Source organism: Prochlorococcus marinus str. MIT 9107 (assembly GCF_000759855.1).
Lineage (GTDB): Bacteria > Cyanobacteriota > Cyanobacteriia > PCC-6307 > Cyanobiaceae > Prochlorococcus_A > Prochlorococcus_A marinus_N.
This window is the reverse complement of record NZ_JNAI01000006.1, coordinates 115,343-172,819: the sequence shown is the minus strand read 5'-3', so window position 1 is coordinate 172,819 and position 57,477 is coordinate 115,343. Positions and strand designations below refer to the sequence as shown.

General features: G+C 32.9%; 65 protein-coding genes (2 of these 65 only partly in view). 39 read left to right on the top strand and 26 right to left on the bottom strand.

Annotation, left to right across the window (positions count from 1 at the left end):
* Together EU92_RS04940 and cutA are read left to right on the top strand one after the other, a co-directional pair.
* Positions 1–6, top strand: the 3' end of a protein-coding gene (locus EU92_RS04940) for a precorrin-6A/cobalt-precorrin-6A reductase (protein WP_032513923.1). 792 nt of this gene lie to the left of the window's left edge; the window shows 6 of its 798 coding nt (coding positions 793–798); its start codon lies beyond the left edge, outside the window; the stop codon is at positions 4–6.
* Positions 7–17: 11 nt separating this feature from the next.
* Positions 18–323, top strand: a complete 306-nt coding sequence (cutA, locus tag EU92_RS04945) for a divalent-cation tolerance protein CutA (RefSeq protein WP_032513922.1) — start codon at positions 18–20, stop codon at positions 321–323.
* Here the strand turns inward: cutA and EU92_RS04950 are convergent.
* From EU92_RS04950 to EU92_RS04960, 4 genes are all read right to left on the bottom strand, one after another.
* Positions 316–1,335, bottom strand: coding sequence for an adenosine kinase (locus tag EU92_RS04950; RefSeq protein WP_032523445.1), 1,020 nt, complete (start codon positions 1,333–1,335; stop codon positions 316–318). The genes cutA and EU92_RS04950 overlap by 8 nt on opposite strands.
* A 14-nt stretch (positions 1,336–1,349) precedes the next feature.
* Complete coding sequence (locus EU92_RS04955) at positions 1,350–2,660, bottom strand: adenylosuccinate synthase (protein ID WP_032513920.1); 1,311 nt, start codon at positions 2,658–2,660, stop codon at positions 1,350–1,352.
* A gap of 81 nt (positions 2,661–2,741) precedes the next feature.
* Entirely contained in the window at positions 2,742–3,179 is a 438-nt protein-coding gene (gene psb27, locus EU92_RS0108925) for a photosystem II protein Psb27 (RefSeq protein WP_032513919.1), read from the bottom strand.
* Between the two features lie 25 nt (positions 3,180–3,204).
* Complete coding sequence (locus EU92_RS04960; protein ID WP_032513918.1) at positions 3,205–5,007, bottom strand: proline--tRNA ligase; 1,803 nt, start codon at positions 5,005–5,007, stop codon at positions 3,205–3,207.
* Positions 5,008–5,184: 177 nt separating this feature from the next.
* Between EU92_RS04960 and EU92_RS04965 the strand changes: the two genes are divergently transcribed.
* The 5 genes from EU92_RS04965 (at position 5,185) to lepB (ending at position 7,472) form a co-directional block, all read left to right on the top strand.
* On the top strand, positions 5,185–5,535 hold the full coding sequence (locus EU92_RS04965) for a hypothetical protein (protein WP_032513917.1): 351 nt from the start codon (positions 5,185–5,187) through the stop codon (positions 5,533–5,535).
* Positions 5,536–5,632: 97 nt separating this feature from the next.
* The gene (locus tag EU92_RS04970; protein WP_032513916.1) at positions 5,633–5,887 is read left to right on the top strand and encodes a hypothetical protein; all 255 of its coding nucleotides are present in this window, start codon (positions 5,633–5,635) and stop codon (positions 5,885–5,887) included.
* Positions 5,877–6,431: an inorganic diphosphatase gene (locus tag EU92_RS04975; RefSeq protein ID WP_032513915.1), complete on the top strand. Its 555-nt coding sequence runs from the start codon at positions 5,877–5,879 to the stop codon at positions 6,429–6,431. The genes EU92_RS04970 and EU92_RS04975 overlap by 11 nt, the downstream gene beginning before the upstream one ends.
* On the top strand, positions 6,428–6,784 hold the full coding sequence (locus EU92_RS04980) for a Spx/MgsR family RNA polymerase-binding regulatory protein (protein ID WP_032513914.1): 357 nt from the start codon (positions 6,428–6,430) through the stop codon (positions 6,782–6,784). The genes EU92_RS04975 and EU92_RS04980 overlap by 4 nt, the downstream gene beginning before the upstream one ends.
* A 28-nt stretch (positions 6,785–6,812) precedes the next feature.
* Complete coding sequence (gene lepB / locus EU92_RS04985) at positions 6,813–7,472, top strand: signal peptidase I (RefSeq protein WP_032513912.1); 660 nt, start codon at positions 6,813–6,815, stop codon at positions 7,470–7,472.
* Positions 7,473–7,528: 56 nt separating this feature from the next.
* Here lepB and EU92_RS04990 read toward each other — a convergent pair whose 3' ends face one another.
* Complete coding sequence (locus EU92_RS04990) at positions 7,529–8,857, bottom strand: histidine phosphatase family protein (RefSeq protein ID WP_032513911.1); 1,329 nt, start codon at positions 8,855–8,857, stop codon at positions 7,529–7,531.
* Between the two features lie 117 nt (positions 8,858–8,974).
* Here EU92_RS04990 and EU92_RS04995 point away from each other — a divergent pair, with 117 nt between their 5' ends.
* From EU92_RS04995 to tal, 4 genes are all read left to right on the top strand, one after another.
* A complete protein-coding gene (locus tag EU92_RS04995; RefSeq protein ID WP_032513910.1) occupies positions 8,975–10,336 on the top strand; it encodes a CPBP family intramembrane glutamic endopeptidase in 1,362 nt (453 codons plus the stop codon).
* 96 nt (positions 10,337–10,432) lie between these two features.
* Positions 10,433–10,840, top strand: coding sequence for a hypothetical protein (locus tag EU92_RS05000; RefSeq protein ID WP_158457723.1), 408 nt, complete (start codon positions 10,433–10,435; stop codon positions 10,838–10,840).
* A complete protein-coding gene (locus EU92_RS05005; RefSeq protein WP_032513909.1) occupies positions 10,840–12,591 on the top strand; it encodes a peptidoglycan D,D-transpeptidase FtsI family protein in 1,752 nt (583 codons plus the stop codon). Before EU92_RS05000 ends, EU92_RS05005 begins: the two co-directional genes overlap by 1 nt.
* Positions 12,592–12,683: 92 nt before the next feature.
* The gene (gene tal / locus EU92_RS05010) at positions 12,684–13,685 is read left to right on the top strand and encodes a transaldolase (RefSeq protein ID WP_032513908.1); all 1,002 of its coding nucleotides are present in this window, start codon (positions 12,684–12,686) and stop codon (positions 13,683–13,685) included.
* A 24-nt stretch (positions 13,686–13,709) separates the two neighbouring features.
* Here tal and EU92_RS05015 read toward each other — a convergent pair whose 3' ends face one another.
* The 5 genes from EU92_RS05015 to EU92_RS05035 all read right to left on the bottom strand — a co-directional run bounded on the left by EU92_RS05015 (position 13,710) and on the right by EU92_RS05035 (position 18,139).
* The gene (locus EU92_RS05015; protein WP_032513907.1) at positions 13,710–14,843 is read right to left on the bottom strand and encodes an NAD(P)/FAD-dependent oxidoreductase; all 1,134 of its coding nucleotides are present in this window, start codon (positions 14,841–14,843) and stop codon (positions 13,710–13,712) included.
* Entirely contained in the window at positions 14,840–15,388 is a 549-nt protein-coding gene (gene frr / locus EU92_RS05020; protein ID WP_025954016.1) for a ribosome recycling factor, read from the bottom strand. Before frr ends, EU92_RS05015 begins: the two co-directional genes overlap by 4 nt.
* Before the next feature lie 22 nt (positions 15,389–15,410).
* Positions 15,411–16,115, bottom strand: coding sequence for a UMP kinase (gene pyrH, locus EU92_RS05025; protein ID WP_032513906.1), 705 nt, complete (start codon positions 16,113–16,115; stop codon positions 15,411–15,413).
* A 127-nt stretch (positions 16,116–16,242) separates the two neighbouring features.
* Positions 16,243–16,935 carry a cob(I)yrinic acid a,c-diamide adenosyltransferase gene (gene cobO / locus EU92_RS05030; protein WP_032523546.1) on the bottom strand — a complete coding sequence of 231 codons (693 nt, stop codon included), beginning with the start codon at positions 16,933–16,935 and terminating at the stop codon, positions 16,243–16,245.
* A 34-nt stretch (positions 16,936–16,969) separates the two neighbouring features.
* The gene (locus tag EU92_RS05035) at positions 16,970–18,139 is read right to left on the bottom strand and encodes a site-specific integrase (RefSeq protein WP_032513903.1); all 1,170 of its coding nucleotides are present in this window, start codon (positions 18,137–18,139) and stop codon (positions 16,970–16,972) included.
* Positions 18,140–18,204: 65 nt separating this feature from the next.
* Between EU92_RS05035 and hemH the strand changes: the two genes are divergently transcribed.
* The 3 genes from hemH (at position 18,205) to EU92_RS05050 (ending at position 21,698) form a co-directional block, all read left to right on the top strand.
* A complete protein-coding gene (gene hemH, locus EU92_RS05040) occupies positions 18,205–19,380 on the top strand; it encodes a ferrochelatase (RefSeq protein WP_032513902.1) in 1,176 nt (391 codons plus the stop codon).
* A gap of 137 nt (positions 19,381–19,517) precedes the next feature.
* Positions 19,518–21,281, top strand: a complete 1,764-nt coding sequence (ilvB, locus tag EU92_RS05045) for a biosynthetic-type acetolactate synthase large subunit (protein WP_032513901.1) — start codon at positions 19,518–19,520, stop codon at positions 21,279–21,281.
* A gap of 66 nt (positions 21,282–21,347) precedes the next feature.
* Positions 21,348–21,698, top strand: coding sequence for a hypothetical protein (locus tag EU92_RS05050; RefSeq protein WP_032513900.1), 351 nt, complete (start codon positions 21,348–21,350; stop codon positions 21,696–21,698).
* Here the strand turns inward: EU92_RS05050 and pgeF are convergent, their stop codons facing one another.
* The 3 genes from pgeF to EU92_RS05065 all read right to left on the bottom strand — a co-directional run bounded on the left by pgeF (position 21,699) and on the right by EU92_RS05065 (position 24,626).
* Positions 21,699–22,409, bottom strand: a complete 711-nt coding sequence (pgeF, locus tag EU92_RS09495; protein ID WP_241432563.1) for a peptidoglycan editing factor PgeF — start codon at positions 22,407–22,409, stop codon at positions 21,699–21,701.
* A gap of 100 nt (positions 22,410–22,509) precedes the next feature.
* Positions 22,510–23,415 (bottom strand): Tab2 family RNA-binding protein, encoded by a 906-nt coding sequence (locus EU92_RS05060; RefSeq protein WP_032513899.1) that lies wholly within the window; start codon positions 23,413–23,415, stop codon positions 22,510–22,512.
* Complete coding sequence (locus EU92_RS05065; protein WP_032523545.1) at positions 23,412–24,626, bottom strand: S1 RNA-binding domain-containing protein; 1,215 nt, start codon at positions 24,624–24,626, stop codon at positions 23,412–23,414. Before EU92_RS05065 ends, EU92_RS05060 begins: the two co-directional genes overlap by 4 nt.
* A 66-nt stretch (positions 24,627–24,692) precedes the next feature.
* Between EU92_RS05065 and EU92_RS05070 the strand changes: the two genes are divergently transcribed.
* The 6 genes from EU92_RS05070 to folE all read left to right on the top strand — a co-directional run bounded on the left by EU92_RS05070 (position 24,693) and on the right by folE (position 30,094).
* Entirely contained in the window at positions 24,693–25,487 is a 795-nt protein-coding gene (locus tag EU92_RS05070) for a creatininase family protein (RefSeq protein WP_032513897.1), read from the top strand.
* A gap of 113 nt (positions 25,488–25,600) precedes the next feature.
* Positions 25,601–26,332, top strand: coding sequence for an aldehyde oxygenase (deformylating) (locus EU92_RS05075; RefSeq protein WP_032513973.1), 732 nt, complete (start codon positions 25,601–25,603; stop codon positions 26,330–26,332).
* A 111-nt stretch (positions 26,333–26,443) separates the two neighbouring features.
* Positions 26,444–27,484, top strand: a complete 1,041-nt coding sequence (locus EU92_RS05080) for a long-chain acyl-[acyl-carrier-protein] reductase (protein ID WP_032513896.1) — start codon at positions 26,444–26,446, stop codon at positions 27,482–27,484.
* 3 nt (positions 27,485–27,487) lie between these two features.
* Entirely contained in the window at positions 27,488–28,495 is a 1,008-nt protein-coding gene (locus EU92_RS05085; protein WP_032513895.1) for an acetyl-CoA carboxylase carboxyltransferase subunit alpha, read from the top strand.
* Positions 28,470–29,204 carry an SDR family oxidoreductase gene (locus tag EU92_RS05090; RefSeq protein WP_032513894.1) on the top strand — a complete coding sequence of 245 codons (735 nt, stop codon included), beginning with the start codon at positions 28,470–28,472 and terminating at the stop codon, positions 29,202–29,204. Before EU92_RS05085 ends, EU92_RS05090 begins: the two co-directional genes overlap by 26 nt.
* A 143-nt stretch (positions 29,205–29,347) precedes the next feature.
* A complete protein-coding gene (gene folE, locus EU92_RS05095) occupies positions 29,348–30,094 on the top strand; it encodes a GTP cyclohydrolase I (RefSeq protein WP_032513893.1) in 747 nt (248 codons plus the stop codon).
* A 41-nt stretch (positions 30,095–30,135) separates the two neighbouring features.
* Here folE and EU92_RS05100 read toward each other — a convergent pair whose 3' ends face one another.
* A complete protein-coding gene (locus EU92_RS05100) occupies positions 30,136–30,789 on the bottom strand; it encodes a phosphoribosylanthranilate isomerase (protein WP_032513892.1) in 654 nt (217 codons plus the stop codon).
* A gap of 55 nt (positions 30,790–30,844) precedes the next feature.
* On the opposite strand from EU92_RS05100, the gene EU92_RS05105 reads away from it, so the two are divergent.
* Positions 30,845–32,068: a site-2 protease family protein gene (locus EU92_RS05105; protein ID WP_032513891.1), complete on the top strand. Its 1,224-nt coding sequence runs from the start codon at positions 30,845–30,847 to the stop codon at positions 32,066–32,068.
* Between the two features lie 9 nt (positions 32,069–32,077).
* On the opposite strand, the gene EU92_RS05110 is transcribed toward EU92_RS05105, so the two are convergent.
* Positions 32,078–32,821: a lipoyl protein ligase domain-containing protein gene (locus tag EU92_RS05110; RefSeq protein WP_032513890.1), complete on the bottom strand. Its 744-nt coding sequence runs from the start codon at positions 32,819–32,821 to the stop codon at positions 32,078–32,080.
* Between the two features lie 101 nt (positions 32,822–32,922).
* Here EU92_RS05110 and psaM point away from each other — a divergent pair, with 101 nt between their 5' ends.
* From psaM to EU92_RS05130, 4 genes are all read left to right on the top strand, one after another.
* Entirely contained in the window at positions 32,923–33,027 is a 105-nt protein-coding gene (gene psaM / locus EU92_RS05115) for a photosystem I reaction center subunit XII (RefSeq protein ID WP_025887817.1), read from the top strand.
* Between the two features lie 86 nt (positions 33,028–33,113).
* Positions 33,114–33,461: a hypothetical protein gene (locus tag EU92_RS05120; RefSeq protein ID WP_032513889.1), complete on the top strand. Its 348-nt coding sequence runs from the start codon at positions 33,114–33,116 to the stop codon at positions 33,459–33,461.
* A 54-nt stretch (positions 33,462–33,515) separates the two neighbouring features.
* A complete protein-coding gene (locus EU92_RS05125; RefSeq protein WP_032513888.1) occupies positions 33,516–34,520 on the top strand; it encodes an SDR family NAD(P)-dependent oxidoreductase in 1,005 nt (334 codons plus the stop codon).
* Between the two features lie 180 nt (positions 34,521–34,700).
* The gene (locus EU92_RS05130; RefSeq protein ID WP_032513887.1) at positions 34,701–35,234 is read left to right on the top strand and encodes a hypothetical protein; all 534 of its coding nucleotides are present in this window, start codon (positions 34,701–34,703) and stop codon (positions 35,232–35,234) included.
* A gap of 99 nt (positions 35,235–35,333) precedes the next feature.
* Here the strand turns inward: EU92_RS05130 and bchL are convergent, their stop codons facing one another.
* From bchL to EU92_RS05150, 4 genes are all read right to left on the bottom strand, one after another.
* Positions 35,334–36,221 (bottom strand): ferredoxin:protochlorophyllide reductase (ATP-dependent) iron-sulfur ATP-binding protein, encoded by an 888-nt coding sequence (gene bchL, locus EU92_RS05135; protein WP_032513886.1) that lies wholly within the window; start codon positions 36,219–36,221, stop codon positions 35,334–35,336.
* Positions 36,222–36,411: 190 nt separating this feature from the next.
* Positions 36,412–37,983: a ferredoxin:protochlorophyllide reductase (ATP-dependent) subunit B gene (locus EU92_RS05140; protein ID WP_032513885.1), complete on the bottom strand. Its 1,572-nt coding sequence runs from the start codon at positions 37,981–37,983 to the stop codon at positions 36,412–36,414.
* A 6-nt stretch (positions 37,984–37,989) separates the two neighbouring features.
* Entirely contained in the window at positions 37,990–39,246 is a 1,257-nt protein-coding gene (locus EU92_RS05145) for a ferredoxin:protochlorophyllide reductase (ATP-dependent) subunit N (RefSeq protein ID WP_032513884.1), read from the bottom strand.
* 157 nt (positions 39,247–39,403) lie between these two features.
* Positions 39,404–39,772, bottom strand: a complete 369-nt coding sequence (locus tag EU92_RS05150; RefSeq protein ID WP_032513883.1) for a hypothetical protein — start codon at positions 39,770–39,772, stop codon at positions 39,404–39,406.
* A gap of 96 nt (positions 39,773–39,868) precedes the next feature.
* Here EU92_RS05150 and EU92_RS05155 point away from each other — a divergent pair, with 96 nt between their 5' ends.
* Entirely contained in the window at positions 39,869–40,636 is a 768-nt protein-coding gene (locus tag EU92_RS05155) for a microcompartment protein (protein WP_032513882.1), read from the top strand.
* Between the two features lie 6 nt (positions 40,637–40,642).
* On the opposite strand, the gene EU92_RS05160 is transcribed toward EU92_RS05155, so the two are convergent.
* Complete coding sequence (locus tag EU92_RS05160; protein WP_032513881.1) at positions 40,643–41,227, bottom strand: non-canonical purine NTP pyrophosphatase; 585 nt, start codon at positions 41,225–41,227, stop codon at positions 40,643–40,645.
* A 328-nt stretch (positions 41,228–41,555) separates the two neighbouring features.
* Here EU92_RS05160 and EU92_RS05165 point away from each other — a divergent pair, with 328 nt between their 5' ends.
* From EU92_RS05165 to EU92_RS05195, 8 genes are all read left to right on the top strand, one after another.
* Entirely contained in the window at positions 41,556–41,867 is a 312-nt protein-coding gene (locus EU92_RS05165; RefSeq protein ID WP_002807869.1) for a BMC domain-containing protein, read from the top strand.
* A 69-nt stretch (positions 41,868–41,936) separates the two neighbouring features.
* Positions 41,937–43,352, top strand: coding sequence for a form I ribulose bisphosphate carboxylase large subunit (locus EU92_RS05170; protein WP_002805854.1), 1,416 nt, complete (start codon positions 41,937–41,939; stop codon positions 43,350–43,352).
* A gap of 93 nt (positions 43,353–43,445) precedes the next feature.
* Positions 43,446–43,787, top strand: a complete 342-nt coding sequence (locus tag EU92_RS05175; protein ID WP_011376108.1) for a ribulose bisphosphate carboxylase small subunit — start codon at positions 43,446–43,448, stop codon at positions 43,785–43,787.
* Positions 43,788–43,877: 90 nt separating this feature from the next.
* Positions 43,878–46,175 (top strand): CsoS2 family carboxysome shell protein, encoded by a 2,298-nt coding sequence (locus EU92_RS05180; RefSeq protein WP_032513879.1) that lies wholly within the window; start codon positions 43,878–43,880, stop codon positions 46,173–46,175.
* Positions 46,176–46,182: 7 nt separating this feature from the next.
* Complete coding sequence (locus EU92_RS05185; RefSeq protein ID WP_032513878.1) at positions 46,183–47,712, top strand: carboxysome shell carbonic anhydrase; 1,530 nt, start codon at positions 46,183–46,185, stop codon at positions 47,710–47,712.
* A gap of 2 nt (positions 47,713–47,714) precedes the next feature.
* On the top strand, positions 47,715–47,972 hold the full coding sequence (locus EU92_RS0108920; RefSeq protein ID WP_032513877.1) for a carboxysome peptide A: 258 nt from the start codon (positions 47,715–47,717) through the stop codon (positions 47,970–47,972).
* 12 nt (positions 47,973–47,984) lie between these two features.
* Positions 47,985–48,233: a carboxysome peptide B gene (locus EU92_RS05190; protein WP_032513875.1), complete on the top strand. Its 249-nt coding sequence runs from the start codon at positions 47,985–47,987 to the stop codon at positions 48,231–48,233.
* Positions 48,234–48,307: 74 nt separating this feature from the next.
* Entirely contained in the window at positions 48,308–48,547 is a 240-nt protein-coding gene (locus tag EU92_RS05195; protein ID WP_032513873.1) for a 4a-hydroxytetrahydrobiopterin dehydratase, read from the top strand.
* 5 nt (positions 48,548–48,552) lie between these two features.
* Here EU92_RS05195 and EU92_RS05200 read toward each other — a convergent pair whose 3' ends face one another.
* From EU92_RS05200 to gloB, 3 genes are all read right to left on the bottom strand, one after another.
* Positions 48,553–48,780 carry a DUF3136 domain-containing protein gene (locus EU92_RS05200; RefSeq protein ID WP_032513871.1) on the bottom strand — a complete coding sequence of 76 codons (228 nt, stop codon included), beginning with the start codon at positions 48,778–48,780 and terminating at the stop codon, positions 48,553–48,555.
* An 85-nt stretch (positions 48,781–48,865) separates the two neighbouring features.
* Entirely contained in the window at positions 48,866–49,258 is a 393-nt protein-coding gene (locus EU92_RS05205) for a Rid family detoxifying hydrolase (protein ID WP_032513867.1), read from the bottom strand.
* 24 nt (positions 49,259–49,282) lie between these two features.
* Complete coding sequence (gene gloB / locus EU92_RS05210) at positions 49,283–50,023, bottom strand: hydroxyacylglutathione hydrolase (protein ID WP_032513864.1); 741 nt, start codon at positions 50,021–50,023, stop codon at positions 49,283–49,285.
* A gap of 40 nt (positions 50,024–50,063) precedes the next feature.
* On the opposite strand from gloB, the gene hisG reads away from it, so the two are divergent.
* Genes hisG through EU92_RS05225 form a run of 3 tightly spaced genes read left to right on the top strand, consistent with a single transcriptional unit; the run spans position 50,064 to position 53,043 of the window.
* Entirely contained in the window at positions 50,064–50,705 is a 642-nt protein-coding gene (hisG, locus tag EU92_RS05215) for an ATP phosphoribosyltransferase (RefSeq protein ID WP_032513862.1), read from the top strand.
* A gap of 11 nt (positions 50,706–50,716) precedes the next feature.
* Positions 50,717–52,513 (top strand): ABC transporter ATP-binding protein, encoded by a 1,797-nt coding sequence (locus EU92_RS05220; protein WP_032513860.1) that lies wholly within the window; start codon positions 50,717–50,719, stop codon positions 52,511–52,513.
* Positions 52,513–53,043 carry a GNAT family N-acetyltransferase gene (locus EU92_RS05225; RefSeq protein ID WP_032513858.1) on the top strand — a complete coding sequence of 177 codons (531 nt, stop codon included), beginning with the start codon at positions 52,513–52,515 and terminating at the stop codon, positions 53,041–53,043. The genes EU92_RS05220 and EU92_RS05225 overlap by 1 nt, the downstream gene beginning before the upstream one ends.
* Here EU92_RS05225 and EU92_RS05230 read toward each other — a convergent pair whose 3' ends face one another.
* Positions 53,044–53,727, bottom strand: a complete 684-nt coding sequence (locus EU92_RS05230; RefSeq protein WP_032513857.1) for a TIGR04283 family arsenosugar biosynthesis glycosyltransferase — start codon at positions 53,725–53,727, stop codon at positions 53,044–53,046.
* Between the two features lie 5 nt (positions 53,728–53,732).
* A complete protein-coding gene (locus EU92_RS05235) occupies positions 53,733–54,344 on the bottom strand; it encodes a TIGR04282 family arsenosugar biosynthesis glycosyltransferase (protein ID WP_032513971.1) in 612 nt (203 codons plus the stop codon).
* Between the two features lie 194 nt (positions 54,345–54,538).
* Between EU92_RS05235 and dnaA the strand changes: the two genes are divergently transcribed.
* The gene (gene dnaA / locus EU92_RS05240; protein WP_032513856.1) at positions 54,539–55,933 is read left to right on the top strand and encodes a chromosomal replication initiator protein DnaA; all 1,395 of its coding nucleotides are present in this window, start codon (positions 54,539–54,541) and stop codon (positions 55,931–55,933) included.
* On the opposite strand, the gene EU92_RS05245 is transcribed toward dnaA, so the two are convergent.
* Positions 55,934–57,163: a glutathione S-transferase gene (locus EU92_RS05245; RefSeq protein ID WP_032513855.1), complete on the bottom strand. Its 1,230-nt coding sequence runs from the start codon at positions 57,161–57,163 to the stop codon at positions 55,934–55,936.
* Between the two features lie 52 nt (positions 57,164–57,215).
* Here EU92_RS05245 and gorA point away from each other — a divergent pair, with 52 nt between their 5' ends.
* On the top strand, positions 57,216–57,477 hold the beginning of the coding sequence (gene gorA / locus EU92_RS05250; protein WP_032513854.1) for a glutathione-disulfide reductase. It continues 1,103 nt past the right edge of the window; 262 of the gene's 1,365 nt are visible here — the first part of the coding sequence; the start codon lies at positions 57,216–57,218; the stop codon falls past the right edge of the window.

Sequence of the window (57,477 nt, the reverse complement as noted above, 5' to 3'; positions counted from 1 at the left end):
TATTGATTTTTTTTATTATGGAAGTATTAATTCTGATCACAACTGAATCAAGTAGGATAAATGCTTTGAGATTGGCTAAGTTACTCATCCAAAATAAACTTGCAGCTTGTGTTTCTATTAAGCGAATTTTTTCAATTTACGAGTGGGATGGTGCTTTTGAAGAAACTAAAGAGTTTGAAATCACAATAAAAAGCAAACCAGAATTTAAAGATAAATTAATTCATTTCTTACATGAAATTTCTACATATGATGTCCCTCAAATTATTTACAAAAAATACCATACTGAGATGAAATATTACGATTGGTTGAATAAGACTATTTGATTAAACTTATTTTTAATAACTCTCTAAGATCAATATTGGATCTTGATCCTAATTGTGTAATGATTTGTCCCGCACAAATTGAACCGATCTCCCCGCATTTTTTGAGGGAATAATTGTTTATTAATCCATGAATAAATCCTCCGGCATAAATATCTCCCGCTCCTGTAGTATCAAGAATTTCCCCTTTAGTAATTGATCTAACTACTTCTACATCATTTTTGTTTATTACGAGAGAACCATTGCTACCTAAAGTTACTACCACTAATTCACACAAGGAAGAGAGGTCTCCTTGGCAGGTTGCTAATTTATCCTTTTTAAATAGACTTAAAACCTCGGATTCATTACAAAAAACTATATCTACATAGTTATCAATTAATTTTAAGAAACTCTCTCGATGTCTATCTACACAAAATGCATCAGACAATGAAAGGATTATTTTTGTATTAGATAGTTTTGCGATTTGAGCGGCTTTAAGAAAAGCATTTTTAGCTAATTCGCTGTCCCATAAATAGCCCTCTAAATACAAGTATTTACTCTCCTTGATTAAACTAAAATCAATGTCTTTTGGTTCAAACTCTATAGATGCTCCTAGATAGGTGCACATAGTTCTTTGAGCATCAGGTGTGATCAATATAATTGAATGAGCTGTTGAAGCCCCTTTATTCGTTGGGGGAGTATTAAATATTGTTTTACTTTTTTTTATATCAGAAGAAAAGAAATTCCCAAATTGGTCATTTTTTACCCTTCCAATAAACTGCACATCATTACCTAATTCTGCTAAACATACAACGGTATTTGCTGAAGACCCCCCTGATATTTGTTTGATGACTTCGCAATGCTTTAACAATCTCTGAGATTCATCAGAATTAATGAGATTCATTGATCCTTTCTCCAGATTATTTATCTTAAGAAACTCATCTTCAATATTGACAATAATATCAACTATTGCGTTGCCCAGACCAATAAGGTCAGTTTTTTTATTTTCTTCAAAATGTCTAAAGGAATCCCTCATTGATCTTAACTCTATTACCTTAGAAGTGCTCTTTTAGGTCCATGAATTGGATCCTCAATTACTATTGTTTGATCTCTATTTGCCCCCAATGAGACAATTGCAATTGGAACCTCCATTAATTCAGCTAAAAATCTGAGATAATTCATGGCATTTTGAGGGAGATCAGATAAAGTTCTGCAATTTGCAGTTGAACATTGCCAGCCTTTTAATTTTTTGAAGATTGGTTTACATTTTTTCAAGTCATCTGAATTTGTAGGAAAGTAGTCAATTTCTTCTCCATCCAGATCATATGCTACGCAAACTTGAATCTCATCTAATTCATCTAATACATCTAGTTTTGTAACTGCTAAACAATCAAGACCATTTACAGATACTGCATATTTGCCAATGACTCCATCAAACCACCCACATCTCCTCCTCCTCCCAGTAGTGGTTCCAAATTCACTCCCCCTATCGCAAAGTTGATCATTGATACTTCCCTGCAATTCTGTTGGGAATGGGCCCTCACCTACTCTTGTGGTATATGCTTTTGCTACTCCAATAACTCTATCAATTAATGTAGGACCAACTCCAGCTCCAATGCATGCCCCTCCTGATATAGGGTTTGATGAGGTAACAAAGGGATAAGTCCCATGATCTAAGTCAAGGAGAGTTCCTTGAGCACCTTCAAATAGAATATTTTTCTTATCTTTTGAGGCTGCATGGATAGTTCTAGTACAGTCAACTACATGCTTGGATAGTCTTTCTCCATAGTCAAGATATTCATTAACAATGTCTTCTACTTTAAGTGGTTCAATACCATAGATTTTTTCTAAAAGACCATTTTTTTCTCTTAATGGAATTGTGATCACATCACTTAGTCTTTCCTTGTTAAGTAAATCTCTTACTCTAATCCCATTTCTTTGTGACTTATCCGCATAAGTTGGACCAATACCACGACCTGTTGTCCCTATTTTGTTCGACCCTCTATCAGCCTCCATAGCTTCATCTAATATTCGGTGGTAGGGCATTGTTACATGTGATGTAGATGAAATTTTTAATCCTGAGATATCAATTCCATTATCAATCAACATATCTATTTCTTTTAGCAAGATTTTTGGATCTACAACTGTTCCTGATCCAATTAAACAAGTAGTCTTTTTATAAAGAATACCTGAAGGAATTAAATGTAATTTCAAGACTTTATCATCTACAACAATAGTATGTCCTGCATTTACTCCTCCTTGGTAGCGTACGACAACATCAGCCGAACGACTTAGTAAATCGGTTATTTTACCTTTTCCTTCGTCACCCCATTGGGCTCCGATTACAACGACATTGGCCAATTTTAGAAGAGCATTATTATTGTGCGAATATTTAATATATTCAAAAATCTTTGATTACTTTTAAAAAGTAAATGAATTGTATCAACTTTCTCTAAGAACCATTTTTTCAGCAAGAGAAAATTCTTTTGTTAAACGCTCCTTAAGTTTATCTGGTAAAGGTCTACTTGCAAAGTTTTTGTAATGGCCTGCCATTGCATTTAATGCTGTTTGCATAGTAGTAAAAGATTGAGTCTTGTTCACCATACCTCTATTTCTGTATCTAGAAATATAATCAGTTATAAGGGTAAGAGCCTCACTTCTTACTTCATCCTTATTTGGAGAATCTTTTGGAGTGTCAACAGCTGTTTGTAATGTTTTAACTACCGAAATTGTATCTTTTGTATAGTCACCTGTCATTGAGGTTTTTGCAGCTATGGAGGGGGAATTAAATAATGTAAAAACAAGAATCGAGGACAGTGAAAAAGATATAGCTTTGGTAAGATTCTTGAAAATTAATCCTGATGTCCATTTGAGTAACATAACTTAGCTCCCAAAAAATTTAACTTTAAGAATATTTATTGTACATTATTTCTGATTCCGAAATAAATGTTTCCAACAATTTATTGGCACTAATTTTTAATTTGGTATTATTTGTTCTGCATATAAGTTCTACTTCGTTGTTAACAGAATCTCTTCCAACAATTATCTGAAAAGGAATTCCAATTAATTCTGCATCTTTAAACTTCACACCCGCTCTATCTTCTCTATCATCAAGAAGAACATCAATTTTATTAATTTTAAAAATTTTATATACTTGCTCAGTTAACTCTCTTTGTGTTGGATCTTTTAAGTTAGTTGGAATTATAATAACTTCAAATGGTGAAATCTGGATAGGCCAACAAATTCCTTTTTGATCATAATTCTGTTCAATAGAAGCTTGGGCTATTCTTGTTACTCCAATTCCATAACAACCCATCCAGAGATTTTTTAACTGACCATCTTTATCAGAAAACTTTGCATTTAATTTTTCACTATATTTTTGACCTAGTTGGAAAATATGCCCTATCTCTATACCTTTTGTTTCTTTAAGTTGCTCATCATCACTGGTTTTTATTTTATCTCCTTTTTTAGCATTACGTATATCCTCAATTAGATAATCTTTTGAAGCAAAAGAATATTTTTGATAAACTTTATGGAAATTAACTTTATTCCCGCCACTTATAAACTTTGAAAGACTACTTGCAGAATTATCAATTATTCTCGTCCATGTTTTATCCCAATTAGAATTCTCTTTAATAATTTTATTATCTAAGTCTGGTCCAATAAAACCTAAAGGAAAATTTACTAGGTTTTTTTCGATAATTTTTTTATCCTCAATTTTATGAAGATTAAGGAGGTTGGAACTCTTAAGTTTATTTATAAAGTTAAAAAGTTTTACTTCATTAATATGTTGATCGCCTCTTATGCAAGCAAGAATTGGGACCTCTGATTTATCTTCGAACTTCGCAAGGAATACTACGACTTTAATAATCTGGCTAGCTTCTAAATTATTATTCTTACAAACTTCTAGGATTGTTTTTTGTTGAGGTGTTTCTAGCCACCCTGAAATATTTTCTTGTAATGGAATAGGTTTAGAGGGTATAGAAACAGCTTTTTCGATATTTGCAGCATAAGAACCGCTTTGAGTAAACAAGATGGAATCTTCACCAGCATCTGCAGTGACCATAAATTCTTTGGAGGAGGCCCCGCCAATAGCTCCACTATCAGCTTCAACCCCTACTGTCTGAAGTCCGCAATATTTAAAAATATTTTCATAAGCTCTGCCTACCCTCTCATAAAATAAAGCTAAATCATTTCCTGAAGAATGGAATGAATAAGCATCTTTCATTATAAATTCTCTACTTCTCATTAATCCAAACCTTGGCCGTATTTCATCTCTAAATTTGGTTTGAATTTGATAAAAACATTGAGGTAATTGCTTATAGGAGCTAATGATCTCTGATGCAATACTCGTTATCACTTCTTCGTGAGTTGGGGCTAACCCAAATTCTTTCCCTTGTCTATCTTTTAGGTTAAACATTATTCCTTCCCCAGCAGTATAACCTTCCCACCTTTCACTTTTTTTCCATAAATCTGCTGGATGCAGTTGGGGTAAGAGTAATTTAGTGCAACCAATATTATTGAGTTCTTTTTCTATTATTGCTGATATTTTCTCAATAACTCTAAGCATTATTGGCATGTATGCGTAAATACCACTGTTAACTCTGCGAATGTAACCAGCTTTTAAAAGTAATTGATGTGAAATAATCTCAGCTTCAGAAGGTGTGTCACGAAGTGTCCCCAGAGGAAATGAGGTGGTCACGCGCATACAAAAAATCCCTAAGTAATGTTAATTTTATCAATTAAGACGAAAAAAAAATTTAAAGTGTCTTGAGTCCCTCAACGCGGCTAGTCTATAGATATTCTTTCTGCTATTTTCTTCAGTAATGAAGTTCACACTTCTAAAAAAGTTCTTTATTTTTAAAACATTTTCTTAATTAAGGTTATGGAAAATATAGATTCGAATATTTCTAGCGAAGAGGAATTAGTAGGTATTGATGAAGTTCAAAAATACTTAAACAGATCAAGAGCTTCTGTTTATAGGTATACCAATACTGATTTAAGGAACTTAAACCCTAGCTTTAATCCAAGGAAATTAAATCCCGAATTTAGAACTGATCAAAAAGATCCTCTACAATTCCATCCCAATGAAGTTGCAAGATTTGCAAAAGATATTTTAAGAATTAAGGAAGTCACTGTAGAAGTATTTAATACACCCTCTTCAGCTGCTCAAAATATATTGATTCAAATATTAGACGAATTAAAATGTATTAGGTCCTTACTAGAAAAAGAATAATCAAAAAAACTACTAAAGAATGTTTTGATTTATTGACATATAGATTGTAGAATAATGATGTTCAATTATCTCCTTAACCTTTACCAATTAAGAGTTCTTGAGTTATACGAAATCAAAGCACTTTATAAAAAGTAAATTAAGCGAAGAATCTTCTCTTGGTTTTGCTCAAAGTGATTTTGAAACAGATGATGATGACCCCTTAAGTATAAGGAGTTTATCAATAACATCTGTAGGTATTATTTTTGCTTTTTTGACATTTTTATTACCTTCAATCAGTATTTTAATTGGAAGACCTTTCTCTCAAGGAAGCGAGGTAATTTTTAATAAAGATTTTAAAAAAGATGGATCTTAGTTCCATACCTCCATCTCCAATGAAGGGAATCGTAAATATAGTTGTTGAAATACCTGCAGGAAGTAGGAATAAATATGAATATTGCTCTGAAGCAGGAATAATGGCATTAGATAGAGTATTACATTCTTCAGTAAGGTACCCCTTTGATTATGGCTTTATACCAAATACACTAGCTGATGATGGAGCTCCTCTTGATGCAATGGTGATAATGGATGAGCCTACGTTTGCTGGTTGTCTAATAAAAGCTAGACCTATTGGAGTTTTGGATATGCATGATTGTGGTGCATATGACGGGAAACTTTTATGTGTGCCGATGGCTAATCCTAGACAGGCTAATATAGTCAGTATCAATCAAATTGCTCCTAATCAGCTTGAGGATGTTGCTGAATTTTTTAGAACTAGTAAAGGACTTGATGGACGAACAGTTCAAATTGATGGTTGGAGGGACTTTGATGTAATTGAAAATTTATTGAAAAATTGTATACCCCTAAAAAAGAAAAACTTTAAAGTTCTCAAGAAGTCAGCCATTAGTAAAGTAAATTGAAAAAAATAATTTTTTATAGTTATTTAAAATGCTCTACTTGCCGAAAAGCGGCAAAGTGGCTTGATAAAAAAGATTTCGAATACCATTTAATTGATATTGTAAAAGAACCCCCTCCATTTAATTATTTAAATCTAGCTTTAGAACAATACTCTGCAGATAAAAAAAGGATTTTCAATACGAGAGGTAAAGCCTTTAAATCTCTTAATATCGATATTTATGGTTTATCGAGGGAAAAAATTATTAAACTTTTATTAAGTGATGGCAAATTAATAAAAAGACCATTTTTGATTTACGAAGAAAAAAAAGTAATATTAGGATTTAAAGAAATTGAATATGCTAAACAATTTATATAAATTAAAAAATCTACTCTTTTAAAAATTGATGCATGCTTCTATTAAAAGTTTTATAAAAGAATGGGGTCTACTAATTTTTTTGACTTTTTTTGTTTCGTCTTGTAGATCATATTTCGCAGAACCTCGTTATATTCCCTCTGGTTCTATGCTCCCGGAATTACAAATAAATGATAGGTTAATTGTTGAAAAATTCTCTATAAAGAACTCTTTGCCAAAAAGAGGAGATATTGTCGTTTTTAAATCTCCTTACTCATTTGATGAAAAACTAATTTCGTCAAGATCTAATGCTTTACCAAATAAAAGATATTGTTTTTTTATGAGTTTTCCTCCAATGTCCTTTATTCCTGGTTTAAGGGATCAAGCTTGCGATGCATATATTAAGAGAATAGTGGCACTCCCTGGGGAAATGGTTAGTATTAATAATAAAGGTGAAGTAATAATAAATAATAAATTAATTCCTGAACCTTATGTATCTTATAAGTGTTCATCTTCCTTTTTTAATAGATGTGGTTCATTTGAAAATCAAAAAGTCCCCAAAGATCATTTTTTAGTTTTAGGCGATAATAGGTCAAATAGCTGGGATGGAAGATATTGGCCTGGAAGTAAATTTCTTCATAAAAAGGAGATTATTGGGAAAGCTTATTTAAGATTTTGGCCTCTTAATAAGGTTGGCTTTTTCCATAAATAAAGACCTATTTCTTACTCAGACTTGATGACATTATTTGTTTTCAAAAATGTTTTTATTTAAAGTGCCCCGGAAGCCGTTGAATCAATTATCCCTCCCAAGTGTGTTGTAATGTTTAGAGCGCTAATCACAGGACTTTTACTGGGATCATTGAAGAGGTCAATCACAGTTATGCCACCATTTCCTTGTTTAATCATCCAGATATTTGAATGATTCATGCCTAGAATATTGCAAATAAGAGTTTTATTTACTGCATCGTGAGCTACTACGAGAGTGAGATCATTATTTTTTTGAGACAAACAGATTTTGTTAAAAGCTTCTATGGACCTTTCTGAAACATCTTTAATAGATTCTCCTTCAGGCATGATTACTTCTTCAGGTTTTTCATGCCAATTTTCAAGTAAAATAGGCCACTTTTCTCTAATCTCTGCTTCTAGTTTACCCTCCCATAATCCGTGGCTTATTTCTACAAGTGAATTTATTTTTTCTATCTTTAAACCTTTGTTCTTTTGAAGAATTATTTGTGCTGTCTCGTAAGGTCTTTGCATTGAACTTGAAAATGCCTTGTTGAAAGAAATATTTCTCAAATATTCAAAAGTCTTCCTTGCCTGATCTTTTCCATTGGAGTTTAAAGGAATATCAATTTGGCCTTGGAATCTGCCTTCTTTGTTCCAAGTTGTTTCACCATGTCTTATGAGAAATATTCTTGAATCTCCAATTTGAATAGGAATATTTTTATTAAGATGGGACGTTTGATTTAAGCATTCAATTTGGGTCTTAATAGAATTATTATGATTCGAGATATTGAGAATTGAGAAAGAAGCATTCTCTAATCTTATTTTCCTAAAACCTTTGTTAGGCCTTCCCAATAATAAAAGGATTAAACATCTTAGAATCGCATTATGTCCAACTACTAAAATATTGACATCATCTTTTTCTAAATAAATTTTTAAAATATCTTCTATAAAATTATTTGCTTGATCAAATAACTCTTGAATTGGCTTATAGTTATCATTTTTATTTCTTCTTAAAATTAGATTCTCTGGATCATTTTTCCATATAGGGTAAATTTCTGGAAATTTGTTTTTTATTTCATCAATTTTTAAACCAGACCATTGACTAAGGTCTACTTCTAATAAATTCTTGTCAAAGATAATATCTTGTTCTTTATTAAAGCTCTTTTTTATTGTTTTTGCAGTTTCTGCGGCTCTCACAAGAGGGGAAGAATAGATATTTTCAAAATCAATATTTGATAATGCTTTGCCTGCTTTGAGGGCTTGTTCGTATCCTTCTTTAGTTAATAATGAATCATCTGTTCTACCTTGAATTAATCCTTTTGAATTGAAACTACTTAGTCCATGTCTAACCAAAACTAATCTTATAGTCATTATATGAATTTGAGAATGATGATAATTTAATCATCTCATGGCGTGATAAAAATAGGTATATCAATAATAAGAAATTTCAATGATAACTAACTATAGTTTTCAACTTTATAATAAATTATGACCTTTAAAAATATTTCTAAGACAAAACTTTCTTTGGCTTTAGTTTCTTTAGTCATAACTTTCTTCGTATGGCAACAAGGTTTGAGAGACAGTTTGAGTAGACCATCTGTTTCATTTGATATAAGTCAAAAAGAATATGAAATTGTTGAATTAGCTAGCCAATCAATACCAACAAATCTTCAAAAATTTTTTATCATAAATGATCCGGTTGATGAAATAAATGATGCTTTATCTAAGGTTGCATTTAATGAAATGACAGAAAGAAATAAATTAATTCAGATAATTTCTTCAAATTCAAATCAATATAAAACTGATAAAAACATATTTAAAGATTTTGAAAATGAAAACTATAATTTATTAATTGATGAAATAGAAAAAAAATCCAATAATAATTCTTATAAAGCAAATTTTGATAAATTTGATTTATTAAAAGATGATAGATTTATATATCACCTTTTAAGCAAGAAATTTGATTTTGATGATAGTTCAATAATAACAAAATCATTTTCAAGCAAAATGTTTTTAAAAATAATAGCCATCAGATTAATACCACTTTTAACTATATTGATTGGGTCAATTCTGGCTTTAAAAACATTATGGAAAGTTATATCTTTGAAAAAATTTGGGTGGAAAGAAATTAAACCCTTAGACTTAGAGTTAATAGATATGGTCTTGTTAATTGGAGGTGGATTCGTTGTTTTGGGAGAAGTTGTATCTCCTTTATTTTCTATAAGTTTAGTTGAACTATTTTCTAAAAATATCTCGAATGAGTTATCTCAATCTCTAAAAATATTTTTTGGATATCTTTTTATGGCTACTCCACCATTGTTGATAGTTTATTATCAAATTAAATCTTTAAATGGTGAATTTATTTTAAAGCAAGATTATTTTCAGTTTAATTTCTTGCCAATAAAAGATGCAATTATTCAAGGAATTAAGGGTTGGTTAACCATAGTTCCTTTTGTCTTATTGGTTTCTCTAATTATGAATAGTCTTATTGAGACCCAGAATGGTAGTAACCCTTTGCTGGAAATTGTTCTTAATAATAATAATTACTTATCATTTATTCTTTTATTTGTTACTACAACTCTCATTGCTCCTTTATTTGAAGAGATTATATTTCGAGGTATTTTACTGCCCACTCTTTCAAGAGATTTTGGAATAATTTTGGGCATCATAGTTTCAGCATTTATATTCGCTTTGGCTCATTTAAGTTTGGGAGAAATGCTGCCATTATTTGTTCTTGGTATAGGACTAGGAATTACACGTATTGCTTCAGGGAGTTTGCTTTCTTCAGTCACTATGCATACTTTGTGGAATGGGTTGACATTTTTGAATTTGTTCTTATTGAGAACATAAATAATTTAAATTTATTACTTGCGAATCAAACTAAAAGGTGCTTATTTAACTAATAACACTTCTTTCATTTTACAATTAAATCATAAATGAAACCTGATGGGAATCAATTTAATTTTTAAAAAAAAAGTTCCATATCAAAGTCAAAAAAAACCTGAAAAAATATCTTTACTAATACATCAAATATTTAACACCATTAATATCTCTCTTGTGATATTAATCTTTACCTTATTTTTCTTATCTTTTGATAGTCAAAGGAAATGGTCAAATACATATAAAACTTTATCTAAAACGATAGCAATCAATAATAATCTAATTGATTATATTTCTACACTTGAGCAATATTATATAAGTGAACTTGAGTCTCTAAATAAATATAAAAAAACTAAACCTAAAGATTTAATCTATCTAGATAAAATTGCAGAAAAAAAAGAAAGTTTATTTAATAAAAATTTTAAAAGCTTCATTGAAGGTTTTAGTGATAGCAAATATCAAAGAGGATATTAATGAAAAAATATAAAAAAATTGTTCGTATTGCCCCCCTTGATCAAAGGAGATTTAAGTTGCTTTATATTTTTAGTTTGATAATCATATTTAGTTTGTTTGGTAGGTTAGTTAAATTGCAAGTCTTTAACGCCTCAAATTTGCAAAGGAAAGCAAGGTTAATACAATCTTCGAAAACAGAGTCTTTGAAAAAAAGGAGATCAATTGTAGACAGAAATAAAAGATTGATTGCTTATGATAAACCACTCTATAAATTATGGGCCCATCCAAAGCATTTTAATTTTCCTGGTGATTCAATTAAAAAAGTTCGCAGTATTAAAGAAGTTGTAAAAAAATTATCACCTATCTTGGATATTAGAGATGAAATTCTCTTGGAAAAATTTAATAACAATATGAGAGGTATAAAGCTTTTAGATAAAATTTCTGAAGAAAAAGCTCAAAAGATTAAGAATCTTCAAATAAGCGGACTTGATTTGTTTAAATATTCGCAAAGATATTACCCACAAGGCAAGATTTATTCTAACCTTGTTGGATTTGTAAATGATGAAAATAAAGGTTCAGCTGGTTTAGAGCTTCATTTAGAAAATCGTATTAAAGTACTTAATAAAAGTAATTTTATAAAAAGGGGAGGAGATGGAACCCCTTTACCTGATAATTCTGCTCCTGGAGATTTTATTTCTGATTACAAGAGTTTAGGTTTGACAATAGATTCAAAATTACAGAAAGCGTCATTCAATGCTTTATCAAAGCAAGTAAATCAATGGAGGGCAAAAAAGGGATTCGCAATAGTTATGGACGTAAATAATGGTCAGATTATCTCTTTGGTGACAGTTCCTTCCTATGATCCAAATAAATTTTGGCAGTATGATTCTGAACTATTCAAGGGTTGGTATTCTCAAGATTTATTTGAGCCTGGTTCAACTTTTAAACCCATTAATCTTGCCTTGGCGTTAGAAGAAAAAGTAATCCAAAAAGATGGCTTAGTTGAAGATATTGGAAAGATTAATGTTGGAGGGTGGACACTTTCTAATTGGGATGAAAAAGGTCATGGATACATTGATTATCCAAAAGTTTTGCAGGTTTCAAGTAATGTAGCGATGGTAAAAATAATGCAAAATTTAGATCCTACAATTTATTGGGATTGGTTAAAAAATTTAGGCGTTAATAAAAACTTAGAGACTGACTTATATGAATCCACTGCAGGTCAATTAAAGAGCAAAGATTTATTTGTCAATCAACCAATTGAACCTGCTGTGGCTTCCTTTGGGAAAGGGTTCTCAATCTCGCCACTTAAATTGGTTCAACTTCATGCGGCTATTGCTAATGGAGGTTTTGAAGTGACTCCTCATGTGACCTCAACTTTTAAAGAGAGAGTAAATAAAAATTCAAAAAAACAATTTTTTTCATATGAGGTCTCTCAAACTGTTCTTGAGTGGATGGAGAGTGTAGTTGATGACGGTAGTGGATCTGGAGTGAAAATTGAGGGTTACAGAATTGCTGGAAAAACAGGAACATCTCAAAAGGCTTTAAATGGTTCTTACACAAGTAAAAAAGTTTGCAGTTTTGTCGCGACCTTACCAGTTAATGATCCAAAATATGTTGTCCTTGTAGTTATAGATGAGCCATCTAAATCATATGCATATGGTTCAACAGTCGCAGTCCCAGTTGCGAAAGAAATTATTGAGAGCTTGATCGTAATTGAAAAAATACCTCCTCAGGTGAAAGATCATAAAATGATTGTTAAAAAACCCTAAAGTTTTTCAAATTTATAAATATTTAGTTAATTATTTGATGATTTCATTAGTATTTGAAGCTAGTTTATAAATATAATTATGATTATTTGGATATGAAATCAATCTTAGACCAATTGTCTTCTATGACTGTTGTTGTTGCTGATACTGGAGATTTAGATTCGATAAAAAAGTTTCAACCAAGGGACGCCACAACCAATCCATCGCTAATACTTGCTGCTGCCAAGAATCCTGATTATGTGAAATTAATTGATAGAGCTTTAGAAAGTTCAGAAAATTCACTGTCCCAAGGATTCTCCGAAATTGAATTAATTAAAGAAACTGTTGACCAAGTTTCAGTATCTTTTGGAAAAGAAATATTGAAAATTATTTCAGGGCGCGTATCTACAGAAGTTGATGCAAGACTGAGCTTTGACACCGCAGCTACGGTAGAAAAAGCGAGAAAATTGATTAATCTTTACAAAAATTTTGGAATTGAAAAGGAAAGAATTTTGATTAAGATTGCTGCAACTTGGGAGGGAATTAAGGCAGCTGAAATTTTGGAAAAAGAGGGTATTAAGTGCAACTTAACTTTACTTTTTAACTTCTGCCAAGCGGTAACTTGTGCCAATGCAAAGATAACTCTAATTTCTCCGTTCGTTGGCCGTATATTGGATTGGCATAAAGCCAAAACTGGTAAAACTAGTTTTGTTGGTTCTGAAGATCCTGGTGTTATTTCGGTTACACAAATATACAAGTACTTTAAAGAAAAGGGATTCAAGACAGAAGTAATGGGAGCGAGTTTTAGAAATATTGATGAAATAAAAGAATTAGCAGGTTGCGATCTTTTAACAATCGCACCAAAATTTCTTGAGGAACTGAAAAAAGAGAAAGGAGAGTTAGTTAGAAAATTAGATGTAAGTACTCAAATAAATAATTCTATTGACTACGAATTTGAAGAAAAAGATTTCAGATTAAGTATGTTAGAAGATCAAATGGCAAGTGAAAAGCTTAGTGAAGGTATCACTGGATTCAGTAAGGCTATAGAAGAATTGGAAGAGCTGTTACTTAAGAGATATTCAGAAATTAAAAATCATAAATTGATTTCTGCTAACTAATTTTAAGTTTGAATTGAAAAAGAATTAAGCCCCACTTCTTGTTAAAAGTCTTCTAATAACTCTTTTCGCAATATCTTCATAACTCATTTCTCCTGATAATATTTGAGCAATACGTTTAGGGGCTGTTTTTCTTTTAACACCTAATTGGTATCCAGTTCTAGGAAATCTATAAAATACCTGGGCTATTCTCCGCCCCCAAGCCATAGATTTCCCCCAAATATTGTTAATTTTTTTTGTATAAAGATCTAAATCATTTACTTTTCCTGATAAGTACTGATCTATGTATTCTGCAGCATAAAAACTGCTAATTAAAGATGGTCTAATTCCTTCAGCTAAAAATGGATCACATAGAGATGCTGCATCTCCAACCGCTAAAACTTTGTCACCATTAATTGAGTGGAAGCCATTCCATATTCTCAGTTTCTTACTAATTGTTTTATGAGGAAAATCTTCAAAACCGAAGCTTCTGATTACTTGCTTATTTATAGCCTGATTTTCTAGGAGACTATTATTTATAAAAGTACCTAAACCAATATTTAAGCTTTCTCTTAGGGGAAACGCCCATGCGAAACCATATTTTATAAATCCAAACTCAAATCTAACTGCATCTCTAGGTATTTTACCTAACCCTTTCAATCTTAATGAGATTGTGTTCGCAAATTTCGGTTTTCTTGGCCCTAAATTGAAATAACTCGCCCATTTCGATTGGGACCCATCTGCAATCACAAGAAATTCTGTAATATATTTTATTTTGTTATTGCAAGTAATTTCCCATTTATCATTTTTTTTTATGATTTTTTCTATCAGTAATGGTCTCATTATCTGAGCTCCATTACTCAAGGACTCATCAAGTAATAATTGATCAAGCTTCTCTCTTTTAATAATCCAAAATGGGGACTCACCAGTCAGATCAGCAGTCACATTATCTGCAGCCTTCCATCTGAATTCAACATTCTTAATTTTTGATTCTATGGAATCTTTTATATTTAAAGGAAGAAATCTTTGCATTGAAGATGCCATCCCTCCTGCACATGGTTTGTAATCTTGGAAATTATCTTTTTCAATAATTAAAACAGAATATCCTTTCTTTGATAGGTTAAGAGCTGTGGAAGATCCTGATAAACCTCCACCAATTATTACAACGTCAAATCCTGTCAAACTTTTAGAATTTCCTTTTCTTTTTCAGACAATTTAGTTTCTATTAAGGCAATATATTTATCAGTAATTTTCTGAATTTCAGATTGATTATCTCTCGATTCGTCAATAGAAATAAGGCCATCTTTTTCGTCTTTTTTTTCTTTATCAACAGCATCTCTTCTGATATTTCTCAAAGCTACTTTTCCTTCCTCAGCATATTTAGAGGCTAATTTACAAAATTCTTTTCTTCTTTCTTCTGTTAAAGGAGGAACATTTATTCTTATTACTTTCCCATCATTATTTGGAGTAATACCTAAATCACTCATGGAAATAGATTTCTCTATCGCTTGTAAACATGAAATATCGAAAGGTTGTATTGAAATTGTTTGCGAATCAACAGTGCTTATAGTGGCAAGCGATTTGATTGGTGTTTCTGCTCCGTAGTACTCAACACTTACTCTGTCTAACAGGGAAGCATTAGCTCTGCCTGTCCTAATTGTATTAAAGTTTCTTTGTGTGGCTTCAATACTTTTATTCATATTTTCTTGAATTTCTTGTTCTTTCATAATAAAAAAATTTAATTAAGCTTTAACTAATTAATGAACCTATAGAATCCCCAGCAACAGCTTTAGAGATGTTACCTTTTTTGAATATATCAAATACCATAATAGGGATATTGTTATCTTTGCATAGAGCAATTGCAGTACTATCCATTACTGCGATTTCATCACTAAGAACTTGTTGATAACTAAGAGAGGAATATTTTTTTGCATCTTTAAATTTATTAGGATCACAATTATATACTCCATCAACTTTGGTAGCCTTCATAACAACTTCAGCATTTATCTCCGCTGCCCTAAGAGCCGCAGTAGTGTCAGTTGTGAAAAACGGATTTCCGCATCCACCTCCGAAGACTACAACTCTACCTTTTTCAAGGTGTCTCATAGCTCTTCTTCTGATATAGGGTTCTGCAATCTCTTGCATTTCTATTGCAGTTTGAACTCTGGTTGCAACTCCTACTCTCTCGAGACCATCTTGAAGTGAAATAGCATTCATTACTGTTGCGAGCATCCCAACATAATCTGCCGTCGCTCTATCCATTCCATCTGCAGACCCTTTAAGCCCCCTAAAAATATTCCCACCCCCAACAACTATTGCAAGTTGTATATTTTTTTCGACTACTTTTGAAACATCCTCTGCAATTGACTGAACTATAGCAGGATCAATACCATAAGGTTTTTCACCCATTAGTGCTTCACCACTAAGTTTTAAGAGTACTCTTTTGTAAGTCATTCAATAATTGTACTTTTAAGACCTTAGCAAGTAAATGCACCAAATTGATTTTTTGTTCAGATATTGCTTGCGTCTTTAAACATTTCTAAACCTGCCTCAATAAAATTTAAATAATAATTTGCTTTAACTAAAATTCAACACACTTTTGTGCTTTTATTCCTTGTTCTTTAAAAGGATGTCTTATAAGTTTCATTTCTGTAACTAGATCAGCGTAATTGATAATTGAATCAGATGCTCCTCTTCCAGTTAAAACAATATGATTTTTTCTATTATTTAAGCTTTTTAAAAAAGTGATTATATCTTCTGGTGCAAGATAACCAAGTTTTGTAGCAATATTAATTTCATCAAGAATGATAAGTTTATAAGATTCGTTCTTTATGTATTTTTTTGCTAGTTGCCATGCTTCTTGAACTAATTTTTCATCTCTTAATCTGTCTTGTGTTTCCCAAGTAAATCCTTCTCCTAATGAATGCCAAGATATGTTTGAAGACAAATTTTTAAGTGCTTTTTCTTCTCCAGTGGTCCAGCCTCCTTTGATAAATTGAATTATTGCCACTTTATAGCCATGACCTATTGTTCTTAAAGCCATACCTAAAGATGCAGTTGTCTTGCCCTTGCCATTCCCTGTAAAAACAATCAATAATCCTTTTTTTGTTTTTCTAATTTGTAGTCTTTCGGCTTGAATATCTTTTCTTTGCTGCATTCTTTTTTTATATGAGCTCTCATCGCTATCCGTTGATAATTTTCCTCCCATTCCAAGCTTATTTGCTTGATTATCAAGGTTAAATATTTTCTCGGAAGATGTAGGTTTTTCTTGCATATGCCCCTAATTTTTATTTAATAATTATAAATCTTTAAATATTTTTAGCTCTTTTAACTTTTAAAAGTGCATTATTTACTGCCTTTTGTTGATCTCTTTTAGTAATCCAGTGGTGATAAGTTTGAGTATGTAAACTAACCGAATGTCCCATCATTCTGGCAGCCACAGTATCAGGTAAATCATAAAAAATTGTTCTTACTGCCCAAGCATGCCTTAGATCATAAGGTTTTATCTGTAAAGAGTAACGCTTAAACTGATCTGTAATTTTTTTTCCAATATTCTGCAAGGTTGTAGTTTTAAGGTCTCTATTAATATTGGGGAGTAGTTCTGGATTTTCTCCAAGTTTTGATAATTCGAACATTTCTACCCATTCAGGATGGAATGGCCAAACTTGATGTTCCCCTGTTTTAGTGGTAGGTAAAACTCTTATAATTTTGTCTCCATAGTTTGTAAGAGAATTTAAATCACAAAAAAATACTTCATGATTCCTTAGTCCATATGTAGCCATCAAACCAAAAACAAATTTCCAAGATTTGTTTGGTATTTTCTCCCAAAGTTTTTCAATCAACTCGTCTGTGGGGAGATCCCTAAATCCTGCTTTGTTAAGACCATATCCTCTAGAATTTAATTTCCAATCTTCTGGTAATTTAATGTCCAGAAACTTAGCCAAAACACTTAGAGAAGTAGCGCATTGTTTCCTACTTCTGCTACCTTCCTTATAACTTTCAAGTGTTTTTTGGAATATCTTTTCTAAAGCTACATTCTCATGATCATTGTAAATATTTAAGATTCTTTTCATATATGGTTTGTAAGAGCTTCTCCAATTAGTTTTTCTAGTGCTGCTTCGAAAATCACTTTTGTTTTCTTTAAAAAAAAATTCCTCAAATTGATTTAATCTTTTTGGGAATTCAAAACCATCTTTAATTCCCTTTTTAAAAGGGCTGCCTATCCAATTAATCCAATCAAATTGATTCAATTCCAATTGCAAATTGATTAATTGTAATTTTTTTTTGGCCTCCTCTAATCCAGAAATATCAGCCTTTAAACCTAGAGATATTCTTTGAATTTTAAAGTTATTTTTATCTTCTTTTGATGGTAGTGAACCACGAATATTTAATTTCTCTCCTCTTTTCTCAATTTTAAGCTTGCTGCCTTGAGTAGCAAATTTATCATTGACATTATTAATTTCCTGAATTACGTTCATTTACTTATATAATTGACCATATGATGACGTTTTTAATCTTGATTTTCAATCTCCATAAATTTTAAATGGATAAAATAGGCGTCTTACTAATGAATTTAGGAGGGCCTGAACGCATTAGTGATGTTGGCCCATTCTTATACAATCTTTTTTCTGATCCAGAAATAATCAGGACTCCTTTCCCTGCTTTTCAAAAGCCCCTTGCTTGGTTAATTAGTACGCTAAGGAGTACTACTTCACAACAGGCCTATCTTTCTATAGGTGGAGGTTCACCTATAAGAAGGATAACTGAACAACAAGCAAGAGAATTGCAATCTAAATTAAGGGACAAAGGGTTTAATGCTACTACCTATATCGCCATGAGGTATTGGCATCCTTTTACAGAATCAGCAATTGCTGATATGAAAGCAGATGGTATAGATCAAGTTATTGTAATACCTTTGTATCCACATTTTTCCATAAGCACTAGTGGTTCGAGCTTTAGAGAATTAAAAAAATTGCGAGATTCTGATGATGAATTTAAGAAGATTCCAATGAGATGTGTAAGGAGTTGGTTCAGTCAATCAGGTTATTTAAAGTCAATGGTCGAATTAATTTCTGAACAAATTTCACTTTGTGAATCACCTTCAAAAGCTCATATATTTTTTACTGCTCATGGAGTTCCTAAGAGTTACGTAGAGGAAGCTGGAGATCCTTACAAACAGCAAATTGAAGATTGTTCTTTATTAATAATAAATGAGCTAGAAAAATTTTTAGGGCATACTAATCCTTATACACTTTCTTATCAAAGTAGAGTTGGCCCTGTTGAATGGTTGAAACCTTACACAGAAGAAGTGTTGGCTGATCTTGGAAAGTCAAATGTTAATGACTTGATTGTGGTTCCCATAAGTTTCGTTGGAGAGCATATCGAAACATTGCAAGAAATTGATATTGAATATAAAGAAATTGCTGAGCAGGCTGGTATTAAAAACTTTCGGAGAGTTAAGGCTCTAAATACTCATCCTACTTTTATTGAAGGACTTAGTGATCTAGTGATTTCCTGCATGGAAGGACCTCTGGTTAACATAGAGGAGGCTTCTAAGTTGCCTGAAAAGGTTAAACTTTATCCCCAAGAGAAATGGCAATGGGGTTGGAATAATAGTTCAGAGGTGTGGAATGGAAGGGTTGCAATGATTATTTTTCTTGTGCTTTTTATTGAACTCATTTCAGGCTCTGGACCTTTACATAAGCTAGGCATTTTATAAAGAGTAATTGATATTTATTAGAAAATTTCAAATTTATTGAAAGATTTTTTTTGAATACATTTCTGACATTACATTTCTAAATGAGGCAAAAGTATTTAATTAAGTTTAATATTTATATTAAATATTGAATTTCTTTAGTGACTCTTACTTCGAGATCCTTTTCAAAGGGTAGTTCAAAAAATGAAAATCCAGTTTGGATTAATGGTGCTGATGCACTAATGGATTCTTTAAAAATTCATGGGGTAAAAGTTATATTTGGATATCCTGGAGGAGCCATACTCCCAATATACGACGCTGTTCATAAGGCAGAACAAGATGGATGGTTAAAACATTTTATGGTAAGGCATGAGCAAGGTGGTTCACATGCAGCTGATGGATATGCAAGATCTACTGGTGAAGTAGGAGTATGTTTTGGGACTTCAGGTCCAGGTGCTACAAATTTGGTAACTGGAATTGCAACTGCTCAAATGGATTCAGTCCCCCTAGTTGTAGTTACAGGTCAAGTCCCAAGACCTGCTATTGGGACAGACGCTTTTCAAGAAACTGATATTTTTGGTATAACTCTTCCAATAGTGAAACATTCATGGGTAATAAGAGATCCTTCAGATATCGCGAAAGTAGTTTCTGAAGCTTTTTTTATAGCCTCTTCTGGAAGACCTGGCCCTGTTTTAATCGATATACCCAAAGATGTAGGTCAAGAGTTCTTTAATTACAAAAGAGTTTTGCCTGGTGAGATTATTCCTAAAGGATTTAAAAGAAATGGTGATATTAATGATTGCGACATCAATAAAGCAATTAAATTAATAGAAGATTCTGAAAAACCTCTTCTATACGTAGGAGGTGGGGCAATATCTTCAGGGGCTCATGATGAAATAAGAACTTTGGCAAAGAATTATCAAATACCAGTTACTACAACCTTAATGGGGAAGGGCGCTTTTGATGAAAAAGACAATTTATCAGTAGGGATGTTAGGAATGCACGGAACTGCTTACGCAAACTTTGCTGTTACAGAATGCGATCTTTTAATTGTTATTGGAGCTAGATTCGATGATAGGGTGACAGGAAAATTAGATACTTTTGCACCTAATGCAAAGGTGATTCATATAGATATTGACCCAGCAGAAATTAATAAAAATAGACGCGTAGATGTTGCAATTGTCTCTGACGTTTCAAAAGGCGTCCACAAAATTAATCAAAAATTTCTCAATAATAAATTTCCTTGTCAGACGAAGAACTGGTTAGAAAAAATTGATTTTTGGAAAAATAAACACCCTTTATATGACCCGCCTAAAGAAGGAGAAATTTATCCTCAGGAAGTTCTTTTGAAAGTTAGGGAACTTGCCCCAGAATCTTATGTAACTACAGATGTAGGACAACATCAGATGTGGGCTGCTCAATATCTTAGGAATTCTCCAAGGAAATGGATTAGTAGTGCGGGCTTAGGAACTATGGGTTTTGGTTTGCCAGCGGCAATTGGAGTAAAAGCAGCCTTACCTAATTCAGATGTAATTTGTATTGCAGGAGATGCAAGTGTCTTAATGAATATTCAAGAATTAGGAACTTTATCTCAATATGGTTTTAAGGTGAAATTGCTCATTATAAATAATCGTTGGCAAGGGATGGTAAGACAATGGCAGGAAAGTTTCTACGATGAAAGATATTCCTCATCTGACATGAGTTGTGGTGAACCTGATTTTGTAAAACTTGCTGAGTCTTTTGGAGTTAAAGGATACTTAATTTCTGATAGAAAACAATTACAGAATGAATTAAAAAATGCGCTTGATCATGACGGTCCTGCCTTGATTAATATCCTTGTCAGAAGAAGTGAAAATTGTTATCCAATGGTTCCTCCTGGTAAAAGTAATGCTCAAATGGTTGGATATGTTAATTGTGAAGACTAATTTTTTTTAATTCGTCATTTTAAAAAATTAACTTTAAGATAATTTAAAAACTTAGATATTTGCGAATTGAAAAAATTATCAAAAATTTTAATTTTAGTCTGCTTAATTGTTCTCAATCCAGTAATAGGTAACTCGGCTGAAATTCTTCAAATTAAAAGTTCAAATACTATTTTGGTGGGGGATCAAAATAGGAATTTAACTCTTGGATTATTTTGTGTAGATGTAAATGAAAATGATGAACTAGAAGCAACTAATTTACTTAAGAGTGAATTCCCAAGAGGAAGCAAAGTGAAAATAAAACCTTTTGGTTTCAAAGAGAATGTTTTGTTAGCCAAAGTTTTTAATATTAAAGGAACTAAGGAGATGACTGAATTATTAGTCGCTAAAGAGTTAACTAGTGAAATTTGTCCAAGTTAACTATTTATATGAGCAAATAAAATTCCATTGCCTCGAGATTGTTTTGCTTCTTCTCCAGGAATTAAATTCATTTTTTAATTTGTATGTGCATAAATTTGAGATGTCTATATTTGTATTAGGGATGTTCTCATTTAAAAGTTGTCTATAGGCAGATCTTTTAAGATCAAGTTGATTTAAGTTTTGATCTTTGAAGTGATTTGAATCACTAAAACAAAGATCTTTTTCAGTTTTAGGCAAATTGTTCGTTATTTTTTTGTTTTCGGCATTTCTATAAAATTCTTTGAGTGTTATTTTATCAACTAGATAATGTTCCTTCGAAATCGCTGGTCCTATTGCGACAAGTAAGTCATCTCTAGATGTCCCAAAATTATCGTAAATTTTAACCAGATTTTTTATTATTTTTTTTTCTAAACCTTTTCTTCCACAATGCAAGGCTGCTACATTTCTTGTCCTTTTATCTGCAAAAAATATTGGCATGCAATCAGCTGTGTAAACCCATAAGTTTTGATTGCATTTATTACCAAAAAGACCATCTGCATCGATCTTGATACCTTCTTGCGAATGTGATCCAAACACAATCACATTACTGTGAATTTGATTGGAAATACAATTTATGTAATTTTCATTAAAGTGATTACCTAATAATTGAAGAAATTTCTCAGAGCTAGAATTAGTAAAGTATGCATGTTTGAAATTATTTTGACTAAGGATAGGTGATGAATAATACTCAAATTTTTTGTTTTGAATGAAAATTTCAGCTTTTGAGAAATATATTTCTTTGTAAGGAATAGTTCCTGCTCCTAAACTAAATTTATGAAATTAATTCAATATCTCTCAGGATCCAGAATCCTGCAAATTTTTCGACGTATGGCGTTGACTGTATGGAAATAAATTGATAACCAAAAGAATTTTTTTTATTCTCTAAAAACTTCGTGCTTAAAATGTTTGCATCTTTTTCTGGCAAATCTGTTACTAGCCACTTATCGTCTTCTGAAGCTTCAAGAATGAGTTGGTTCTTACTTATAGTTAATTTAATAGGTTCTAAACAACTGAACCATGCAGAAAGTGCTAATGATCTATCTTTACTAAAAAGTCTTAATCCTGGAACTAAGTTATTATTATTCAAATCTTGCTGAATTGGGAAAATATCTCCAAATTCCATAGGCCAATTTTCTGCTGATTTTAGTTCACCAATTGATATTTCAGAGATAGTTAAAGCATCACCCCTCACTGCTTCTGGTAGAGGTGTAGGGGAGTTTTCCATTTTGGAAGTAAAAGTAGGAGCTAGTATCCCTCTTACATAACCTTTTTCCTTTGGATAAATCTCTTTTTCAAGAAATTCGATTCTATCGAATAAATCGTAAGTTCTTCTACTTATAAGAGCTTCAATACTTAAGGCTTCCAGAGATTTCTTAATGATCGATTTCATTGACGACCTCCAGAATCGAACTATTGAAGGTTTCGCCCACCCTTGTTTTTTTGCTTCACTTATTGCTTCATTTAGTGCCTTTGTAAGCCATACTGAATTAACTTCATTGGCAGGGCATTTTTTATTCCAAAGAAAAATATCTTCTGTTTTATAATTTCTTGTAGAACAAATAATTAACTCCCACCTTTTTTTTTGATTTGATTCAATAATTGGTCTTGAGTAAAAGTCTAACTCCCAATCTGAAATTTTTAATTCAAGACTTGGTTCCATTTTTTGATTGATGTTCATTTATCTTGTTCTTTTTTATCGAAGAGTGCTTTGGTTTTTAGTGCTCTCTCTGTCGCTTCTTGCATGACTTTTTGCTTATCAATAATTAATTCTCCAGCAGAGTTTTCTAGGAGTGCTGTATTGAGACCAATGCGACCTTTTTCGAGGTCAATTTCAGATATTAGAGCTTTTATTGTTTCTCCTTCTTGAAAAATTTCTCGCAAAGTACGAATCGATCCATTTGTTATTGAGGATTGATGAAGAAGTCCACTAGCTCCACCTAAATCAATAAAAAAGCCATATGGTTTTGTCGCTAAAACTTTTCCTTCAATTAATTGACCCAATTTTAGACTTGTAATTTTAGAGACTAATGATGCCTTCTTTTCAGATAGAACTAATTTTCTGGTTTCTGGATTCACCTCCAGATACGCTACTTTTATATTTTTTCCAACAAAAGATTGATGATCTTGACCGTCTTCAAGTTGTGATCTTGGGATGAATCCTCTCAATCCATCTACATCGCATGTAAGCCCGCCTCTATTAAATCCATTAATTAAGACGTCAATTAATTCTCCATTTTTTGCAGAACTTGAAACTTTCTCCCAACTTTGTCTAAGAATTAATGCTCTAGCACTTACTGTTACCATCCCATCTGCATTTTGTTCCTTGATCACCAAAACTTCCATTTCAAGCCCGATAGAAAATTTCTCCTTAAAGTTTGTTATCACACCTAACCCGCATTCTTTTTTTGGCATAAAACCAGGAGCTTTCCCTCCAATGTCAACATATAGACCATCACTTTCGATTGCTATAACTTTCCCTGAAATCGTCTCTCCTTCAGACCCTATGGGCTCATTTGCATTTAAAGCCTCCAAAAATGCACTCTCATCAAAATCGAATTCGTCAACTACTCTTTCTAATTCAAAGCCTGTGTTTTGTGCAGAAAAATCTAGTGGATTACTTAAATCTTTCTGAGAAACATCTAAATTTTTTAGGATTGCATTGTTGTTCTCAATTTCTTTTACTGATTTATCTTTGATTAATTGAGGCTTGATTGCGATAGTTTCGTTTTTAATTTTTTCTTGCGAATTAGTTTTCTCATTTTGTATCTCTGGAGATTTTTTTTCAGTATCTTTTTTGCTTATGTGAATAACCTGGAGAGGTTTCTTTAAATCTTTTTTATTGCCCTCTTTTTGGTTATTATTTGGGGCATTTTTATTACTTACTCCCATCGTAGGTAAAATAAGGATAATTAATTATTAACATACTCTAAATGTTAGTACTCAAAAATAAAATTAATGAACTTTAAACCAATACCTAATAAATTTGAATATTTAAATTGGCAAGAAATTGAAAGTATTGCAGAAGAAAAAAGATCAACAGTGATTTGGCCATTTGGCGCCGTTGAGCAACATGGGCCGCATTTGCCTCTTGCTACAGATAGTATTTTTGTTGAGGAAATCATTATCGAAGTTCTTAAATTATTCTCTTCTGAGATTCCCTTAAAAATACTTCCAACTCAATATATAGGTTTTTCTCCAGAACATAAGGGTTTTGCTGGGACAATTTCCCTTTCCTCAAATTTAATAACTTCCATGATTAAAGAAGTAGGAGGACAATTATCTGAAATGGGTTTTAAAAGACTGATATTGATTAATGGACATGGAGGTCAAATCTCATTATTAAATACAGCTGCAAGAGAGTTAAGAAGTTTTGCCCCTGGGATGGCAGTTTTCCCTTGTTTTCTTTGGAGTGGTGTTGATGGATTAAGTGAATTGTTATCAAAAGCTGAGATCGAGCATGGACTTCATGCTTCCTTAGCTGAGACAAGTTTGATGCTTGCTTTAAAACCAGAATTAGTAGGGGATGAACGTCCACATGAAGGCACTAAAGGAGAAATCCCAGAGGGTTGGAGTTTAGAGGGAAATGCTCCAACTGCTTGGCTTACTAATGACTTGAGTAAATCTGGTGTTATTGGTGATAGCAGAGGGGCAAATGAGTCCTTAGGGAAAGATTTAAAGGAATTATTGATTAACCATTGGTTTAAATTGATAATGAATCTAATGAAATCTGATTGGCCAAATTTAAATTAAAATATTTCTAAATAAAAAAATGTGACTTTACAATTGAAACTATTTTCATGATATTTAAATAAACTCACTATAATCATGTAATATTCATGCATAATGAGCTAAAAATTACTTTCATGCAAACTCTAGAATCTAATAAAAACATCCAATTAGAAGGATCAGCTGATAATGAAACAGCAAATCTGCCTGATTTCACCACGGATGCTTACAAAGATGCTTATAGCAGAATAAATGCAATTGTTATAGAAGGCGAACAGGAAGCTTACGACAACTATATTTCTATAGCCACTCTTTTACCCAATGATTCGGAAGAATTGACCAAACTGGCAAAAATGGAGCTTAAACATAAAAGAGGTTTTACTGCATGTGGTAAGAATTTAGGTGTCGAAGCAGATATGCCTTTTGCTAAGGAATTCTTTTCAAAGTTACATGGTAATTTCCAGATAGCTTTAAAAGATGGGAACCTAACTACTTGTCTTCTTATTCAAGCCATTTTAATCGAAGCTTTTGCTATTTCTGCTTATCACGTGTATATAAGAGTTGCTGATCCATTCGCAAAAAAAATTACTCAAGGTGTTGTAAATGATGAGTATTTGCATTTAAATTATGGTGAGAAATGGCTTAAAGAAAATCTGCATACTTGTAAAGATGAATTAATAGCAGCCAATAAAGTAAATTTACCATTAATAAAAAAAATGCTTGATCAAGTCGCCGAAGATGCTGCAACTCTATCTATGGACAAAGAAGAGTTGATGGAAGAGTTTATGATCGCTTATCAAGATGCACTATTAGAAATGGGATTAGATAATAGAGAAATTGCCAGAATGGCTATGGCAGCAATTGTTTAATTATATTTTTCCTTAATTAAGCATTCTAAGATAATTAATCATTTCTAATTAAGTACGTTTCTCTGTGCTATTGTTCATAACATTGTATAAAAAACTATTAATAAATTTTCAATGTTTGGGTTAATAGGCCACTCAACTAGTTTTGAAGATGCAAAAAGAAAAGCTTCATTACTAGGCTTCGATCATATTGCAGATGGTGACCTGGATGTTTGGTGTACAGCGCCTCCTCAGTTGGTTGAAAATGTAGAAGTTAAGAGTGCTACTGGAATATCTATTGAAGGTTCTTATATAGATTCCTGCTTTGTCCCTGAAATGCTTTCTAGGTTTAAAACGGCGAGAAGAAAAGTATTAAATGCTATGGAACTAGCTCAGAAAAAAGGGATTAATATTACTGCTTTAGGGGGATTTACTTCTATAATATTCGAGAATTTCAATCTCCTTCAGCATAAACAAATTAGAAATACTTCATTAGAGTGGGAAAGGTTTACTACTGGCAATACTCATACCGCTTGGGTTATTTGTAAACAACTAGAAATAAATGCTCCTCGCATAGGGATAGACCTCAAAACCGCAACTGTTGCTGTAATTGGTGCTACAGGGGATATTGGAAGTGCTGTTTGTAGATGGCTTATCAATAAAACTGGTATCTCAGAACTTCTTATGGTAGCCAGACAACGAGAACCATTAGCTCAGTTGCAAAAAGAATTAGATGGCGGCACTATAAAAAGTTTAGATGAGGCATTACCTCTGGCTGATATCGTTGTATGGGTTGCAAGCATGCCTAAAACTATTGAAATTGATACTTATAATTTTAAAAAACCATGTTTAATGATTGACGGTGGATACCCTAAAAATCTTGATGAGAAATTTCAGGGTGAAAATATTCATGTTTTAAAAGGAGGTATCGTAGAGTTTTTTAATGATATCGGATGGAATATGATGGAACTAGCAGAAATGCAAAACCCTCAGAGAGAGATGTTTGCTTGCTTTGCAGAAGCTATGATTTTAGAATTTGAAAAGTGTCATACCAACTTTAGCTGGGGAAGAAATAACATTTCTCTTGAAAAAATGGAATTTATTGGAGCAGCCTCATTGAAACATGGTTTTTCTGCGATTGGACTTGATAAGCAGCCTAAAGTACTAACTGTTTAAATTATGGCTAAACGCTACCTTCTTGATTTTGAAAAGCCTCTTGTTGAACTGGAGAAACAAATAGAGCAAATTAAAGAATTAGCTCGAGATTCAGAAGTGGATGTTAGTCAACAGCTTCTGCAGCTTGAAACCTTAGCTGCCAGGAGAAGAGAAGAAATATTCAAATCACTAACACCTGCGCAAAAGATTCAAGTAGCAAGACATCCCCAAAGACCAAGTACTTTGGACTTTGTTCAAATGTTCTGTGATGACTGGATTGAGTTACATGGAGATAGAAATGGTGGCGATGATATGGCACTAATTGGAGGGATAGGTTCTATAAATAATCGTCCAGTCTTGATGTTAGGGCATCAGAAAGGAAGAGATACGAAAGAAAATGTAGTAAGAAACTTTGGGATGGCCAAACCAGGAGGGTACAGAAAAGCTCTTAGATTAATGCAGCATGCTGATAGATTTTCCTTGCCAATTCTTACATTTATTGATACTCCTGGAGCCTATGCTGGTTTAACCGCCGAAGAGCAAGGACAAGGAGAAGCGATAGCAAGAAACTTGAGGGAAATGTTTGGATTGAAAGTTCCTATAGTTGCTACTGTCATTGGAGAAGGTGGTTCTGGAGGCGCACTCGGAATAGGTGTCGCAGATAGGTTATTAATGTTTGAACATAGTGTTTATACAGTTGCCAGTCCAGAAGCATGTGCATCAATTTTGTGGAGAGATGCGGCAAAGGCCTCAGAAGCAGCATCAGCACTAAAAATTACAGGTAAAGATCTACTTAAATTGGGGATAATAGATGAAGTTTTACCAGAGCCTTCTGGGGGAAACAATTGGGCTCCTTTAGACGCTGGCAATACACTAAAGGGGGCTATTGAGAAACACCTTAATGCTTTATTAAAAATGAGTAAAGATGAACTAATTGAGGAAAGATATAAAAAATTTAGGGTTTTAGGTAAATTTATCGAAGCAAATAATATTGAAGAGATTTACAGTGAAATTCCCCAAAAAACTGAATAAATTGAAACTAGCTTTTATAACAGGTGCTACTAAAGGTATTGGTAGATCTACCGCAATTACTTTTGCGAATGCTGGCTGGGATTTGATTTTACTTTCCAGAAATATTGATTTAATGGATAAACTCAAGGGTGAATTATTGGCTACTAAATCAAAAATTAGTCTAGTTAAATGCGATTTATCTAATTCTTCAGAAATAGAACATTGTGTTAAAGAAGCAATTGAGAAATATGGGTGCCCTTCAGTCTTGATAAATAATGCTGGTTGTGCATTTAATAGCCCCTTAGTTGAAATGGATTTGAGACAATGGGAACAAACTATTCAAATAAACCTCACAAGTGTTTTTCAAATTTGCGGCTCAATTGTTCCTCAAATGAGAAAAAATGGTGGTTTAGTAATAAATGTTAGTAGCCATGCGTCTTATAATGCTTTCCCCCAATGGGGAGCATATTGTATTTCGAAATCTGCACTCACCATGTTTACAAAATGCTTGAGGGAGGAGGAGAGATCTAATTCAATCAGAGCATGCACAATTACTCTAGGTTCAGTAAATACTCCTCTTTGGGACTCCGAATCAATTAATTCTGATTTTGATAGAACCTCTATGCTCTCATCAAACGAGGTTTCAAATACTATCCTTTATATGGCTCAACAACCAGAATCACAGTTAATCGAAGACTTAACCTTGATGCCTGCGGGAGGTGCCTTTTGAATGGCTGAATTTTATTTTTAGCGAATTTTTTGGCTTCTTCTTCTCTCTAATGAACATTAATTTGTGATATAGTGTATAGGTAAAATAGCACTTGAGAATATAAAGTAATTAAGTTTGCAGATTATTTTTCTGATAACAATTCCATGACTTCTACATTACCTAACGATAATATTAAAAAATCTTTTAGTGACAAAATAAGTAACAAACTTATCTCTGAAATAATCAGAGAAAGAATAAAACTGAATAAGAAAAGATTTCATGCTAACGATAATATTTCTGATTTTATTAATCCAGGCGAATTAGAAATTCTTCAAAAGGAAGTGGCAACGAAAGTCAGAGATTTACTTAAATCATTAGTTATTGATATTGATAACGACCATAACTCACAGGAGACAGCTGAGAGAGTTGCAAAAATGTATTTGCAAGAAGTATTTAAAGGTAGATATCATAAACGACCTAATGTTACTGATTTTCCTAATGCAAAAAAATTAGATGAAATATACACCCTCGGTCCCATAAGTGTTCGCTCTGCTTGCTCCCATCATATGGTCCCAATTATTGGAGATTGCTGGATTGGAATTAAGCCAGGAGACAAAGTCATAGGAATCTCTAAGTTTGCAAGAGTAGCTGATTGGGTCTTTTCTAGACCTCATATTCAGGAAGAAGCTGTAATGATACTCGCAGATGAAATAGAGAGATTATGCGAACCAAAAGGTCTAGCAATTTTGGTTAAGGCTAAGCATTATTGTATGTGTTGGAGAGGGGTAAAAGAGCCTAATACCAGTATGATAAATTCCATAGTAAGAGGAGATTTTAGACATGATCATAGTCTTAAACAGGAATTTTTTGAGTTAGTTAAACAGCAACCTAATGGTATGGCATGTTATTAAAGCTTAGTGAATAATATTTTTTTATAAAATCACTTGAAAATTTAACTTTTGATTTTATCAATAATATTTTTTGTTGCTTCTAAATTTTTTAAACCAGGGCAAACTTCAATACTACTAGAAATATCTAATCCATCTGGTCTAATATCACTTAAAATCTCTTTAACCCATTCAATTGAGACCCCACCTGCTAACCACCAAGGTTTACTAAATTGCAGGTTCTTTAGATAAATAGAATTAATTTTCTTCCCTGAACCACCATAAGTTTCTTTATTCCAAGAATCGAGTAGTATGGCATCTACAAAATCCTCAAAAGGCCCTATCTTATCAAAGTCCTTTTCCGTTTTTATTCTGAAAGCCTTCCATAGGCCAATATTTGGAATTTTTTCCCTTATTTGTTTGCAGTATTCAATACCTTCATCTCCATGTAATTGAATGATTGTCTCACTCGGGTCCCCTAAGAAATTTTGAATAATTAAATCTATAGGACAATTCTTTACGACAGATACCCTCTCGATTTTTGGATACATATTTTCTAAGGCTTTAAAAATTTTTTTCTTAATTTCAGCTGATATGTATCTTGGAGACTCCTCAACCGAAATAATTCCGATAGCGTTCACTCCTAATTTAGCGACCTGAAGAGCTTGTTCTCTGGAAGTTATTCCACAAATTTTAACTAAAGTATTAGTCTTGGGCATATCATTATCTTGTATGTAAAATTAATATTATTGATCAATATAGCGGAGATTATTTTTGAGGAGTTGGCAAATTTTTAAAATATGGGGAATTCCCTTCAAAATTCATCCTTATTGGTTTGCGATTCTTTTTATATTCTCATGGAGTATAAGTAATCAGGTTAATTTAACCTCAGGAGATATTTACAATACTAAAGAAGCATGGATTATAGGATTTTTAACTTCTTTTTTCTTATTATCTTCAATTATTTCTCATGAAGTCTTACATACTTTTGTTTCCCTAAATCAGGGTGTAAAAATAAAGAAAATTACTTTTTATTTTCTTGGAGCAATTTTACAAATTGATAGGTATTGTCAAACTGCTTTAGGAAATATAAAAATTGCTATTGTTCGACCAATATTATGTTTTGCCACAGCATTTATATTACTTTTAATAAGTAATTACAGTGAATCGCAAGAACTAATATCCATCAATATCATTTCTAGAGTAGGTATATTAAATTTATTCTTAGGCTTCTTAAATTTGATGCCAATTGGTTCATTAGATGGAGGAAATTTATTAAAAAGTATTATTTGGCATTTCTCAGGGAGTAAAAACAAAGGGAGAGATTTCCTCAATAAAGTAAATTTATCTTTATCTTTTTTTGTCCTAATACTTGGGATGATTTGTTTTTTTAGATTTAACTTTTATTATGGGTTTATTCTTTCTTTTTTAGGTTTGTTTGGAGTTAACTCTGCAAAATCAGAGAGCCAATTTTACAAAATTGAAAAAATACTAAAATTTAGTAAAGTTTCTGAGCTTAAATTAAAGCCTTTGAGAAAAATTAAATTCGATTCTAATTTCTCAGAATTTAATTCATTAATAAAAAATAAAAAGGATACAGCGGATAAATATTTTTTTGTTGCGAATAATGGCAGATGGACTGGTTTTGTTGATGAAAATATTTTAAAAAATGTCTCCATAAAAAAATGGGAACGGAACTTTGTTGGAGATTTTAAGAAACCGATCAATAGTTTTGCGAGTGTATACAGTAATGACAAATTATGGAAAACTATAGAAAGACTTGAAGAAAATGGCGAAGGTTTTATATTGGTTCTCAATGCTGCAAATATCCCTTTGGGGATAATTGATAGGTCGAAAATAGGACAATTTGTATTGAATAAATTAGGTTTTAATTTTTCATCAGAAATTATCAACAAATTAAATTATAAAAATCAGTATCCTTTGGGAATTGAATTACCAAGAATAATTAATTCAATGAAGCAGAAAGGAGATCTTTAAGAATTAGTTTTATGCAAGTTTTTCAATAATTTTATTATTAATGGAGATATTTTTGAATCTTATATTTGGTTTATTCTCTAGGAATGAATTTCTTAAATGTTTAACTATTTCATTATTTGTGAGGTCTAGATTCATTTTGGGTGGGGCTTCTTCATTAAATAATTTGTACCATAAATCTTTTGAAGGATTTGTTTGAATCTCTCCATGTTGAAGGAAGGCGCCTTTTTTTCGATATTGTGCACTACCTATCCTCTTGAATCCATCCTGATCAACTAAATCACAAATCTGTGAAGTCCCAAAACAATTAGTTCTTATGGGTGATTTTCGTAAATTACCATTTTGCAAGTTTAGACCTAATTCACTAAAACTTTTAATTAACCAATTGTTAACCATTTCATAACTTAGGATTTTATAGTGTGTTTTTTTAAATGTTAATGCATATGTTATGCCCCCTGAATGCAAAACAGCTCCTCCTCCAGAGGGACGTCTTACAATATTAATTTCTCCATTTAATAATAATTTTTCCCAATGATGGGGAATTTCCTTTTGGTGATAGCCAATAGAAAGCCAATCCCCAGACCAATAGTAGAACCTCAATGTGAAGATTATTGCAGGATTTGAAATTGTCTGATCTAAAGAATTTAAATCTAAAGCCATTTGATCAAATCCAGGTAAATTATTTGTAGAAAAAATTAAAGCTTGATTTTCTATTCCCAAAATTAAATTTGTAGGTCTATTTATAATAATTTTCAATAAATTTTTTCTTTCAATTTATTAATTACGTAACATCATTTTGTAATAGTGTGTCAAATCCACTCTTTTGGGTGGAAAATATAGTAAATATTTTTTTTAAAATGGAGCCAACTCAAACAATAAATTTAATTGCACTAAGCCTCATAGTAGTTATGCATGCAGGGGTTTTAGCATTAAGGCTAGGAATTAGCTTAGGTAGAAATTAAAATCTATTAGAAAATATACATTTTTAAGTTAATAATATATATATTACTGAACTAAATTATCTAATTAAAAAAACTAATCACTAAACTTGTCAAAATCTTTTTACAAAAATAGTATTTTTTACAAAACATATCTAGGTTCTGCATTTAAAACAAAGCAGCAGAAACATGAAAATTTTGTATCTTTAGTTTTTTTAATTATAAAAATTTCCTTTTCCCTTTTAGCAATAATAAGCTTGATTAAACTTGGCTACAGTTCCAAAGTCAGATTAAACAGATTAAGGGAAATTGAAGACTCATTTTTATATGAAAAATATCGATTCAATGTTTTGAAAAGTAGATTTGATGATTTATTCTCTTCTGAAGGTGAGCAAATATTTATGAAGGATCAAGATCAAATAATTTCTAGGGACATTATCAGGGTAATATGGCGATGATAAGAATGATTTAGAATCATTTTACTTATCATTTTTCTATTAACTTTTTTGCTTGTGAGTAAGAACATCAAGGGTTTAGTCCTCATAACAGGAACAACTTCAGGAGTTGGATTAAATACTCTAAAACCTCTATTAAGATTTGGATGGGAAGTTATAGCTGTTAATCGATCAAATCAAAGAGCGATAACAATAGCTGAGGGATTTTTGACAAAAGAAGAAATTAAAAATGTTCACTTTGTAGAAATAGATCTTTCTGACTTGGATGATGTAAGGAAAGGTTGCGATCAAATATTGGAAAGATTTAAAAAACCAATAAATTCTCTTATTTGTAATGCAGCAGTTTATAAGCCTAGACTAAGGAGGCCTGAAAGATCTCCGCAGGGTTTTGAAAACTCAATGGCTGTAAATCATTTTGGGCATTTTCTTATGATAAACCTTCTTATAGAAAATATTTTATCTTCAGAACGAGAAATAACCTTAAATGGTAAATCTACGTTATTCAAGCCAAGAATTACAGTTCTAGGAACAGTTACTGCTAATTATTTAGAACTTGGAGGGAGAATTCCTATTCCTGCCCCAGCTGATCTGGGAGATTTATCGGGATTTAAAAATGGTTTTTTATCTCCAATTAGTATGGCTAACGGAAAGAAATTTAAACCTGGTAAGGCTTATAAGGATAGTAAACTTTGCAATATAGTAACCGCTCAGGAATTATCAAAAAGATATCCTGCAGATAAAATTATTGTTAATTCTCTATATCCTGGATGTGTTGCTGAAACAAAACTGTTTAGAGATACACCTTGGATATTTAGAATTCTTTTCCCGATATTTCAAAAATTCATAACAAGGGGATATGTGTCACAAAGACTAGCGGGAGAGAGGGTCGCTCAGGTAGCAACTTATAAAGAATATGCTAAACCATCAGTCCATTGGAGCTGGGGAAATCGTCAAAAAAATGGCAGAAAAGCTTTTTCTCAAAAGTTGTCAAAAAGAATAATTGATACGCAGACCTCTAAACAAACTTATGATCTAACAAAACAATTGGTTGGATTAGATTAATTAAGATTAATCATATCCTTTTAGGCATAGCTAAGATCATTGCTATCACTAGTTTTATGGCGATCTTACAAAATAAAATAAGTTCTCTCAAAAACTTCTTTAACAAAAGGTAAAGCAAATCTCTTAAATCAAATAATTGACAGTCGATTTAAAATTGGAGTAATAAAATCCTCTTTTTTAATGCAAAAATTATTAATACCTTTATTCGCTACTATTGCATTACCTATCGCAGTTAATGCTCAAATAGATAAGGAAACAGCAGAATTTTGCCTAAAGGCAGCAGATTTTGCAGGTTGTGTTGAAGCAATGACTGGAGAAGGGTTTAAAGTAAAAAAAAGTTTGATAAAAGGGAATAAATGCCCTGAAGGTGCTGCCTACATTGGGGATGGTAAATGCATAGTTGTTAAATGTACGTATAACTCTCTTTGGTGGGGGATACAAGGACCTAATGATCCTCTTTTCGTTGGGAAAAGTACTTGGGATTGTCCATTCAGTCCCTGGGGAGGTCCAGGTCGTCTCAAGCCTGGAGTAGAAGTTCCAGTAACAAATAGTGATTTGTGTCCAGAGGGTGAGCCAGCCATTGGATGGAACTCTACTTGTGAAGCTCCTTACATTATCAAAACAAAAAAAGAGAAACCAATTAAAGAAAAGAAGAAACCCGTAAAAATAAATTGTAATTCTCCTGTTTGGAAAAAGAAGCCTATCTGTAATTAATAAGTGTAAAATAGGATCTTAGATCCGTTGTAAACCATTGCGAGTACTACGTTCTCAGTAAATCTCTACTTATGACAAAATGGGTCGGGTTAGTTAAGACTAATCAAATCCCAACAAATCAAAAATTTCTCTATCTTTAAGCGGATTACCCTCAAGAGGTTCTACGTTTTCAAGCATATTTTTGGCAAGAGATAAATATTCATTTTGAACTTCAATGACGTCTTCAGACGGTTCCATTTCAAAGATGGTACATTTTTTTAGTCTCGATCTTCTTATGGCGTCTACATCTTTAAAATGAGCCATAGTTTTCAAGCCTGTTCTTTCATTGAATTTATCAATTTGGTCTGTATCTTTTGATCTATTTGCTACTACGCCCCCTAATCTGACTTTATAGTTTTTCGCTTTTGCTTTAATTGCAGAGACAATTCTATTCATAGCGAATATTGAATCGAAGTCATTAGCAGTAACAATAAGGCAGTAATTTGCATGTTGCAATGGAGCCGCAAAGCCACCGCAAACGACGTCTCCAAGGACGTCAAAAATAACAACGTCAGTATCCTCTAATAAGTGATGTTCTTTTAAAAGCTTAACTGTCTGGCCAGTTACATATCCTCCGCATCCTGTGCCAGCAGGAGGACCTCCACTCTCGACACACATTACTCCATTAAAACCTTCAAACATGAAATCGTTTGGTCTCAATTCTTCGCTATGAAAATCAACCTCTTCGAGAATATCAATAACAGTAGGGACCATTTTGTGCGTCAAAGTAAAAGTACTATCGTGTTTTGGGTCACATCCAATTTGTAGAACCTTTTTCCCTAATTTTGAGAATGCTGCAGAAAGGTTTGATGAGGTAGTTGATTTCCCGATACCGCCCTTACCATAAACGGCAATAACTAAAGCACCTTCTTCGATATTTATTTTTGGATCTTGCTTTACTTGAACACTTCCTTCTCCATCAAGAGGTTTTTTTATAGTAGTTGTCATTTAAGGCTTAAAAACACATTATTGTTTATATTCTTGCAGCGTAAATACCCATGAAATATATTTCTAAACAAATATTTATTTATTTGTATCAAAAGTCTAAATAATGTTCTTATTACTAGATTTTTAGAATTTTATTTATTAAGTTATGAGTGAAAATACTCATGATTAATTAATAATTTATTGGTAAAAATCAGCTGAAATATGCTTTAGCGTCGTAAAGGGTTTCATCGCTTATTTCTGGAATTCCTCTCAAGATTGCATATTTTTCGGTATTTGTTTTAACTTTACCTCTTACAAAAAATGGAACTTTTGTTAATTCGGCTCTGCCCGATTCAGTCCAGATAATGCCCTCTTTAGGATTATTATCTATTTTTTCGTCAGAATTTATAGAATCCTTTGTTTTAGCTGCTGTATGTCCTAAGTGGCTTTGATGACCATCGACAAACTCAAAGTCATGTTTAAACATATCAATAAGATGCTCTTCTAATCCCATCATTAGGGGATGTACCCAATCATCAAAAATCACATTTGCTCCTTCCCATCCCATTTGAGGGCTATATCTTGCAGGAACATCTTGAACATGCATTGGTGTACTTATTACTGAACATGGAATGCCGAGTCTCTTGGCACTATGCCTTTCCATTTGAGTCCCTAAAACAAGCTCAGGAGCTGCTTTTTTCATCGCGTCTTCTACTTCTAGATAATTATTAGTAATTAGAGCTTCTATACTTAGTTCTTTTGCAGTAGCTCTTACTTGTCTCGCCATCTCCCTACTGTATGTTCCAAGACCCACTACTTCAAAACCCAATTCTTCCTTAGCAATTTTAGCTGCTGCAATTGCATGTGTTCCATCACCAAAAATAAAAACTCTTTTACCAGTTAGATAATTTGAGTCAACTGATTTTGAGTACCATGGAAGTTTTGATTTGTTTTCTAATTCTTCTTTATTAGTCAGAGGAAGGTCTAGCTTCTTATGAACTTCACTTATAAATTCAATAGTATTTTTTATTCCAATAGGAATAGTATTTGTATATTCCATTCCAAAATTACGTTTAAGCCACTCACATGTCGCTTCTCCAATTTCTTTATAAAGACAGATATTTATTTCAGCATCAATTAGTCTTTGGAGATCATCTGAACTGGCACCTAATGGAGCAACAACGTTAGTATCTATACCTTGTTCTGAGAGAATACGTTGAATTTCGATAACATCATCCCTACACCTAAACCCTAGCAATGAAGGGCCAAGTATATTTACTTTTGGTCTTCGACCTAATTCCTTCCACCTTAGAGGATTTATTTTCTCTGAAGAACTTACTTTATCTTTTAAAAGGGTTCTTGTTAATTGATAAAAGGTTTCTGAAGCCCCCCAATTTTCTTTCTTGCTATAAGCAGGCAATTCAAGATTAACAATTGGCATATCAAACCCCATTCCTTTTGCAAGAGCTCCAGGCTGGTCTTGGATTAGTTCTGCTGTACAACTTTCTCCAACTAAAAGAGTTTTTGGTTTAAATCGTTCTACAGCTTCCTTAATATTTTTCTTCACTAATTCAGCCGTATCTCCTCCGAGGTCTCTAGCCTGGAAAGTTGTATAAGTGACTGGAGGCCTTTGCCCTCTCCTCTCAATCATTGTAAAGAGAAGATCTGCATATGTATCTCCTTGAGGGGCATGAAGCACATAATGTATATCTTTCATTGAAGAGGCAATTCTCATCGCACCGACATGTGGTGGCCCTTCATATGTCCATAGCGTTAATTCCATAGTCTTTTAATGCGTTACTAGCGTTTTAGAAGTTAGTATTTGATTCCTTCTTAAAGGTTTGGAGAAGAGACCTGCCAAATCTGCAGCTTGATCAATACCATGAATTGGACTAAATACCATTTCTATCGACCACTTAGTACTAATTCCCTCCGCCTCAAGCGGGTTGGCTAAACCCATCCCACAAACTACTAAGTCTGGATTAGATCCCCTTACTCGATCTAATTGTTTTTCTACATGCTGTCCTTCGACAATTTTTGTATTGTCAGGTAATAAATTAATCTCCTCTCTCATTAAATCCTTATTTAGGTAAGGAGTTCCTACCTCGATAAGATCCATTTCGCATTCATTATGCAAAAATCTTGCTAAAGATATCTCCAGTTGCGATTCAGGAAGAAGAAATAATCTTTTCCCCTTGAGTATTTCTTTGTGAGATTCAAGAGCAAGTTTTGCTCTATTGATTAAAGGCGAAATAATTTCATGAACTTTAAGTTCACTAATTTTGAAAGATTTCGCTGCAGCTAAAACCCATTTTGTACTTCCTTCGATACCAAGGGGAAATGGAGCCGAAATTATTTCACAACCACGATGTTTGAGGTCTCGAACCGTATCACTTAAATAAGGCTGAGTTAATAATACTTTTGTATTTTTGCCAATCTTTGGTAATTCTGTTGATTGTCGTGGTGGAAAGCTCTCAATATTTGAAATTCCTAAATTTCTAAAAATCTTTTTAAACCTATCCTCTACATTATTTGCAAGAGTCCCAACTAATAATAATTTCTCCTCATTTGAGGACTCCATTAACGGAATTAAAGCTTTTAAGGCGCCATCCTCTCCTTGGGTAAAAGTTGTTTCTATCCCACTGCCAGAGTAATTAACGAATCTTACTTGACCTGAAAATCTTTTATTTAATTTCTCTGCGACAGTTGCAAGATCTAGTTTGATTACTTCACTTGGACAAGATCCAACTAGAAAAAGAGTTTTTATTTCTGGTCTTCTTGCAATAAGATCATTAACCACTCTATCTAATTCTTCATGAGCGTCAGCAAGACCAGCAAGATCTTTTTCTTCAAGAATAGCTGTCCCAAATCTTGGTTCAGCAAAAATCATAACTCCAGCAGCACTTTGAATTAAATGAGCACATGTCCTTGAGCCTACCACCAGAAAAAACGCATCCGGCATTCTTCTGTGGAGCCAAACTATTGAAGTTAAGCCACAAAAAACTTCCCTTGGCCCAGCTTCCTTATTAAATTCAATTTTACTCATTAAAAATTTTCAAGATCTTATATTTAAAGCTTGCATAAACTTTTTAATTTAAGAAAGTAATTAATAAGTTCTCTTACAAAATGCACACATTTAAAAAACTTATATGAATGTTTAAATACTTAAATGAGAATCATGAAAATGATTTTCAAGGTTTATTCTAATTTCTGTAGAAGGAATTTCCTTGGTTTATTTTTGAAATTTTCCATACATTTCTAGCTATTTTCGTAGCTAATAATCCTGCTCTTTCTAACTTAGATTTCCCTGGCTTTGCTCCAATTAAAGCTGTCACTTCTGAAGTCGTTAAAGGTGCTCCAGTATTTATAGCTAATTGGGTTAACTCCAATCTGACTCTAAGGTTCTTAAGATTTACTTTCTCTATTTTATCTTCTTCTAACCAACTAAAAGATGGGTCTTTCTGAGATAGTTTTTGCATCAACCTTAGGCTAACTAATCCAAGAGTTTGATCAGTAGTTAATTCTTTTTCAGTACCAGAAAAGTTTGGTTCTTTTTTTTGAGAAGCTACCATAAAATTTCATATATTTAACTTGAAGTTATCGTTTTGTGAGCATCATGCAAGTAAATTTAATAGAAAAAAGAACCATTATCCGTTATAGTCTCCTGAATGGAACCAACATCTAGTTTTAATAGAGGGGAACGAAGAAATAAAAGCCCCCTCATAACCGGTTCTGAGATTCAATCTCAGAGCATTGGTGCTGGTTTTATTACAACAGATTCAGAGAAATCTTTAGTTTCAAGACAGGCAAGTCAAGTAAGCCAAATTGAATTAAGAACCTACGTTTTTTTGGATTCATTGCAACCTCAGTTGGCAGCTTATATGGGAACTGTCAGTAGAGGTTTTCTACCAATACCTGGGGATGCATGTTTATGGATGGAAGTTTATCCAGGTATGGCAATTCATAGAGTTACAGATATTGCACTAAAGGCTAGCAATGTAAGGTTAGGACAAATGATCGTTGAAAGGGAATTTGGTTCTTTTGCTCTTTACCATAAGGATCAAAGTACTGTATTGCATTCAGGTGATGTAGTTTTAGATGCTATTGGTAGTGAGATTAATAAAAGAACAAAACCATCAACAAGTTGGACAGAAATTATTCGCGCAATAACTCCTGATCATTCGGTGTTAATTAATAGACAAAATAGAAGTGGATCAATGATTCAAGCTGGTATGAGTATGTTTATTCTCGAAACTGAACCTGCTGGATATGTTTTAAAAGCGGCTAATGAGGCTGAAAAAGCATCTAATATTACTGTAGTTGATGTAAAAGCAGTTGGAGCCTTTGGTAGGCTAACCCTCGCAGGTAAAGAAGGAGATGTAGAAGAAGCCGCCGCCGCTTCTATTAGAGCAATTGAAGAGATTTCAAATTATTGATAATTTTTACTTTAAGCCAATTGCCTTTTTTAAAAAAGGTGACATGATTTTTGCTGCTTTGCCTCTGCTACCCAATTTACTTAATTGTGATTGACTAAGCTCACCATATACGCAATTAGCTTCTTTAACCCAAAAAATAGATTCGAATTCTCCATTTGGGTATTTTGGTTTCTTAAGAATCTCACCCCAACATATACCTGTGGTTTGTTTAACTAAGTTTCCAGAGGGGTCACATAAAACCATGCAACTTATGAATTTTGCACTTCTATATGGGCTATCACTAAGTTCATTAATTAATTTTTTAATTTTTTCAACATTATTTCTTGCATATCTAGCAGAATATATGCCTGGCCTGCCATCTAAGTAATCTACTTCGAGACCTGAATCATCAGCTAAAGTCCAGGTTTTTGTTTCTAAAGAAGCTGCATTGGCTTTTAAAAAGGCGTTATCAAGATATGTAGCTCCAGTCTCTTCAACGTTTAAATGTTCGGGTTGTTTTTCAACTCTTAAAGATAAAACATCTAACATTTCTGAAATTTCAGAGACCTTTCTTGGATTTCCACTCGCAATAGTTAGTACCGGAATACTCAAAACGATAAAGTTAATATGTTGAGAATATTATCTTACTTCAAAGATTGATACAGAGACAGGAGAGGTTGAACATTCCACACCTGTGTAGACAGGGCCTGTCTCGTACGCAAATAACATAATGTAAATTTTTTATTAACACAACAGTATGTTTTGATGCACTAACTGATTTTAATAAGTATTGACATATCAATAGTACCAAGGGTGATAAGTTTATCTTATCAATGATAGTAAAAACATTAATGGAGAATTTACAAAAAACGCTTGACTTCTAAGTACCTAATGGAGCATTCTTCGGATTGAACATTCCACATTTAGTAATTAGTAGGCAATGGCTACAGAAACAATGGGTATCGCTCTCGGCATGATCGAGACACGCGGACTTGTACCTGCAATCGAAGCAGCAGACGCAATGACCAAGGCAGCAGAAGTTCGCCTTATTGGTCGTGAATTCGTTGGTGGCGGTTATGTCACAGTATTAGTTAGAGGCGAAACAGGCGCAGTTAACGCAGCTGTTAGAGCTGGTGCTGATGCATGTGAAAGAGTTGGTGACGGTTTAGTTGCAGCTCACATTATTGCTCGTCCTCATAGAGAAGTTGAACCTGCTCTAGGTAACGGTGAATTTCTTGGTCAAAAGGACTAATTAAATAAAGCAAGATTTATAAATTTTGCACAATGATTATTTTCCCTACACAGACCTAAATTTATCCTTATGAGTAAAAAGTATGATGCAGGGGTAAAGGAGTACAGAGATACCTACTGGACTCCTGAATACGTACCCCTAGACACCGATTTACTAGCCTGTTTCAAATGCACAGGTCAAGAAGGTGTCCCAAGAGAAGAAGTTGCAGCAGCTGTTGCCGCGGAATCTTCAACAGGTACTTGGTCAACAGTTTGGTCCGAGTTACTTACAGATTTAGAATTTTATAAAGGACGTTGTTATCGAATTGAAGACGTTCCTGGAGATCCTGAAGCTTTTTATGCTTTTATTGCATATCCTTTAGATCTTTTTGAAGAAGGTTCAATTACAAACGTATTAACATCTCTAGTAGGAAACGTTTTTGGATTTAAAGCTTTAAGACACTTACGTCTAGAGGATATTAGATTCCCAATCGCTTTCATTAAAACTTGCGGTGGTCCACCTAATGGAATCGTAGTTGAAAGAGATCGTTTAAATAAATATGGAAGACCTCTTCTTGGTTGTACCATTAAACCCAAATTAGGCTTATCTGGTAAAAACTATGGTCGAGTTGTCTATGAGTGCCTTAGAGGTGGTCTTGATTTAACTAAGGATGATGAGAATATTAATTCTCAACCATTCCAGCGTTGGAGAGAGAGATTCGAGTTTGTTGCAGAAGCAGTTAAGCTTGCTCAGCAAGAAACTGGAGAAGTTAAAGGTCACTACCTAAACTGTACTGCTAACACTCCTGAAGAACTTTACGAACGAGCTGAATTTGCAAAAGAGCTAGATATGCCAATCATCATGCATGATTATATAACTGGTGGTTTTACTGCAAATACTGGATTAGCAAACTGGTGTCGTAAAAATGGCATGCTTCTGCATATTCACAGAGCTATGCATGCTGTTATTGATAGACATCCGAAACATGGTATTCATTTCAGAGTTCTAGCCAAATGTTTGAGACTCTCAGGAGGAGATCAATTACATACTGGAACAGTTGTTGGAAAACTAGAAGGTGATCGTCAGACAACACTTGGTTACATTGACAACTTAAGAGAGTCATTTGTTCCTGAAGATAGATCAAGAGGTAACTTCTTTGATCAAGATTGGGGTTCAATGCCAGGAGTATTTGCTGTCGCATCAGGTGGTATTCACGTATGGCATATGCCTGCACTCTTAGCGATTTTTGGAGATGATTCTTGTCTTCAGTTTGGTGGAGGAACACATGGACATCCATGGGGTTCAGCTGCTGGAGCTGCAGCCAACAGAGTTGCTTTAGAAGCTTGCGTAAAAGCACGTAATGCTGGTCGCGAAATCGAAAAAGAGAGTAGAGACATTCTCATGGAAGCTGCTAAGCACAGTCCTGAATTAGCTATTGCTCTTGAAACTTGGAAGGAAATTAAGTTTGAATTTGATACCGTCGACAAGCTTGACGTTCAAGGTTAAACCAGATTTCAAAATTGAGGAGATTCTTCTTCTCCTCAAACTTCTATAAATCTCGTTCTTTTACGAGTAATTCCATTCACATTTAAATTTATTATGCCTTTCCAGAGCACAGTAGGCGACTATCAAACAGTTGCAACCCTGGAAACATTCGGTTTCTTACCACCGATGACCCAGGAAGAAATATACGATCAAATTGCATACATAATTGCTCAAGGTTGGAGTCCTGTTATTGAGCATGTTCATCCTAGTGGAAGTATGCAAACTTATTGGTCATATTGGAAGCTCCCATTCTTTGGGGAAAAAGACCTTAACTTGGTTGTAAGTGAATTAGAGGCATGTCATAGAGCATATCCTGATCACCATGTAAGAATAATCGGATACGATGCTTACACTCAAAGCCAAGGAACAGCTTTTGTCGTTTTCCAAGGACGTTAAATCTACTTTATGTAGTAAATATCTTTCTCCAAAATTTTTTGGAGAAAGTTTTTAAAAAGAGTTTTTTAAAAAGTTTCAAATTTGAAGATTATGTCAAAAAAAACCAGTAGAGAGATTGCACTAGAAAGAAGAAAGGCCATGAGTGATAGTGGTAAAAAAGCTGCTGCTTATTCTTCAACGACTAAAGACAGAGTTCGATCTTCTCAAGATATACAGATTTCTGGGACTCAGTCTTCTTCTAATAATCAAAATATTTCTAAACCAGTTACAAAACATATTCCAAAAACTCAAGTAAGTAGAAAGTCTTCTTCAAGAACTTTATCTAGTAAAGAGTTAGTAATAGAGAGAAGAAAGGCAATGTCTACCCATGGGAAATCTGCTATAACCTCGTCTGATAAAACCCGTACTGAGGTTAAAAAAGAAATTCCTGTAAATACAGTTAAATCAACCATTAATAAAAATCAAGAAGTTCAAAATTCACATAATGCAGAAATTAAAACATCAAAACCAAACGTCAAAAGAAGAATTAATCAGAAGAGAAAGCCTATTACTAATACAAGTAGAGATATTGTTTTAGCTAGAAGAGAAGCTCAATCTAAGCATGGTAAATCAGCATCTAAACAAAATACTAGTGCCGCTTCTTTAGCTAGAAGGGGAGACCCAGATTTAAGTAGTAGAGAAATTTCTCAGAGGGTAAGAGAGCTTAGAAGTAAAACTGGTGCCACAGGTAAAAAAGGTAATGGTAAATTTAGACCATGTGGTCCAAATAAAAATGGAGCCAAACAAAATATTGCCGATGCTAGTTGGAAAGTTGGCACAAGTGAAACTGATTCAGGTCAAATAGTTACTGGAACACAGGCTAATAGATCTGTAAAAACTACAGGTAATGAAGCAAGCACATGCAGAACAGTTACTGGGACACAATATATGGGAGCAGAAGTAGCTGATCAATTTTGTCAAGATAGACCAAGTTATAAACAACCACTTAGATCTACTGTTACCGCAACAACATCAGGTAATAAAGTAACTGGGAACGAAGTTGGTAGATCTGAAAGGGTCACAGGAGATGAGCCAGGAACTTGTAAAAACCTTACAGGTACTGAATATGTATCTGCTAATCAATCACAGAAGTATTGTGGTGATATTCCAAAAAATCCTTCAAAGGTTAAACATAGTACTACAACCGATGGTTTAAAAGTATCTGGATCTCTTCCTGGTAGATCAACCCTAGTTACTGGAGATGAATCAGGTTCTGGGCATCAGTTAACAGGAGATCAATATCTTGGCTCTGAGCCAAATCCACAAGGTAAAGTATTTGAAAAAGTAGGAAGTTACAACACTCTTAATGGGAATAATGTAACTGGTACAGGGGTAGGAAGATCAGATCACATGACAGGTAATGAACATGGTAGTTGCAAGAATATAACTGGTGATGAGTACATAGGATCTCAACAATATGAAAAGTTTTGCGGTTCAAAACCAAAACCTGAAGCTAGAAAAGTAGGCTTAAGCCTTTCATCAAAGTCTAATTTGATAAGTGGGACTATGACAGGAAGATCAAAAATCGTAACTGGAGATGAACCCGGCTCATGCAAAGTTTTAACAGGAACACCATACGTAGGCTTAGATCAGATTAATGAAAATTGTAGTACTGAGATTTCTGAAGATATGAAATCTCGAGCGACAGTTAATTCTGGAAATAATTCAAATGCAAGACTTACAGGCCAGCAACCAGGGATTGGCGGAGTAATGACAGGTGCTAAGAAAGGTGCTTGTAAGAATCTAACAGGGACTCCTTATGTTGGTGGAGATCAGTTCTCAAAAACTTGTGATAATCCTCCACATGATACTGCGTATGCGAATCCGGAAAAGTCAGCAGGTAATTCTTGGAACGAATTCTCTGTTAAATCACCATCAAGAGACAAATATTATGAAAAAAATACTCAAGGTGTTACCGGTAATGAATATGAAAATGGTTCAAAGGTAACAGGCCCTTTTGATATGGCAGTTGATAAGGTAACTGGGACTGAAAAATTTAGATTCGAACCGAATAAAAATATTACTTATAAACAAAAAATGGAAATTGAAGAGGCAGATCGTGCTGCAAATACACCAGAGAAAAGAGTTGCATCTAGGATTACTGGTGAAGGACAATCAGTGGGAAACGTAACTGGTGATGATTGGGATCGTGGTGATAAGGTGACAGGAACAGAGGGAGCTTCTTCAAGAAAGAGAAATCCATCAAGAGCAGGATTTACTAGCGCAATGCCCCCTTTAGAGGTTAAGAGAAATGAGGATGTAGAAAAACCGGATTTCTTGATTACTGGATCTAGTGGTAATACTCGTGAAGGACAACTTGTTACCTTTTCAGGTGGTGCAAGAGGTTAAGTAAATAATGCCTTTAAGAGGACTGGCTAAAGCCAAGAACTTCACATTGGGGCCAACAGCTCCAATGAAAACTTTTACCGAAAATATTCATAGTCAAACTAAAGAATCAAATAATTTTAGGAATTCTGGAAAGTCTCACAAATTAACTAATAATATTCAAAATGAAAATCTATTTAAGTATGAAAGCAAAATAAAAAGTGATTTTGATGAAATTGTTCCAACTCTTAAGGAAATTGCCCGAATACAACATCATGATGATTTTATAAAAAAGGCTCAGACAATATCTAGAAAAAATTTGGGAATAGATTTACCCTTTCATGTATTAGATAAATCTTGGGTTAAACCTCTTGATATGAGAGCTTTATATGCATGGTGCACTTTCAAACAGCATGAGAAACTTAGTGACAATTTTTTTAACAATGACCCACTTGAAGGTGCTGCCGGAGGTAGGAATGCAGAAGACTTTGAGAAATTTCTTTTAGATTGTGGAATACATTTACTTGATATAACTCCTTGTTCAGATGGGAGATTAGCTCATTCAGTTGCTTATGTCATGAGAATACCTTTTAGTTCAGTAAGAAGAAGATCCCATGCTGGAGCACTGTTTGATATTGAAAATACAGTAAATCGATGGGTAAAAACTGAACATAAAAGATATAGAGAGAATATTCCTAATGAAGCTCATAAAGATACCAGGTACTTAAAAGTTGTAACTTATCATTTTAGTTCAGCAGATCCTTTGCATCAGGGATGCGCAGCTCATGGGAGTAATGACGAGTTAGCTGCAAGAGAAGGGAGAAATAAACTATATGCTTTCAAAGAGGCTGTAGAGAATAGCTTTTGCTGCGGTGCATCTGTGGATTTAATGTTGATTGGACTTGATACAGACACTGATTCATTGAAAATTCATTTGTCAACTAGCGATGGCAATATAGATTTAGAAAAAACTATTTCTACATTAGATATTTATAATTCAACAATAAATTTTTCGAAAGAGGATTCAGAGAAAGAAATTTGTCAAATAATTTCTAAGCATTCTTCAAAAGATAAACTACAAGGAATAGAAAAATTCATCTACAAATTAGTTATCAATAATATTTCTCAAATTGATTATGTGAAAAATTTTCATAATTGTTCTTATAAGGATATTGGTCATGCTGAGAGGTTTATTGGCGTTGGTATAGGTTTCAAAGAAGTACATCTTAGAAATTTAACTTATTTTGCACATTTAGATACTGTCGAAGAAGGTGCCCCAGATTTAGATGTTGGAGTTAAAATTTTTACTGGATTAAATGTTTCTCAAGATCTACCTATTCCAGTAGTCATAAGATTCGATTACTCTGGCAAAGTTCCTGGCGCAAAAGAGAGAGCAATAAAAGATTGTGAAAGAGTTAATAATGCGATATCAATTAGATATAAAAATTTAGTTAATCAAGGTTTGTTACATACTTGTTCTACTATTAGAGATAGGGACAACATTCATTCCGCCAAAATAATTGGAATGTCTTTAGATAAAAAAGCAGAGGAGGCTCACTAGTTATGTTAATTTGCAAGATTGTAAAACCACTCGTATCTACTAATAGGATTCCTGGTTTTGAACATAAACATCTACAGGTTGTATTGGATGGTTCTTCAAGTAAGGTTGCAGTAGATGCTGTTGGCTGTAAGCCAGGAGACTGGGTTATTTGTGTTGGAAGCTCTGCTGCTAGAGAAGCGGCAGGCAGCAAATCTTATCCTAGTGATTTAACTATTGTTGGAATAATTGATCATTGGGATCCTGACAGCCAGAAAAACTAGGAGGAAGAAATCGTGGAAATTATGAAGGTATTAGGAAGAATGGTCTGTACTCAAAGAGTTGCTGGGTTAGGACATATGAATTTACGAATTTTGGAGAATAATAAGGGAAAGAAATTAGTTGCTCTTGATCCTGTTGGAGCTAGAGAGGGCAATTGGGTTTTTACTTCAAGTGGAACGGCGGCAAGATTTTCATGTCCTAACCCAGAAGTGATAACTGATTTAACAATTGGGGGGATTATTGATTATTGGGACAATGATTAAAATTTTAACTTCAACAAGTTTATTTAGAAACTTTGTTGATTGTATAGTGTAATTAATCATTAATAAAGAATTTAATGTGGAATAAAAGAGAATCACCTTTGAGGATTGAAAAAAGATTTGAATTCGAGGAATACTCAAAAATTAGTAAATTCATGCAGAAAATTGAGAGTTTATGTAAAGAAAAGGATATCTATCCAAATATCAGCTTTGGTAAGAATTTTGTTAGTCTTTCAATTTTTTTAGATACTGAAGAAATTTCTAGTAGAGAAAAAGACTTTTCAAAAGATGTAGATAAATTTTATTTAGAAGATTAGATCTTTTAATAATTATTGGGCTTAGCAATATCTCTTTTAATTAAAGCCATTAAATATGTGGGGGCCTTATATCTTCCTGGTAGGCATCTGTTTAAAGTTTCGAGATGCCCCCAGCATACTGTCTTTTGTATATCTTTAACTGAGTTGCCTTTTAAAATTAATAGTCTTAGCGCTTTACAAAATAAAGGATAGCCTGCTTCTAATTCATCTATATTTAGCTTTGCTGCTGACATAGATTTAAGAGGATTAACCAATTAATAATCTATACAAATATGGTGCAAATTTGGGCCATATTTCAAATTTCTCAATAATTAGAAATTAATCTAGAAATGCGACGCAATCTATCTCAACTAAAACTCCTTTTGGTAGAGCTGAAACTTCCACACATGCCCTTGCTGGAGGATTCTCTATATTAAAAAATTCACTATATATTTTATTGACAATTTGAAAATTAGTTAGGTCGGTTAAGTAGATAGTTGTTTTTATTACATCCTCTGTTTTGGCTCCACCAGCTTTAAGAACCGCTGTGAGATTTTTTAAAACTTGAACAGTTTCCTTCTCTATGTCACCCAAACATGTTATTTCATTTAAAGCTGGGTCTATAGCAATTTGACCAGAACAATAGATAAAATTCCCAGCTTTTATTGCTTGATTATAAGGTCCGACTGGATCTGGAGCATTTGATGTTTTAATTACTTGCTTGGGGGACATTTGTTTAATAAGATACCTATCTATTTAAACCCATAAATCTTTATTTGCTCTTAAAAAAGTAAATTCTTCTAAATTTTTTGCTCTCAAGAAAAGGTTTATTTTCATCTCTTCATCCAGTAAAAATGGAATTGTCAATTCATTAAGAGAAAGTTTTTTTTCAACTTCCGAAAGTTTATTTTTTATAACTTGATCTTTAGGCTTGAGATTCAATGCCCACAATATATTTGCCTTAGTATATTCATGTGCGCAATATATGAGAGTATTTTTTGGTAAAGACTTGATTCTTTCTAGTGAAGAATACATTTGTTGATAAGTTCCTTCAAAAATTCTTCCACAGCCTCCAGAAAATAATGTATCACCAATGAAAAGAACAGGATTTTCCCCATTCAAAAAGAAGGCGATATGCGAGTTTGTATGCCCTAATACTTCAATTATTTTTACTTCTTCACCTAAAATATTTAAAGTTTCTCCATCCTCTACAGATACATTTTGAAAAGGTATTCGCTTTTTTTCTTTGTATGAAGCAATCACCTCTACATTTGGCCATCTTTCAATAAGAGACTTCGTCCCTCCAATATGGTCTGAATGATGATGAGTTTGCAAAATAGCTATTAGATTAAAATTGTTTTCATCGATATATTTAATTACTGGTTCGTGTACAGATGGATCTACAACTACAACGGATTTATCTTTTTCCCACAACCAAATAACGTTATCACTTAAAACTCTGAGGCCTATTATATTTCGAACTTTATTAAATTCCATTGTTAACTTAGAATAAAGAATCCTTGGAAGAAATTGATCTATGTTTACTATAGCTTTACCAAAAGGAGCTCTGTTAAAAGATTCAATTTCAACTTTTAAAAGAGCTGGGTTAGATTTCTCTAATGCTTTGGACGAAAATAATAGATCATTAACCTTTGAATCAAATTGCAAACGTGCTAAAGCTTTATTAGTAAGAAATGGAGATGTTCCTGTTTATGTAAGTTATGGTCAGGCTGATTTGGGTATCGTTGGGTATGACGTTTTGCTCGAATCTAAATTAGAAGTCGCAAAGTTATTAGATTTAGGATTTGGGGGTTGTCATATGTCGTTAGCGGTTAAGAAAAATAGCAATTATTCCAAACCAACTGATCTACCTGCGAATTGTAAAGTAGCAAGTAAATTCACAAAAACTGCAAGATCTTATTTTGATGAATTAAATATACCTGTAGAAATAGTTCATTTAACAGGATCAGTCGAGCTTGGTCCTCTTACGGGCATGGCAGAAGCAATAGTTGATTTGGTTGCGACAGGAAAGACTCTTAACGAAAATGGTTTAATTAAAATAGATGATCTTTTCTACTCGACTGCAAGACTAATTGGAAATCCTTTATCTATGAGATTAGATGATAATCATCTCAGAGATATTATTTTATCAATAGAATCAACTAATGCTCTATATTGAAGAATAACTAAATGTTTTTTAATGATTTTAGAAGGATTAAGAAGTTAGGCAAATATTTAACTAAAGATAAAAAAACAATCTATTTGATTTTAATAGTTTTGTTCCCTGTGTCTTTTTCAGGAGCTATTCAACCACTATTAGTAGGTCAAGCAATTACTATTCTTAAAAACGAAAGTACAGATGTCTGGCTGAGTAAAACTTTCTTTGGACAGTCAATAAATGCCATAATCTTAACTTTATTAATAACTGTTCTATTTAGGTTGGTTTTGCAAGGGTACCAAACTTACAACATCCAAGCAGTGGGGCAAAGATTAACTGCAAGGATAAGAAGAGAACTTTTTGATCATTCAATATCTTTGTCTCTAAAGTATCACGATAAAATGCCTGTTGGGAAGTTATTAACAAGATTAACTAATGATGTCGATGCTTTGGCTGAGGTTTTTGGTAGTGGAGCGGTCGGAGTTATTGCTGATTTTGTTAGCCTAATTGTAATTTCATTGACAATGCTTTCAATTGATAGAGGGCTTGCAATTTTGTTGCTATTGACTCAAATTCCAGTTTCATATTTTATTATTTGGCTTCAGAAACGCTACAGAAGGGCGAATTATCAGGTAAGGGAAGAATTGTCTCAACTCAACTCTGATTTTCAAGAGAATCTTCAAGGTTTAGAAGTCGTTCAGATGTTCAGAAGAGAAGCTTTCAATAGCAAGAAATTTTCTAATACTGGAGATGCTTATAAAAAAGCAGTAAATGGAACAATTTTTTATGACAGTAGCATTTCTGCTTTCATAGAGTGGATTTCGCTTGCAGCAGTTGCATTGGTTTTAGCAGTTGGAGGGTATCTTGTTACCTCTGGAAATATTGGTTTAGGAACATTAACAACTTTTATCTTATATTCACAAAGACTTTTTGAACCTTTAAGACAGCTCGCAGAAAGATTTACACAGATTCAAGGAGGACTTACTGCTGTTGAGAGAATAAATGAATTATTGGATGAAGAAATTCAGATTAAAGACTCTATTTCCGCAAAATATTTTTATGAGGATGCTTTAAATTCAAATAATAAATTCAAAGGTAAAATTGAATTCAAAAATGTTAATTTCTTCTACAATAAAGGCGAAGTTATCCTAAAGGATTTATCTTTCTTGATTAATCCAGGAGAACATGTAGCTTTTGTCGGCCCAACTGGTTCAGGTAAAACAACCATAATTAGATTGTTATGCAGATTGTATGAACCTCAATCAGGCCAAATTTTAATCGATGATATAAATATAAAACATATTCCTATTGCAACACTTAGAAATATGTTGGGAGTAGTTTTGCAAGATACGTTTATCTTTAGTGGGAATGTTGCAGATAATTTGAAATTAAGTGCGAATATAGACAATATTGAATTAGAAAATCTTTGTGAAGAATTAGGATTAAATAATTTGTTAAAAAAATTACCAGAAGGTTTGAATACCCCTCTTAGAGAAAGAGGAGGGAATCTCTCTTCTGGAGAAAGACAACTTCTTTCGGTGGCTCGAGTAGCGATTAGAAAGCCTGTTGTGTTGATAATGGATGAAGCCACAGCGTTTATGGATCCTTCTACAGAAGCTACATTGCAGAAAGATCTTGAAGGAATTCTTAAAAAAAGAACAGCATTAGTCATCGCCCACAGACTAGCGACTATTGAAAGTTCAGACAAAATCTTAGTTTTAAAAGACGGATCATTAGTTGAAGAGGGAACACATAGTGAGTTGAGAAAGAAAAAGGGTTTATATTTTCAGCTCTCTGAGCTTCAACAAAAAGGATTTGCAAATTTTTAATGATTTTTAGAAACCAAAGGTCATCAATAAAAAAGTCGAATAGTATTTCGAAAGATGAACTTGTAAATATCTATGGTTTAAATTCTTACGAATTCACTCAAAAAAATAAAGAAGAAATTTTTGTATGTAGCAAAAGTAAAGAGTTAGATCTAATAGAGCTAGATCAACTTTTGCAAACTGTTGGTTGGAGTCAAAGACCCATAAGGAGAGTTAAAAGAGCCTTGGATTTTAGTATTTTAGTGATTGGTTTATGGCGTCATGATGATAAATTTCCCAGACTAATAGGCTTCGCAAGATGTACTGGTGATGGAATTCTAGAAGCAACAGTGTGGGATGTGGCTATTAATCCTGTATATCAAGGACTAGGATTGGGTAAAGAGTTAATGAAATATATTCTCAAAGAATTAAAAAATATTGGTATTTTTAAAGTTAGTCTATTTGCCGATGCGGAAGTGGTTTCATTTTACAAAAGGCAAGGTTGGATATTAGAACCAAGAGGCTCTAAATGCGCTTTTTGGTATGCAAAATAATTATTTTTTGTAGTAGTCAGAATATATAGATTTTGTTGGTTCGCCTTTTAACCATCTTCTTCGCAAGTTCCAGTTTTTGAGTGCTTGGAGAAAAATATTAGTTTTTTCCCATTTCCTTGCACTTATAAATATAGGTAAATTTAATTGCTTTAAATCTTTTTTATTTTTTAATCGCTTTATAAAATCTACGTCCTCCATTAAAGGAATCTTTCTAAAACCATTATTCTTAAAATAAATAGATCTATGAATTATTAAACCTTGGTCTCCATATGGTTGTTTAAAATATTGGCTTCTAAAATTTACAATAATCTCAAGGACTCTGTAAATTATCTTTTTATCATTGATTTTAAATTTAAAAAAGTAAATATAATTTTTATCTCTCTTGAAAACTGATTTTATTTTTGTAAACCAATCATGATTTAATCTAGTGTCGGCATGTAAAAACATAAGCCAGTCTCCTATTGAATTTTTAGCGCCAATATCTAATTGTAAACCTCGATTTCTTTCTTTGGATTTATATACTTTCGCTCCATAAATATTTGCTACATCAATAGTTTTATCTTCACTGCCACAGTCAACAATGAGAATTTCTCCCTCTTTCTTAATAATGGACAAGTCTGAAAGCAATAATGGCAAATTATTGGCTTCATTAATAGTCGGAATGATAACTGAGATTTTAGACAAGTTAATTACTTTCTATTTTCAATATCAATTATTGTATCTATATCAATTTTGTTGTCTAAAAACTTATACTTCAAATTTGTAGAAGCGAAATTATCAATAGTATTTTTAAGAACATTTTCTTTACTCCACTTAATTTTGATAAAGGGTAAATTTAGATATTTAGATATAATTTTCTCTGATAAACCAATAAGCCAATACCCTCCGTCATTAGATGGCCCTAAAATAAGATCATTTTGTTTTAGCTCTCCCATAGTATTCAATAAATCTAGATGGCATAAATCTGGGAGGTCAGTACCAATAAAAATAAAATTTTTTATCTTGTTTTGAGTACAAAATTTTTTGTTGATAATTATTTGCCTTTTCATTTTTTCTCCCAGGCAGCCTTTGCCTTGTAAATTAAACTTTTTAATACCTAATTCTGTAGACCATCTTCTACAATTTTTTACTCCTAAACCGGATATAGCTATAGAGATATCAATTGGTTTAATTTTTTGGAGTGATTTGGCGACGGAAATAGTGTGTTTGGTCATCACACTTTGCACTTTAGCCGAATTATTTTTACCTATATCTTTTGATAACCTCGTTTTGCATCTTCCAAAAGCATGCCATTTTGCCATAATAATAAGTAATGTTTTATCCAATAATTCAGCGTGATTTAAAAATAATTATATTCCTATAAAAAAATATAAAATTTATTTTTATAAATTAATATCATGCTTTGTTAAAAAATTTTAAATTTGTCGGGATCTTGTGATTAGATAATGGCCAATTATTAAATTCCAACTAGATTGATAATCTAGATAATAAAATTTTGCAAGCAACTAATCCTATTTGGGCGGAAGTTCAACAATTACTACAAAAAACTTTAAGTAAGCCTTCATTTGAGACATGGATAAGGCCTGCTAAATTTAATTGTTTTGAAAATGGCTTATTGACCTTAATTGCTCCAAATACATTTTCTAGTGATTGGTTAAGAAAGAATTATTGTGAAACTATTGAAAAAGCTGCGAAAGAAATTTGTGGCCATGATGTAAAAGTTGTTTTCAAATCTGAAGCAAATACTATCAGCGATTTAACAAATAAAAATAACCTGAATGAACAGAAATTTAATCATAAAACAAAATCTTTGTCTAACAATATTCAAGATAATTCTTCAAAACATCAATTCAAAAATCCTAACGGTTTAAATTTACGCTACGTTTTTAAAAGATTTGTTGTAGGTCCAAATAGTAGGTTGGCTCATGCGGCAGCTTTAGCAGTTGCAGAATCTCCTGGAAGAGAATTTAATCCATTATTTATTTGTGGCGGAGTAGGTCTTGGTAAAACTCATTTAATGCAAGCAATAGGTCACTATAGAGTAGAAATAGATCCAGAAGCAAAAGTTAAATATGTATCTACAGAGACTTTTACTAATGATGTTATTAGTGGTATCAGGAGAGATGGAATGACAGCTATTAGAGATAAATATAGAAATGTAGATTTGATTTTAATAGATGATATACAGTTCTTAGAAGGTAAAGAGTATACTCAGGAAGAATTCTTTCATACTTTTAACGCTCTTCACGAAGCAGGAAGCCAAATTGTCATTGCAAGTGATAGACCACCAAATCAATTGTCGGGAATTCAAGAGAGATTAATTTCTAGGTTTTCAATGGGCATGACTGCAGATATTCAACCCCCTGACATTGAGACAAGGACAGCTATTCTTCAAAGAAAAGCGGAACAAGAGAGGATGAGTCTTCCAAGAGATCTAATTCAATTTATAGCAGGACGATTCACTTCGAATATTCGAGAATTAGAAGGCGCATTTACTAGAGCTGTTGCATTCGCTTCAATAACAGGTTTGCCAATGACTGTCCAATCTATCGCCCCAATGCTTGATCCTAATAGTGTTGGGGTGGTTGTAACCCCAAAACAAGTTATTAACAAAGTGTCAGATTTCTTTAAGGTTTCTACTGATGAATTGATTAGTTCAAGTAGAAGAAAACCAGTAAGTCAAGCTAGGCAAATAGGTATGTATCTTATGAGACATGGAACTGATTTAAGCCTACCAAGAATTGGAGATGAATTTGGGGGGAAAGACCATACAACGGTTATGTATGCTATTGAACAAGTTGAAAAAAAGTTATCTATCGACCCCAATATTGCTAGCCAAGTTCAAAAAATAAGAGATTTACTTCAAATAGATTCAAGAAAAAATTTATAGTTAATTAGAAAAAAAATTTATAGGGTCTTGATCATATCTATGATTCAAAGGTATTTTATCTATTTGACTGTTATTACTTAGTAATTCAATTTTATTTAATGATTGTCTTAATAACCTAGCAGAAATAATTGGCATGTCTCTTGGAACTGAGATTCTATTTTTTAAGTATCTCAGGGATTTTCCTGAAAGATTCTCAGGGACTCTTACTTCACCTGTGATCATATGTGTCAATGCTGATCTCAATGACTCTTCAAAGAATTTTGAATCACATGGATTGACTTTAATTAAATTATCTTTATGTTTTATTACCCTTTTAAGAGCAAATATAGCGTAATATTTCATATCATAATTTTTATTTAATTCATAATTACCTAGACCCTCTCCAGTATCAATAAGCTCAGAGTAAGTTATCTGTTGCTCATTGCTTTCTTTATAACATCCACCCATTTGTGGTGGTAAATCATGAGAGTGAGTATGAAAATCTCCTTGAGTGCCTCTATAGGCACTTGTCCCTTCAAAAAGGGTAAGCCAATTATCTACATTACGGTAATTAGATCTTAAATTAAACCCTTTATAATAAACTAGTGATGCATTCATTCTCTCCATATAGGGAATAAAAATTATATCTCCAACACCAGGCTCTATATCACCCGTATTAGATACTGATGGATCAACAAACCCTGATTTTGACCTACTTAAGATTTCATCGAGTTTAGAAATGGATTCTTTAAATCTTTTTTTTCTAAAAGAGTTATCTATAAAATTAAAGCTTTCTCGGCAGAGCCAATTACACCAGGATCTGAAAATTTCTCTTTCTAATTCTCGAATTTTTATAAGGTGACTAGATCTTATAAAAGATCCAAGTGCTCCAAATTCATTTTCTAAAAAAGCTATGATATCGTCGCTTTCAGTTATAACTTGCCCTTTAAATTCAATTGCAGGTAATTTACCAGATCTGACTTTTTCAAGGAACCAACTTTCTTTTTGACCGTAGCAAAACATATTTATTTTTTCGACTCTGTATGGAATTCTCTGAAATTCAAGCCATAACCATATCTTTTGACAGTAAGGACACCAAGAATGTCTATCCCTATAGAGGGTAACTAATACATCATTTTTACTATGCCCGAATAATCTTAAATTTGCGTAGGAATTATTTATACCATGGACTCTATCAAGTTCTTCAACTTCAAATTTATTTAAATCATCCCATGTCAAAATACCATTCATTATTTGAATTAAAGCTATAAACTAACGTTATAATAATTGATTAAAAAAAGTCTTGGAATTTGAATTTGATTTAATTGTTGTTGGCGCTGGATCTGGAGGACTCGCGGCGGCTAAACGTGCGGCTAGTTATGGAGCAAAAGTCGCAATCGTAGAAGTAAATCAAATAGGAGGAACTTGTGTGATAAGGGGATGTGTTCCTAAGAAATTGATGGTTTATGCCGCTAAAAGTAAAAAAAATATGGATTCCTCTGAAGGATATGGATTAAAAAATGAAGGTATTAATTTTGAATCAAATATTTTATTAAAGAATGTTA

What these genes read in the sequence shown, in the direction of transcription:
- cutA (WP_032513922.1), top strand. Translation starts at nt 18, where the DNA reads ATGGAAGTATTAATTCTGATCACAACTGAATCAAGTAGGATAAATGCT.
- EU92_RS04950 (WP_032523445.1), bottom strand. Translation starts at nt 1,335, where the DNA reads ATGAGGGATTCCTTTAGACATTTTGAAGAAAATAAAAAAACTGACCTT.
- psb27 (WP_032513919.1), bottom strand. Translation starts at nt 3,179, where the DNA reads ATGTTACTCAAATGGACATCAGGATTAATTTTCAAGAATCTTACCAAA.
- EU92_RS04960 (WP_032513918.1), bottom strand. Translation starts at nt 5,007, where the DNA reads ATGCGCGTGACCACCTCATTTCCTCTGGGGACACTTCGTGACACACCT.
- EU92_RS04965 (WP_032513917.1), top strand. Translation starts at nt 5,185, where the DNA reads ATGGAAAATATAGATTCGAATATTTCTAGCGAAGAGGAATTAGTAGGT.
- EU92_RS04975 (WP_032513915.1), top strand. Translation starts at nt 5,877, where the DNA reads ATGGATCTTAGTTCCATACCTCCATCTCCAATGAAGGGAATCGTAAAT.
- lepB (WP_032513912.1), top strand. Translation starts at nt 6,813, where the DNA reads ATGCATGCTTCTATTAAAAGTTTTATAAAAGAATGGGGTCTACTAATT.
- EU92_RS04990 (WP_032513911.1), bottom strand. Translation starts at nt 8,857, where the DNA reads ATGACTATAAGATTAGTTTTGGTTAGACATGGACTAAGTAGTTTCAAT.
- EU92_RS04995 (WP_032513910.1), top strand. Translation starts at nt 8,975, where the DNA reads ATGACCTTTAAAAATATTTCTAAGACAAAACTTTCTTTGGCTTTAGTT.
- EU92_RS05000 (WP_158457723.1), top strand. Translation starts at nt 10,433, where the DNA reads ATGGGAATCAATTTAATTTTTAAAAAAAAAGTTCCATATCAAAGTCAA.
- EU92_RS05005 (WP_032513909.1), top strand. Translation starts at nt 10,840, where the DNA reads ATGAAAAAATATAAAAAAATTGTTCGTATTGCCCCCCTTGATCAAAGG.
- tal (WP_032513908.1), top strand. Translation starts at nt 12,684, where the DNA reads ATGAAATCAATCTTAGACCAATTGTCTTCTATGACTGTTGTTGTTGCT.
- frr (WP_025954016.1), bottom strand. Translation starts at nt 15,388, where the DNA reads ATGAAAGAACAAGAAATTCAAGAAAATATGAATAAAAGTATTGAAGCC.
- pyrH (WP_032513906.1), bottom strand. Translation starts at nt 16,115, where the DNA reads ATGACTTACAAAAGAGTACTCTTAAAACTTAGTGGTGAAGCACTAATG.
- cobO (WP_032523546.1), bottom strand. Translation starts at nt 16,935, where the DNA reads ATGCAAGAAAAACCTACATCTTCCGAGAAAATATTTAACCTTGATAAT.
- EU92_RS05035 (WP_032513903.1), bottom strand. Translation starts at nt 18,139, where the DNA reads ATGAACGTAATTCAGGAAATTAATAATGTCAATGATAAATTTGCTACT.
- hemH (WP_032513902.1), top strand. Translation starts at nt 18,205, where the DNA reads ATGGATAAAATAGGCGTCTTACTAATGAATTTAGGAGGGCCTGAACGC.
- EU92_RS05060 (WP_032513899.1), bottom strand. Translation starts at nt 23,415, where the DNA reads ATGAACATCAATCAAAAAATGGAACCAAGTCTTGAATTAAAAATTTCA.
- EU92_RS05065 (WP_032523545.1), bottom strand. Translation starts at nt 24,626, where the DNA reads ATGGGAGTAAGTAATAAAAATGCCCCAAATAATAACCAAAAAGAGGGC.
- EU92_RS05070 (WP_032513897.1), top strand. Translation starts at nt 24,693, where the DNA reads ATGAACTTTAAACCAATACCTAATAAATTTGAATATTTAAATTGGCAA.
- EU92_RS05075 (WP_032513973.1), top strand. Translation starts at nt 25,601, where the DNA reads ATGCAAACTCTAGAATCTAATAAAAACATCCAATTAGAAGGATCAGCT.
- EU92_RS05080 (WP_032513896.1), top strand. Translation starts at nt 26,444, where the DNA reads ATGTTTGGGTTAATAGGCCACTCAACTAGTTTTGAAGATGCAAAAAGA.
- EU92_RS05085 (WP_032513895.1), top strand. Translation starts at nt 27,488, where the DNA reads ATGGCTAAACGCTACCTTCTTGATTTTGAAAAGCCTCTTGTTGAACTG.
- folE (WP_032513893.1), top strand. Translation starts at nt 29,348, where the DNA reads ATGACTTCTACATTACCTAACGATAATATTAAAAAATCTTTTAGTGAC.
- EU92_RS05100 (WP_032513892.1), bottom strand. Translation starts at nt 30,789, where the DNA reads ATGCCCAAGACTAATACTTTAGTTAAAATTTGTGGAATAACTTCCAGA.
- psaM (WP_025887817.1), top strand. Translation starts at nt 32,923, where the DNA reads ATGGAGCCAACTCAAACAATAAATTTAATTGCACTAAGCCTCATAGTA.
- EU92_RS05130 (WP_032513887.1), top strand. Translation starts at nt 34,701, where the DNA reads ATGCAAAAATTATTAATACCTTTATTCGCTACTATTGCATTACCTATC.
- bchL (WP_032513886.1), bottom strand. Translation starts at nt 36,221, where the DNA reads ATGACAACTACTATAAAAAAACCTCTTGATGGAGAAGGAAGTGTTCAA.
- EU92_RS05140 (WP_032513885.1), bottom strand. Translation starts at nt 37,983, where the DNA reads ATGGAATTAACGCTATGGACATATGAAGGGCCACCACATGTCGGTGCG.
- EU92_RS05145 (WP_032513884.1), bottom strand. Translation starts at nt 39,246, where the DNA reads ATGAGTAAAATTGAATTTAATAAGGAAGCTGGGCCAAGGGAAGTTTTT.
- EU92_RS05150 (WP_032513883.1), bottom strand. Translation starts at nt 39,772, where the DNA reads ATGGTAGCTTCTCAAAAAAAAGAACCAAACTTTTCTGGTACTGAAAAA.
- EU92_RS05155 (WP_032513882.1), top strand. Translation starts at nt 39,869, where the DNA reads ATGGAACCAACATCTAGTTTTAATAGAGGGGAACGAAGAAATAAAAGC.
- EU92_RS05165 (WP_002807869.1), top strand. Translation starts at nt 41,556, where the DNA reads ATGGCTACAGAAACAATGGGTATCGCTCTCGGCATGATCGAGACACGC.
- EU92_RS05170 (WP_002805854.1), top strand. Translation starts at nt 41,937, where the DNA reads ATGAGTAAAAAGTATGATGCAGGGGTAAAGGAGTACAGAGATACCTAC.
- EU92_RS05175 (WP_011376108.1), top strand. Translation starts at nt 43,446, where the DNA reads ATGCCTTTCCAGAGCACAGTAGGCGACTATCAAACAGTTGCAACCCTG.
- EU92_RS05180 (WP_032513879.1), top strand. Translation starts at nt 43,878, where the DNA reads ATGTCAAAAAAAACCAGTAGAGAGATTGCACTAGAAAGAAGAAAGGCC.
- EU92_RS05185 (WP_032513878.1), top strand. Translation starts at nt 46,183, where the DNA reads ATGCCTTTAAGAGGACTGGCTAAAGCCAAGAACTTCACATTGGGGCCA.
- EU92_RS0108920 (WP_032513877.1), top strand. Translation starts at nt 47,715, where the DNA reads ATGTTAATTTGCAAGATTGTAAAACCACTCGTATCTACTAATAGGATT.
- EU92_RS05195 (WP_032513873.1), top strand. Translation starts at nt 48,308, where the DNA reads ATGTGGAATAAAAGAGAATCACCTTTGAGGATTGAAAAAAGATTTGAA.
- EU92_RS05200 (WP_032513871.1), bottom strand. Translation starts at nt 48,780, where the DNA reads ATGTCAGCAGCAAAGCTAAATATAGATGAATTAGAAGCAGGCTATCCT.
- EU92_RS05205 (WP_032513867.1), bottom strand. Translation starts at nt 49,258, where the DNA reads ATGTCCCCCAAGCAAGTAATTAAAACATCAAATGCTCCAGATCCAGTC.
- gloB (WP_032513864.1), bottom strand. Translation starts at nt 50,023, where the DNA reads ATGGAATTTAATAAAGTTCGAAATATAATAGGCCTCAGAGTTTTAAGT.
- hisG (WP_032513862.1), top strand. Translation starts at nt 50,064, where the DNA reads ATGTTTACTATAGCTTTACCAAAAGGAGCTCTGTTAAAAGATTCAATT.
- EU92_RS05220 (WP_032513860.1), top strand. Translation starts at nt 50,717, where the DNA reads ATGTTTTTTAATGATTTTAGAAGGATTAAGAAGTTAGGCAAATATTTA.
- EU92_RS05225 (WP_032513858.1), top strand. Translation starts at nt 52,513, where the DNA reads ATGATTTTTAGAAACCAAAGGTCATCAATAAAAAAGTCGAATAGTATT.
- EU92_RS05235 (WP_032513971.1), bottom strand. Translation starts at nt 54,344, where the DNA reads ATGGCAAAATGGCATGCTTTTGGAAGATGCAAAACGAGGTTATCAAAA.
- EU92_RS05245 (WP_032513855.1), bottom strand. Translation starts at nt 57,163, where the DNA reads ATGAATGGTATTTTGACATGGGATGATTTAAATAAATTTGAAGTTGAA.